Origin of the sequence: Acetitomaculum ruminis DSM 5522 (assembly GCF_900112085.1) — a bacterium.
GTDB lineage: Bacteria > Bacillota > Clostridia > Lachnospirales > Lachnospiraceae > Acetitomaculum > Acetitomaculum ruminis.
Genome location: NZ_FOJY01000009.1, coordinates 57,672 through 115,342, shown reverse-complemented (window position 1 = coordinate 115,342; position 57,671 = coordinate 57,672). Strand labels below are relative to the sequence as shown.

Here is a 57,671-nt window from a genome sequence, read left to right as displayed (position 1 = left end):
AATTTGTTTGTAGTGTCTGTGGTTATGTACATGAAGGAGATCAACCTCCTGAAAGATGTCCTCAATGTAATGCACCTGCCAGCAAATTTAAAGAGCAAAGCGGTGATATGACCTGGGCATCAGAACACGTTGTAGGAGTTGCACAGGGCTCAAGCGATGATATTATGGAGGATTTAAGATCTAATTTTAACGGAGAATGTTCTGAGGTTGGTATGTATTTAGCTATGGCCAGAGTTGCTTTTAGAGAGGGTTATCCTGAGGTAGGTCTTTATTATGAAAAAGCTGCCTATGAAGAAGCTGAACACGCTGCTAAATTTGCAGAGCTTCTTGGGGAAGTTATCACTGACAGCACAAAGAAGAATCTTGAACTTAGAATCGATGCTGAAAACGGTGCTACTACAGGAAAAACTGATCTTGCAACCAGAGCAAAGAAAGCCGGATTAGATGCTATACATGACTCTGTTCATGAAATGGCAAGAGATGAAGCCCGTCATGGCAAAGCCTTTAAAGGACTTTATGACAGATATTTTGGAAAATAATGTTGCTTTTCAAGGATATATATTCTATAAATATGTCCTTTGCAATAACAAAAATAGCAGGATGATACGCTCTACCCTTTGTATCTCCTGCTATTACTCTGTCAAAATTTAATTGTCTATGAAACCATAAGGCTTAATTTGAATTTCTGCATTTCTTTTTCTGAATTAACACATTCTATCAATGCACCTAAAGACTGAAGTTTCTTTTCAAAATCTTCATATCCTCTTTGTATATAAACAATATCATCTACTGTTGTAATCTCTTCTGCTGCCAGTCCGGCTATTACCAAAGCTGCACCTGCACGCAAATCCGGAGCACTTACACCGGCACCTGTATATTTGGAAACTCCGTTTATGATGGCGGTATTTCCTTCGACTTTTATGTCGGCTCCCATTCTAGTAAGCTCATCAACATATTTAAATCTGTTCTCAAATATGCTTTCGGTAACAATACTTGTTCCTTCTGCAAGTCCCAAAACGACTGCCACCTGTGGCTGCATATCTGTTGGGAATCCTGGATATGGAAGTGTTTTAACCTGTGTATGTTTAAGTTTTTTTGATGCTACAACTCTTACGCTGTCATCAAACTCTTCAACTTCGCAACCCATTTCCAAAAGTTTTGCGGTTGTGGCCTCTAAGTGCTTTGGAATTACATTTTTAACTGTAACATCACCCTTAGTAGCTGCTGCAGCAAACATAAAAGTTCCTGCTTCAATCTGGTCAGGAATTATTGAATAATCTGTTTTATGAAGTTTTGAAACTCCTTTGATTTTTATAACATCTGTTCCTGCACCTTTTATATTAGCTCCCATGCTGTTTAAGAAGTTTGCAGTGTCAACCACATGTGGCTCCTTTGCAGCATTTTCAATAACAGTATTTCCTTCTGCCATTGAGGCTGCCATCATAATATTTATGGTAGCACCAACTGAAACAACATCCATGTAGATATGACTTCCTACAAGTCTTTCAGAAGTAGCAACTATCATTCCATGCTCAATCTCAACATCTGCTCCCAAAGCCTTAAATCCCTTAATATGCTGATCTATAGGTCTGGTTCCAATATTACATCCACCAGGAAGAGGAACTCTTGCTTTTTTATATTTTCCAAGCATTGCTCCTATGATATAGTAGGATGCTCTGATTTTTTTGATGTAATCATAGTCTATACAGAAGTTTCCGATGCCGGCTCCTGTAATATTTACTTTATGTCTGTTTATTCTATCTACTTTTCCTCCAATGCCTTCTATGGCATTAAGAAGTACATTTATATCCCTTACATAAGGCAGATTATCGATAGTAACGGTTTCATCTGTCATGATACTGGCTGCAATAATTGCCAGAGCTGCATTTTTTGCTCCTCCGATTTCTACCTCACCCACTAAAGGGTTGCCACCTTTAATAATATATTGTTCCATATTACACCTCAAAATTTATTCTCACTAAACACAAAATCTTTTTTTGACACAACACAACGCCATTTGCAACCTCCACCTCATTACAAACAGCTTCTTTCATTCACATTTCTATCTTCCTCTTCCAAGGAACAATAAAACAAACCAAAGGTATTATAACACAATATTCTAAAATGTAAATCTCGAAAACACGATTTCCCTAAATTGTAGCTATTTTGTACAAGTTTTTATTTTAAAATGTCCAATGGATTGACCTGACTTCCATTTACAAGAATTTCAAAATGTAAATGTGGTCCGGTGCTGTCTCCTGTATTTCCACTTAGGGCAATTTTTTGTCCCTGGCTTACCATATCTCCGTAATTTACCAGCAGTTCGCTACAGTGGGCATATCTTGTCTGGTTTCCATCGGCATGGTTTATGTAGACAACATATCCATAACTGTTGGAATATTCTGCCCTTACAACCTGTCCGTCACAGGAGGCCATTACGGCATTTCCCTGACTGCAAGCATAGTCAATTCCCTTGTGCATCCTTCCCCATCTGGCTCCAAAGCCTGAGGATATATAGCCGGCATTTATAGGTCTTATGTAGGTAGGCGGCTCTATAGTGCCTTTTTCCACAACTCTAAGAGTTGAAGGATTTACAATGGTGCTTTTTAGGGGTATTCTTGATGTTTCCTCGCCATTGGTATAAATAACAGCTGCCAATACTTTCTTTTGACCTACACTTCCTTCCTCAAGGACTTCCTCTCTGGTAGTATACCAGGTATCATTATCTACATAGCTTATATCCTGATAATCTTCAAGATATTCCTCAGTACATTGCAATTGAACGGATACCTTTGGAACAATCACTGTAACATCCAGTAAATCTCCCGGTTTGATAAGGGTATTATCTCCTCCAAGGCCGTTTAGCTTCATAATATCCGCTACGCTAGTGCCTGTTTTATCGGAAATAATTGAAAGACAATCTCCTTCTACTACTGTGTATTTCACCTTTTCCACATCATTTCCCGACATTATTTCAAAGGCTTTTTCAGCAGAAATGATTTTACCTTTTTCTATTTTTGCTTCTTCAATATTTATATTTTCAAGAAACCACATTCCGGTATATACATTTCTTAGCTGGTCAAACTTTTCACCAAGGATGTTTTTATATTCCTCTTGTGCAATGATTTGCTTATTGGCATTTTCATCCTTTGTATTTATAAAAATAATCCGGTAATTTTCTTTGTTTTCAGCTTTAATATTTATATTGTATATTCCTTCTTTATCCCAACCGGCTTTAAGTAGGTTCAGGGAATTTTCAGCTTCAGAAATATCTTTTACATAAATTTCAAACTTATCTGAAAAAACTTTTATTGCGTTGGTTAATTCTTCGTTTTTATTAGTTTCAAGCTTTGCTGTAATTGTTTCATCAGGACTTATGTTCATGGCTTTAACTGTTGTATCTTCATTAATATTTTTTATCAATAAAAAAATTAATAAGCCAAATAATAATACTCCTGCTGCCTCCATACAGGCTCTGCTTTCTCTTTTTCCATAGTCTTTTAACAGTTTATATTTTTCCTTTATCCAGGTAATTAATTTATCTGAATTCAATTTCACTCTCCATCAGGTATTATTAAGTCCCAATACCTCTTCTATTTTTTTTATTGTTTCTTCAACATCCAAACCTTCTTCATCTACAATATAATGAGCATATTTTTCGTATAGTTTAGTTCTTTCCTCATATAAGTCCCTTAGAGTCTGCCCTTTTCTTAGAACAACTCCTCTTCCTTCTATATTGGAAAGTCTTGATTCTAAAGTTTCGTAGGAAAGCTTAAGATATACAATCTTACCGATTTTTCTAAGATGTTCCATAGCTTTTTCAACATAAACAACACTTCCTCCGGTGGAAATAATGCTATTATCTGTTTCAATGGCACTGTTTACTTCCCCCTCTATCCTTAAGAAGGCATCAATTCCATCATTGGCTATGATTTCTGAAAGGAGACGATGTTCTCTTTCCTGAATTAAAAGATCTGTATCTATGAAATTGTAACCGATTAGCTTTGCAAGTACGACACCTGCTGTACTTTTACCCACTCCGGGCATTCCTATAAGAACTATATTACTCATCTTTTTTTACCCTTTTTTCTAACTGAATATCCATATTTTCCAACTTTTGCACCCAGCTTGCAGTATTCTCCGTGAGAATATGCCACAAGTCCGGCTTTTGACAGGTTTAATCTGCCTTTGTTATCCAAAAGCTCCCCTTCTACAGTAACACCCTTTACTTCTGCCAAAAATAAAACATGGCTTCCCAGCTCTATTTCTTTAGTAACTTTACATTCAAGATTTACCGGGCTTTCTTTTATACCCGGTGCCGACACATGTAAAGACTCCATGGGAGTAAGGTGTGTCGCTTTGAATTTATCAATATCCCTTCCTGATTTTACGCCGCAATAGTCCATCGCCCTTGTAAGTTCGGCATTTACAAGGTTTATTACGAATTCCTTTGTTTCTTTTATAATATTGTAGGAATGTCTTTGGGGACGAACAGAAATAGAAACCATAGCCGGATTGGTGCAAACCACACCAATCCAGGCTATGGTGATAATATTAGGGCGTTCATTCTTTCTTTGACAGCTGACCATCACTGCCGGTAAGGGATATAACATATTTCCCGGTTTCCAGAACTGTTTTGCCATATATCATACCTCTATAATTAATCCAGTTTAATGTTCTTAAGTAAATCTCCAAGGTTTGTAGAAACGCTATCCTTGTCAGCGAATTTCTTGAAATCCGCAAATTCTTTTGTTTCTTCTTCTTGTTGTTCTTTCTCTTCTAATTCTTTCATGTTCAGACTGACTTTTCCGTCTTTAACGCCGGATACTTTTACCTTAACGGTATCTCCGACTTTTAAAACCTCTGCCGGGGTTTTTATTCTTTTGTGACAGATTGCAGAAACATGAACCAGACCTGAAATACCGTCACCTATATCAACAAATGCACCGTAAGGCTGGAGAGATTCAACCTTGCCTTCTATAACAGAGCCGATTTCGATATTTGCTATTTTTTGTGCTTTCTCCCGCGCTCTTTTTTCAAACAGTATTTCTTTTGCTGATAAAACCAGTTTTTTGTTTTCCGGGTCAACATCAATTACTCTTACATCAACTTCTTTGCTAAGCCACAGATTTAAATCATCCACATAGGAAAGAGAAAGTTTTGAAGCCGGAATAAAACCTCTAAGCCCCTCCACATGTGCAATTACACCTTTATTGATAATTCCGTCAACTGTTAAATGCAATACCTCCTGTGACTCCATATACTCAGTAACTTTTTTCCAGGCAGCTTCGTTTTGAATAGCTTCCTTTACAGTATCTACTTCTTCTTCTTTGATTTCTTCGCTCATTTGCCTCTCCTTTTTTTATCATATTTTTTATAATAAATCCCCGCTAAAATAACGTAGGTTTAAAAACTTCATATATTATAAAGCCGATTATGGCTGCAAATCCCAGAAAATTTATAACAGAGAAAACCAAATTGGCTGTTTGCATTCTCTTTACGGAGTACATTAGCTCTTCTAAGGTTTCTTCTTCCTCTTCTTTTTCCTCTCTTTGAGCCGTCTGGGATAAAGTGATTAAATCTTCTATGCTTCTATAGCCTTTGGCACTTTCAATGTGAACAGCCTCTTTTATCTCTTCTTGCAAATCATCAAGCTTTTTGCCAAAATCGTCTATGCTGGTTAACTGCTCATTTATCTCATTTAAGGGAATAAGCTTGCTGGCCTCTCTCATATCAAGAATTTCAGCTCTTAAGCTATCAATTTTTTCTACTATTTCATCTTTTTCTTTTTCGGATTTTGAATCACTCATGCTACTGATGGCAAGAAGCTTATTGGAAAATTCATCAAGTCTGGCATCTGTCTTTTCCAAAAGAGTAGTAAATTGTTCTTCATCACTTCTTTGTAAAATTCGAATATCTTCTCTTAATTCTGTGATGGCCTTCTTGGTTTCATCAAGAATTTCATCTACGGCTACTGTCGGACCTCCGTTTAGGTTTATCCCGCCAATGGAGCCGTTAACCTGGTCAAGCTTTCTTTCTAACGCCATATAATTATCATTATAGGATTTGATTTTTTGATCATAATTCACCATAACAAGACTAAGTTTTTCAATATAGTCACTTAATTCATTAAGAAGTTCTTCCATTCTTTTGTCTTTTGCATTAAGTTTTTCTGCAAAATCAGCCTGTTGTTTGTTTATCTCGGTGATTTTACCCCCTAAAACCTCTTTCATACGATTAAGTTTGGCTCTTTCATTGTTTTGAGCCACTGCTTCTACGCTTATTCCTGTTTTTTGTAATGCGTCTGATAATTTATCTTTAATCCCCGCCATCTATACTATGCTGCTAAAAATTAGCTTTTCCTTTCTTAAAAATTGTCTGAGAATATACTCCAATTCATCATACAACAAAACCCCCTGAAAAGTCAATTTTCAGAGGGTTTATTATTATTTATAATACCTTGTCTTTAGGAGTTTCTTCTTCTTTCTCATTGGAAAGCGAAAATTGTTGAATTGTTTCATTTAAGGATAGCATTTTAGCATCCAGTTTCGATACCATATTGGCACATTCCCTAAGCTCTCTGCTTATATAAGCCGGGGCATTTCCCTCAAACTTATAATATATTTTATGTTCAAGGCTGGCCCAAAAGTCCATGGCTATGGTTCGTATCTGTATCTCCACATTAGTATCTACCACGCTGTCTGACAGATAAATGGGAACTGAAATTATCATATGGTAACTTTTATAACCGCTTTCTTTTGGGTTTTTTATGTAGTCCTTTATGGAAAGCACCTCTAAATCCCCCTGACTTGCAATCATCTCGGCGATGCGGTAAATGTCCGAGGTGAAGGAACATATAACTCTTATTCCTGCAATATCCTTTACATAATTTACCATATTTTCAATATTAACTTCATAACCATATTTCTTTAATTTTTTGACTATACTTTCAGGAGATTTAATCCTAGATTTTATATGTTCAATCGGATTATATCTGTGAACATGCTGAAATTCGTCATTAAGTATCTCTAATTTGGTGTTCACTTCTTTCAAAGCAGAATTATAAAGAAATGAAACAGTTTTCCACGTATCTACATCATCATATAGTTTTATTGATATTCCCATTATATTTTCCCCTTCATTGTCTTTTCCGGGTATTCCCGTTTTTTCGTTAAATAAACATATACTTCGTCCAAAATCCAATCTTCTTGTATAATATTACCATATTTATTGTAAATAATCTCATATTTTTGTAAATATTTATATAAAATTAATATTGGCTAAATTTTATCCTTTAAACCTCTAGATTTTTAAAAATATCAATAATTTTCTTTCTGCCTGCTGCGTATATTTCCATATTGGATTTTTCTAAAGGCAAAGGAATTATTTCTTCTTCAACACTATTATAACCTACTTCAAAAAATATTGCGCATCCCAGTCCAAACCGTACGGAATTAAGCATAGTATTAAGGGAATCCACAAATTTAAAAGATTTTGGCATAAGTGAGTTTCTGGCGATTATGTCGTCTGCGAAAATGCAAAACATATCGTCATCCTTGTATTCCGGTATGAATAAGTCTTCCCCGGAAACAATTTCTTCTATACTTTTATTATCAACATCTTTATATCGGCTTATATAGATATTTGCTTTTGTATTTGAAAAAAGGTATTTTTCCATTTTTTCAAGTTTTGGGCTACCTACAAGATATTCCGGAATAAGTATCAGGTCAATTTCTTCTTTGTAAAGTAAATCCACTATTTCATTTGCAGTCCCTCTGACCACTTCTTTTATGTGCTCTCTGAATTTTTTCGTAATTCCAGGAATAATATCCACACTCCAACCCTGACATATGCCTACAGACAGTTTTTTTGCAGGCTCATTTTTATTTTTGCATTTGTATTGGGCTTCTTTCAGGGTTTTTGCCATACTTCTAAAGGCCTCATACATTATTTCCCCATCTCTTGTAAGGATGACTTTTCTGTTATTTCTATCAAAAAGCTTTAATTTTAATTCATCTTCTAAAAGTTTTATATGTTTGCTTAAAGTAGGCTGGCTTATTTCCATATTTTGTGCTGCAAGGGAAAAATTAAGGCAATCCGCCAGCATTAAAAAACATTTTATCTGCGTATTTGTCATAAATTCACTTTCCTAAAATCCCTGTCTGAACAGGTTTGTTATAAATTCCGCCAGTAATAGGTTTTTGTCCTTTTTCTTCCAGACTGCGGACATGGTCATCTGTCTCAAAGGAAAATCCTTTAGGGGAATCAGTTTGACTTTTTTATTCTTTTTAAAACGAATTAAAGGTGGAACTACTGCAAAGCCGATTCCCATTTCATTGCAGGCAATCATGGAATCCATGCTCCTTGCATATATAAAATTTTCATCTGTAATCTTAAATCTTTTCTTTACCGCATCTTTAAATTCACTGGTTAAAGCATTTTCTTTTCTTTTGTAAAGAACACATTTTTCTTTTGTAAAATCATATTTTCCAATATCTTCTTCTTTTTCTATGGCATGTTCCCGTGGAAGAAGAAGATAATAACCTTCTCTCCATAATTCTATACTTCTGTTGTCTTCTCCATATACCTCATTGTAGTCCGTAAAAATCAAGTCCAGTTTTTTATTTTCATAATTTTCATACAATTCATCTTCCGAATACGAACTAACCGTTATATCCGCATCAGGGTATTTTTCCTTTATTCTAATAAAGTCCTTGTTTAATTCGGGAATACTTTCAAACTCCCCTAAAATTCCCACTCTAAGCTGCATTGTCTTATCTGAGCTTTTACGCACACTTATAATGGACTGATTTAAAATTTTATTTATTCTTTTAAAGGCATCAATCATTACCTGCCCCTCTTTGGTAAGCTTTACTTCGGCAGTTCCTCTTACAAAAAGCTGTATACCTACCTCAGATTCTAATTTTGCAATCTGTCGGCTTAGGGCGGACTGGGCAACATAGACGCTTTTTGCGGCTTTTGTAAAACTTTTGTTATCCGCTAAGGCAATGGCAAATTCTATTTGTTTGATGTTCAATTATTTCACCTCTTATATGGAAATATTTTTAGATATTCTTTAAAACACTCTCTAGTACAATATCTGAAAATATCCTGTCTTCTTTGGCATAAATATAACCTTTTTCGTTTTTTTCTTCAAAGTATTCCTTTAGTTGTGGAGGAATTATGGATATATCCCCATTTAAAAGCATGGGAACATCAAAAAGGCTGTCTCCGGCAGTGATTATTTTTTCTATCTCAAATCGTTTTCTAAACCTTTTTACAGCCAGCCCCTTATCCAATTCCTTGGGGAATACATATACTTTTACTCCATTATTAAATATATTGACTTTTGTATTATCCAAAGCTTCATGGAGTGTTTTTTTAGTCTTTTCTTCATCATCACTTTTGGTAAAGGCAAAGAATCCGTCAACTAGTCTTACCTCCATGCTCCTGTTTTTGTCTTTTTCTAAAATTTCTCTGGCTTTGTCTATTTCTTTTTCGGCTTTTTTAAAGTATGTCATTGACTCCTTATGCCACTTTTCATCTATTTTACCATTAATTAAGAGGTTTCCGCCATTATCTGTAAGGGCATATTTCACTTCTTCCCCTCCAAAGAAGATTCTTTCATATTGGCTGATACTTCTGGTAGTTACCGGCACAAATTCTATTTCTTTTCTTATTTTTGTAAGCAAAGAATGGGAATACCCTGTCATAAAGGATATCCCCATTCCGTTATAGTTTTCTACCAGGCATTTATCAGCACCAATATCATGTTTGTATGAATATATTAATGTATTATCCAAATCTGATAAAAATGCTTTCATATTTTTACTTTCCTGTAGCTATTTTTGTAATAATTTTTCTGATAACATCTACTGGGTACATGGAAAGGGCAAATACGATAACAAGTATCCATCCGTTTAATCCAAAGCGTTCACAGTGGAACACTTCTCCTATTACACCACCTATGCAGGCAAGTAACACCTGTACCAGTATAATTATTCCCCATACTCTTGAAAATGTTGGGTTTTCTCTAAGATGTTCAAATACATTTAATCCGTCACTTCTTACATTAAAGGCATTTACCATAAATGCAAATACGAACATTGTAAAGAAGGCACTGTAAAACTGCTTATCATCGCCACTTCCAAAGAAGGTTCTAACAGCAGGCAGCTTAAACCAAAGTAAACTGATTGCTGTAAGATAAAGACTCATTACAAGTATCTGAACCGCCATAGGTTTTGAAATAATGTTTTCATCACGCCTTCTAGGCTTGTCATTCATATATTTTTCAAGAGCCGGTTCACCTGCAAACATTATTGAAGCCAATGAGTCCATACACAAGTTTATCCACAAAAGATGGGTTACTTTAAGGGGTTCATCAATTCCCAAAAACGGGCTGATGGCTGATACAAGTACAGCTCCCACATTGATAACCAGCTGCATTTTACAAAACTTCAAAATATTTATATAAAGTGTTCTACCGTACCAAATGGCATTTTTTATGGAGTTGAAGTTGTCATCTAATATAACAAGTTTTCCTGCTTCTTTTGCAACTTCTGTACCACTACCCATGGCAAATCCCACATCTGCTCTCTTAAGGGCAGGTGAGTCATTTACACCGTCACCGGTCATACCTACAACAAGATTCATTTCCTGACAAAGTTTTACCATACGGCTCTTGTCAGTAGGAAGTGCTCTTGAAATAACTCTGATGTCTTTAATAATGGCTTTTACTTCTTCGTCACTCATTTCATTAAGCTCTGCTGAGGTAACAGCCAGGTCACTGCCGCCCTTAAATAATCCAGCTTCTTTTGCTATTGCAATAGCAGTTTCTTTTCTGTCTCCGGTAATCATAACTACCTGAATTCCGGCTTTTTGAACTTCTTTAATAGCTTCGATGGCTTCAGGACGAACATCATCTCTGATACCTACAAGCCCCACTAATACCGCATCATCATTGATTTCATTTTTAACCATTTTTGACGGGCTGTAGGCAAATGCAAGAATTCTCATTGCCCTGTTACTTAAATCATTGATTTTTTCATCTAAAAGTGCCTGATTTATCGGTTTAATTTCTCCGTTGGCATCTATATAATTTTTAGTTTTAACAAGTATTTTTTCAGGAGCACCTTTATAGTAGGTATTTCCCTTAAAGTCAATATATGACTGGCTGAATTTGTTGGCACTGTTAAATTCCTGGCTGGCTGTTACTTCAAGGCCTGTATCTTTAACAAGGGCATTAAATTTATCTTCTCCAAGGAATTTAAGAAGAGCCTTGTCAGTCATATTTCCACCTACAACTTCATGTTTGTTATCAAACATAGCACCTGTATTTTTTCCAATACAAAGATTTAAATTTTCTGAAATGTTTCCAGGTAATTTTTCTGCGTCAATAGTTTCTCCGTTTCCTGTGAAAAACTCAACAACTTCCAATTCGCCTTTTGTAATGGTACCTGTTTTATCTGAAAAGAGAATATTTAATGAACCGGCTGTTTCTATACCGATGGATTTTCTAACAAGTACATTTACCTTATAAAGCTTTCCTGTATTTTGCATAAGCACCAGGGCGATAACTAAAGGAAGTCCTTCCGGTACTGCACAGACTATGATAGTTATGGCAACTGATACTGCTGACATAAGTCCTGAAAGAACCGGTCCCCAGCCTTGCGCGAAATATTCTGAAATTCCTCCGGCTAATACAACATAGTGGATAAAATAAGCCACGGAAATAATTATTCCTCCTGCATAACCAAATGCAGAAATCTGGTTTGCAAGTTTTCCAAGCTTAACCTTAAGTGGTGAATCTGGCTCTTTATCTTCCATGTCTTTTGCCATCTGTCCCATCATGGTTGCTTCACCGACACGACAGACTACCATATAACCCTGTCCATCAAGAACTGTAGCACCTCTGAAAAGACTATGTTTATCAACAAAAGTATCACCGGTAATGTTTTCCGGCATTTTAAAATCATCAGGAGCAGCTTTTTTATTACATTCTTCTGCTTCTCCATTTAACACGCTGTTATCAACATCGATTTCTCCGTCAGCTAATATACCGTCAGCTAACACCTTGTCACCGGCTTGTAAAACGATAACATCACCTACAACGATATCATCCACTTCAACAACTGCAATCTTACCGTTTCTGATAACTTTTGCAGTATCCTTTTTCTGGGATGCCTTTAATTTTCTAAAAGCATCATCATTTGAAACTCCTGTAGAAGCGGAAACAATATTTACGATAAGAATAGCTGCTATTGTTCCAACCGGATCATACCATTCGCTTTGTCCTAATAAGAACATTGCTATCATAATTACTGCAATTACACAAAGAATTCGAATCATAGGGTCTTCAAATCCTTCTTTAAATAATTGCCAGAATGTAACCGGTTCGGCTTCTTTTATGGCATTAGAGCCATATTTTTTTCTACTTTCCTCAACCTGGGCATCATTTAATCCCTCAAATTTTTTTTGCACTTAAATCCTCCTGTCTATCTGTAGCGTCTTGTTAATTCATCTAAGCTACCGTCTTGGGTTCCTTCGCCAATGGCATTAAAGTGCCACTCATTTCCGGTTTTTTCGAGCTCTCCCACAATCATTGCAGTACAGTCATCATAATTTCCGGAAATGTCATAACGGCAGATTTCCTGATTGTTTCTTTGGTCAATCAAATGTATAAAACAGTTTTTGACATTGCCAAAGGACTGTTTTCTCTGATAAGCCTTATAAATATTAACTACAAATATTACTTTATTGTATTCATTTGGCAGCTTTTGTAATTCAACAACTAACTGTTCGTCATCTCCTTCGCCAGCTCCCGTCAGGTTATCTCCCATGTGAGAAACCGCACCTGAAAAATGTTTAAGATTTCCAAAATAAACCACATCATCTGTGCCTTTTAATTGGTTATTTTTTAATAAAAATGCAGATGCATCACAATCAATATCTGCCTGTTTTCTGAATAAGCTGAATTTCTTTTCAACTTCATCCCAACCTAAACCAACTAATACCTGGTCAAGTCCCGCTGCTTCTTTTGAAAGTGATATTTTTTGTCCCTTTTGTAAACTAATTGCCATACATACATTAACTGCCTGAATAAAAACTAGGCAGCTCTCCTTTCTGATTGATTACCTTAACATGTTTCAATTCCGTAATTTGCACAAAGTGCAGCAAGTCCACCCTGGAATCCGCTTCCAATGGCGTTAAATTTCCACTCTCCATTATGTTTGTAGATTTCTCCTACAACCACTGCTGTTTCAATGGAAAAGTCCTCACCTAAATCATAACGGATAAGTTCTGTATCAGTAGTTTCATCAACTATTCTGATATAAGCATTGTTTACCTGTCCGAAATTTTGTTTTCTTTTATCTGCATCATAAATAGTAACTGTAAAAGCTACTTTTTCAATGTTTGAAGGAATCAAAGAAAGGTCTACTTTAATCTGCTCATCATCTCCCTCGCCTTCACCGGTAAGGTTATCTCCCATATGCTCTACGGCACCGCTTGTATGCTTTAAGTTGCTGTAGAAAATAAAATCCTGTGGCTGAGCTTTTCCATCTGCACCTACTAAAAACGCACTTGCATCCAGGTCAAAGTCAAATCCACCATCATATTGATTTACATCCCAGCCAAGTCCTACTAAAATCTTGGAAAGGCTTGGATTTCCTTTAGTTAAATCTACTTTTTGTCCTTTTTGTAAACTGATTGGCATAGTTATTTCTCCCTTCTTACTTAACAATATCTTAAGTAATAAATTTATACATATATAAAAACAATTTTTTAATTTGTAAGTCCGATTTTACTGCACTTTTCTGCCCTGCGCCATCTGGTTAAACTCTTCTTTAATTCGGTTAAGTTTTGCCTGATCTTCTATACGCTGGCGTTTTGCATTTTCTTGAATCTGCTGTGTTTCATTAATACCTGAAACAATGGTTTGCCAGGTCTTTTCAAGTGTGTCAGCCTTTATTGAGCTTCCTGATGCAAGCTGTGTGGTCATTTTTGACATGGCAACTGTATTTTGAGCATTTTTAAGAAGCATTTCATTTGTTCTTTCATCCAGTGCTGACATAGCCTCTGCCTGAACTTTCTGTCTTTTAAGCAAAATAGCCTGGGAAAGAGCCTGTTTAAATACAGGAAGGGTTATGATAAATGCTGAATTTATCTTTCTAACCAGATTCATATTGCTAAACTGCATGGTTTTAAGCATTGGAATAGACTGCATAGCCACATTTTCAGCAATTCTAAGGTCTTGAACTCTTTGCTCTAATAAAAGCTGTGCCTGCTCTAAGCCTGAAAGCTCCATCTGGATTGTGGCATCACCTGTAGCTTCAAATTCTGCTCTTCTTTGAGCTATATAAGCTTCAATCTCTTTTACTCCCTGCTCACCTGCAAGAATATATTTTTCCAGGGAATGATAATATTCAAGGTTTGTTTCAAACATACTGTCCAGTTTTTTGTTGGAATCTTTAATTTCAGATTCATATTGTTTTAACTGTACATAGATTTTGTCAACCTCATCACCCATTGTACGGTACTTATCAAGAATTTTTTCAATCTGCTTTTTAGCATTTCCAAAAATTTTGCTTAACAAGCCCTTGTCTTCTTTAATTTCATTAATATCAAATTTATCCATGATTTTTCCAAGAGTTTTTAACATCTCGGAGGTATCATCGATTTTGCTCATGCTCATACTGTTTAAAACTGCATCTGAGCATCTTCCGATATTTTCTGCCACATCTGCTCCAAATGAAACGATACTGTCAAGGTCATTTACTGAAACCTGACTGATGAGGGCATCAACTTCCGGTGACCCTTCATATTTCGACACCAGCTCTTTTTTATCCTCCTGAATACTAAAAGGCATTACCTCGTATTCATCTTTTTCCAGAACATGTGGTGTGTTCTGGGTAGTTTGTGTTGTTTCTTCTGGTTTTTCAAAATTTAATCCCATTTCTTACCGTCCTCTCTTAAATATTTTATCTATAAAACTTCCTCTATGCTGCTTTGAATTTGGCCTGAAATCCGGTGCTACAAGGTCGTAAACATATTCTCCTGTTTGATGCTCCATAAATAATGGCTTATTGAAAAACTTTCCAATGACCTGATAACCGGTAGGCACAAAAATTACTATATCAAATCCAAGATAATGCGCCAATGCAAGTATAATACTGTCTTCTAAAGTACAAACCTGCTCACTTGTACAAAGAGCGACTATCTTAGGGGATTTCTTTGTAAAATCAAAATTTTGTAACATTCGCATCAATTCTTTATCCAGGGATAATCCCAAAGATATTATGGTATATTCGGTTCCATTTTGAAATGTACCTGCAATCAGCTGTGAATCAATGAGCTGCTCAATTTTATCAAGGATAAAATCCTGAGTTTCCTCCCTAAAAATACCATATTGATATGAATTGTGTGCTTTTAAAGCTCTTCTGTCTATTTTTTTGTTTATATAAAACTTTGTAACTTCGCTGGCAGTCATTTTTTTATTTTGTACTGCATTTTGATAGGCATTGTTTAAAGGACCTTTTGAAAAAAGTGGTACTTTGTTTAAAAAATATGTATCCTCCGTTACAAGTTTTGAAATTCCACTCCAGTATTCACTGACATTTCCATCCTTTACACCATAAACCAAAGCCGCGATAGTTGGCATTATTACATTGTCATTTACCACTTCAAAGTTTGGCCTGAAGGTAAGCTCCTCCTCCCAAAGAATATTGATTTCCTCTAAAATCGTCTCTAAGGTAATGGCGGTAGCGGATTTATACTGCCTGTTTCTATACAGGCCTGAATCTGAAGTATAAAGGGTTTCATTTAGCTCTCTTTCAGCATGAAAGGCTGCCGTACCATATTTTATATCATTTGCTTTAACCGGGAATTTTGTAAGCTCAAGGGAATATTCGTATTTCTTTTCAAATAATCGTTCATCACTAAGCTCATCTTTTAAGGATAAATCCGGAAGCAATATCACAACATCTACATAAATTCTTGATAAGAACTTCAAAAACAGCTCTTCAAAATGATTATGACATATTCCCAAGTATATAAAAACAGACATATCTCCCGGCTTATAATTTGAAAATAATGAATTATAATATCTCTTGTACCAGCTGATAATATATATGGCTTTATTTTTAAGCCTGTTTAAATTCTCCCCTTCTTTTTTGGATTCCTCTGTCAATACATCAGAAAATGCCTTTTTTACCTGATTTTCAAGGCCTTTGTCTGCCGGCGCTTTTATCTGGGTTAAAAGGTCTGCAATCATCAGAGCAACAGAAGAGTAATCCTTTCTTGGAATGGCATTTATCTCTGTCTGATTTGGAATGGGTATGGTGTTTTCCAGGATTAAAATCTGGCGTCCCCTGTTTTTTAAATCGCTTTTCCATTTAAACAAATCGCTTGCATAGGATGCCTTGTCGTTAACACCATAAACCCTGATAAAGAGATTATAAAAGGCATCCTCCCTATCTCCTCGTTTGTCAGGAGCAATAAGACTATCCTTTATAAATTCTCCGCTTATCCAGGTATTTGTAGCCGGAATTTTTACAAGACTTTCATCGTAAGCAAAAGAAACCGCCTTTTTTTCGGCAAGGGCTTTTGAAAGAGTTTTTACGGAAAAATCCCCGTCAAAGGCCTTTGGATTATCCACATTAATATTTTGGGCAATATTTCCCGTAGAATCCGCTTTTTTGTAGGATACTCCTCCGTCTTTTAAAACCATGGCTATATCACATCCGGCATCTGCCATGATTTCAAGCATTTTAAGCTCGTAATTGGAAGCTGTACCAATATATAAAAGCTTTGGAAGGTCTTCATTTCCCAGGTCTTTTACTATTCTTTCCAGCTTATAATAAAGCCAGCACATAAATTTTATGTAGGCATTTTTTAAAATATTTTCATTTTTACCTGACTTTTGCATATTGGACAGGGTATTATACATGGACTTTGCCACAATATTCCTGGAAGCCGGAGTCAAACGCGGCAACCATTTCTTTAGGGAATTATCAAGGAATATAGGATTCATTTCAAAATCCCCACCCATTATCTCATTATAATAAGATAACTGGTTATTATCCGGGTTTGGAAGTCCTGGCTCTAATACCACTCCGCATTTTGCAGCCTTATCCAGATATTTCCCTAAAAATTCCAGAATTTTGTCATTTGTATTTTCAATTCTTATAAAAAATATTCCCTTCCCGACCCTTTGGCCAAGAGGTAAAAATATATCATCTAAATTATTTAAAAGTGTTCTCTTATACATATCTTCCTCAAAATCTAATTCATCTTTTTATTAAATAAGAATCCAAATCCTCCTCCAATCAAACCTCCCACAATATGGGTAAGATTGGATATATTATCCTGTATAAAAATACCGTCATAAACCTGGGCACCGATATATATTACAAATACAAGTATAAAGGTAAGAGGTATCCTGTCTTTTTCACCGGTAAAGGATGACAATACTATTAATGCATAAACTATGCCACTGGCTCCAATTAATGCAACATTTGGAAATATCAAAATGTTAATAATACCCGTTAATAAAGCTGTTAAAATCATTACCAAAACCAGATTTAAAGCCCCATATTTTTCCTCTAAAAGAGGCCCGATTAAAAGAATCAAAGTGATGTTTCCGGAAAAATGATCCCAACCGGAATGACCAATGACATGCAAAAATATTCTGATGTATGCAAGCGGATCTGTTAAAGACGACCTGTAAACAGAAAAAAGAAACTGATTTGCCATGCCCCTTGACAACTGATCAATTATCATTGCCAGAAAGCATAAAAAAGTAAACCCCAATATAACTGGGGAATTAATAGATATTTTTCCAATAGAAATTTTTTCTCTTTCCATCCACTCACCTTACCTTTTACTCTTTCGATTATATATCGCAAAAAAAATTTTGTAAATTTAAGATTTCATTAATAAAGCTTTGAATATTCTAAATATCCGACAGCTGTCTGATTAATCCACATGCAATATAATGTCTGAGAGGATATGATATTACCTCAACATCCTTTTCTTTTGCAAGTTTTAGAAGATGTGCAATTTTATCATCTTTTTCACTGCCTTCTTTAACAAGCACCTTCCAGGGAACTCTTCTTAAAAGCACTCTTGTAGCCTCGCCTATTCCCGGTTTTACAAGATTAATATCTGAGATTTCAAAATGGGCTGCTATCTCAGCCACCTCATCTTTTCCGGTGTCATTAAAAGCAAATTCCTCTTCTTTTAATACAACATTAAAATCAAAATGGGACTCTATTGCATTTATAAAGTCATAGGAAAGGTCTTTTTCCTTTAACTCTCCATAAAAAACCGCTCCATGATAATCATCTTTTTTTATAATATCATCTCTTAAAAATGTACGGCTTATAAGGCCTGAAACCGTAGAATTAAGGCAGGAACTTGGTATAAGTAAATCTTCGTAGGTACCACACATTTTCGTTATACCTGCCGGGTCTGCAAGAACGGCAAGTTCTCCTGAAAGTCCCTTAAAATCAGCTACTGCCTTTTTAAGTTCCGTAAGTATGGCTCCCTTTCCTGTCCATCCATCTACAAATAAGAGGTCTTTTACATCATGATTTTTTAAAATGTAATTTATGGCATTTTTGTCAATGCCTCTGCCTCTAATTATGGAAATTCCGTAATGGGGTACATCTACGCCATATTTTTTTTGGATATAATGTTTTAAAAGTATCCCTGCCGGAATTCCTGCTCTGGCAAGAGATACTAATACCACTTTTTTTCCTTTATTTTCAATTATCTTTTTTGATAAAACCCCTGTGGCATCTGCCACGCTTTTCCCGTATTTTAAAAGGGCTTCCCGGTAGGCTTCCATGTATTCGGCAGTAGGAACATACTCTATGGGAAGCATTTCGCAATAGTGTCTTCCAGACTGTATAAACTGTTCTCTGGAAGCTGTATCCAGGGGTTTAACCTTTCCTGTAACATCCTTAAGTAAAAGGGTTACATCCTCTTTTTTATATGTACTTTTTATTAACTCTTTCTCTTCCATTTAATCACCAAAATATCATCATTTCCGGCAGACTCTAAAGCTCCCAGTAATGATTCCAGACCTTTGTTTAACTTTAATCCAGACTCTGTGAAAACGATGCACTGGTCATATTTTTCAAGATTATAAACAAAGTTCTTTCGTCTGGCCTCCTTTAAACTAACAAGTTCATATCTCTTTTTTAAAGGATAATCTTCTTCATTTCCGGGGCAGATAGGGCTTCTCGTGGTGGCATGAAATTTCACATCTAAGGATACATTAACATATTCCTGACATTTTTCTATGGCATAGGCCGTATAAAGTGCCGGATACATGAATTCCTCAGTTCCTAAAACCAGGATTCTTTGACCATCTTCAAGATGTATATAATTCATAACCTCATTTGCAAGATTTACGCAGCCTTCTTTATATTCTGCTATATCCACCAGTCTTCTGGTGCTTAAATATCCATCTACTCTCTCGTATCTGGCTTCGCCGGTAAATTCTTTTTTCTCTATGTATTCGCCCTCTCCTTTATAAGAAGCCACCAGTTTTTCATAATCATTTTCCTTATTTATTATACTTACAACCGGTATATTCATTTCCTTAAAGGAAGCTGCATTTTCCGGGCTCATGCCGTTTATAAGGCTTGCAACTATGAATTTTCTGTCATCAAGACTGTAATTTTCTTTCAAAATACCAATCAGGTTTTTCATTGTATTTCCGGTGGAAATCTCATCATCTATCAAAATAATATGTGATACCAGTTTTAAAGCATCTTCAAAACCGTTTACCACAAGTTTTTGTCTGATGGCATGACTATGATCTTCTGTAAAGAAAAGGTAATTTGCATCCTTTACAGTTTCCCTTGTAGAATGTATATAATAAACCGTATGCAGGCCAAAATCCTCATTCATATTAAGCAGTTTTTCAATGCATCCGGACACCTCTACGCCTATGGCTGTAGCAGTTTCCGCAAAGCCTATAACTAAAACATTTTTAACCTCCTCGCCCTTTAATACCTCTTTAAAAATATACTGTCCAAGGGCGTCAAAGGCCTCCATTGCTTTCTTTGGTCTCACAGGCAAATGCTTTCCCTGTAAAGGATTTAAAATCAGAAAACTTCTTTTATTGTTATTCTCTCTTTTGGCAATTCTAATGAAATCCTCTTCACTATATTTTCTACTCATATTCCACCCTCTAAATACATTTAGAAATGCATGTTAAAATGCATATTCTAAATCCCCTTTCTTCATACATTACCTTATAAATTCACAACAACTTCATCTTTAACTATAAAGCAATTTAATATTTTTTTCCATAAATTTTTGAAATTATTAGACATTTCAACGCCCAATTGTAATGTGTCTTATATTCATCCATTCTGACTCTGTTAAGACTCCTTCCTACTCCTCCTCCTTTTTCCAGGGCAATCTCAAGGATATTTAAGGCATCCAGATAATCTTCCCGGCTTATTTTCAGGGTATCTGTAACAACCTCTATCTGGTTTGGATGTATTACGGTTTTCCCTATAAAGCCGTTTAAAATATCAAGCTCCACCTCTTTTTTCATGGCTTCTTTATAGCCTTCTCCCCCAAAATATTCCCAGACCGGGCCGGAAACCACATAATCAGGAGTGAATTGTGTAACAATATCTCCAAGAATATTGCTGACACATCTTATATCGTAAATGGTGTTTTTTAAGGTTCTTCTTATGCCAAAATAGTTGCAAAGATCATTACCTCCCACCCTTACATTTAAGATATATTCTTTTACGGAATCAAGTTGGTTTTTTATGCCGTTTAGTCTTTCTCCCCTTTGGGAAATATCTAACAGGTCTTTGCTTTCTAGTATAGGCATACCATAAATTTTTTCGTCAGAGTCTTTATTTATCTCCATAAGAGCCTGAAGAAAATCCCCGGCTGTTTCCAGAGAAAATTTGGGAAATATGTATCCTGTCAAAAGTCGATTTGTAGTAATGGAAAACTTTCCCTCTTCATAATCCTGTAATGATTTTTTTCTGTTTCTTTCAATGTAACCGCTTTTCTTAAATTCTGTTTCTGCTTCTTTTAATCTTTCATGTATTCTTTTCATGCTTTTGCCATCTCTGACCCTGGCAAAAATTTTAGGATAATAAGCATAACTTTCTTTGGCTTTTCTTGCCAGTTCTTTAATGGTATTTACTAAAATATCCTCTGCTTTTTCCAGTTCTTTGTCCGGTATGGTATCCTCTAAACACAAAGCCTGGGTATAGTTTTTTCCAAATCTTTCTTCTAAAATATAATTTGATAATTTTTCATTATCTGCCGGTGTATATAGCAATGCACCTATACTGTAGGGCAGTAAATTCTCATCTTTATCAAAAAATTCTTTCAGGTTATCCAACATTTCTTTCTCCCATCGTTTTTCATACTTTCAATTTCTCTGCATTATATTCTGTCATAATTAATTTTTATAAAATATATTTTTCTTATTTTTCAGGTTTTTTATTGAATTTTGCAATTTTTCATTTTTGCTTGTTGCTATATTATAATGAAAAAGTCTATTTTTGTCGATATAAATATCGAGAGGTGTCATTATATCATTAGGACAAATAGGAATTAGAAAACGAAAAAAATTAATATAGTACAAGGAGGTATAGTATGAGCATTATTAATGGAATGGAATCAGTAAACCAGACAAGAAACAACTATAATTCAACCATAAACAAAACAAATACCGAATCTGCTTCTAAAACTTCTGATAAGGTTTCAGACAAGACTTCGTCAGAAGAAACCAGTGTAGTTTACGAAAAGAGTTCTTCAAACCTTCAGGCTAACGGCTCTGTCTATAACTCAAGAGCAGAAATGATAAACATGTTAAAATCCGATTTAGAGGCTCATGTTCAATCCCTTAAGGATATGGCATTGGATTTGATGTCAAAGCAAAGTAATGCTTTTAGCATCGCCAACAATAAGGATGACAAGTTATCATTTTTCGGAAAAGACAATTTTAATTTAGGAAAGGTAAATGATGATGACATCTGGGCTTTTTTAGCAAGTGGAGATTACACTATTGATGAAGCTGCAAGAAAAAAAGCCGAAGAAGCCATTTCTGAAGACGGTTACTGGGGCGTAAAGCAAACCAGCGAAAGAATTATTAATTTTGCAAAGGCTTTGGCAGGAGATGATTCTTCAAAGGCAGATATGCTATTTAAGGCTTTCCAAAAGGGATTTAATCAGGCTACCTCCATATGGGGTAAAGACCTTCCTGACATTTCTAAAAAAACTTATGAAGCTGTTGAAAAAGGCTTTGATGACTGGAAAAATGGAAATAAAGATGATGTTTCCAAAGAAAGTGAAAAGACCGCTTCCGTTGATGCCGGACTTGAAACAACAACCTAGTAAACTGACTAATATGATAATAAATGCAGGTATCCAAAGGGTATCTGCATTTTTTTGCCATAAAAATACCCCTTCGGATTTACGAAGGGGAAAATTTCTCTTTTTTCAAATATTTAATATATACTCTCCAAAATTAGCAAAGCATCATTCGAACATCTCTTGTAATGACGTCCTTGTAACTAAATGACAAGACCCTAGGAGCTTCGTTATCTGGTCCTGATTCAACCTCAATGGTGAATATATTAGGATATGCAGCTTTTATCACTCCCGTTTGTACATCTACGCGATGCCTGCCTTTATCTAGTTTTATCATTACCTTTGAACCCAACTGCTGTCCAACTGAATTTCTGACCTTTGCAATGTCTTCCTGTTTCATGACCATTTAGTTTCACCTCTTTCAATGTGCTACCTCTAGTGTATCAAAATAATTGTTATTTGTCAATTTTTCATAAACAAATACTAAAAATTCCATAAATCACTTTATGTATTCATACACATCCATAAATTTTGCGTCAATTCCTTAAACTTAATCTAAAGAAAGAAGCGTATATGGTTGCACATTTTTCAAGGATTATTACCAAAAACAGCTAATTTATTGTAATATATCCTGTAAAATGTTATCATATTTTGATGTTTATCAAATATTAAAAAGGAGGACGGTTTTACCGGTTGTTATATGATTAGATTAATTCTGGTGGTAATTAGTTTTTCATTATTTTTTATATTATCTATCCCCATTTATCTTATTGAATGGATAATAGGTAAGTTCAATCCCTACGCCAAAGACATAAGTTGTTTAAAAATAGTTCAGGCTGAGCTTAATATAATTTTATTCTTATCCGGCGTAAAATTAGAGGTCATTGGAAAGGAAAATATTCCAAAAGATACCCCTGTTTTGTATGTAGGAAATCACAGAGGTTTTTACGATGTAATAGCAAGTTATCCTCAATGTAAAAATGTAACCGGATATATTTCCAAAAAGGAATTTGAAAAATTCCCGTTTTTAAGCTGGTGGATGAAACTGCTACATTGCAAATTCATGGACAGAGATGATATAAGACAGTCTTTAAATGTTATATTAGACGCTATAAAGGAAATTAAAGCTGGAAATTCCATTTTCATTTATCCGGAAGGCACCAGAAATAAAACCCATGATAAGCTTTTGCCTTTTAAAGAAGGAAGTATGAAGATTGCAACCAAAGGAGGATGCCCTATTATCCCGGTAGCCTGTACCGGAACTCCTGCCATATTTGAGGATCATATTCCTTTTATTAAAGGTGGAAAAATAACCATAGAATATGGAAAAGCAATTTATCCAAAAGAACTTAATAAAGATGAACAGAAATTTTTAGGAGCCTATGTTCAGCAAAAAGTTGCAGATATGCTTCCTGATAATATGTAAAAAAAGTACGAAGGATTAATTCTTTCGTACTTTTTCTTATATTAAACCCTGTTTTATTTTTCTTCGATGAATTTAACTATGCTTTCAAATTCCATGGAATGTGATGCCTTTATAAGGATGGTATCCCCTTCTTCTAACATTCGGTTAAGCATTTCTTCTATGCCTGATTTATCAGGTCTTGAAACAATATGAATCTTTCCATTTGAAGCATCCATGGCTCCCTTTTGAATATACTGGGCTCTTTTTCCTATGCAGATAAGATAATCAATTTCCTTTTCTACTGCATATTTTCCCACTTCATAGTGAAGTTCTGCCTCGTCAGTTCCAAGCTCCATCATATCTCCCAATATAGCAATTTTACGACCTTTTGCCAGGGCTAAAAGGTCTATGGCCTTATGCATGGAAACAGGATTTGCATTATAGCAATCATCTATTATGGTGTATTTTTCTTTTTGTATAACATTACTTCTGCCGCTTATTGTACGGGATTTCATGATTCCCTGGGCAATAAGCTCATTGGAAAGTCCAAAGCATTTTCCAACACAGGTAGCCGCAAGAGCATTGTTTACCATATGCTCACCCGGAATAGGAATAATCACCGGAAATCTTGTGCCGTTTACATGGATAACGCACTGCATTCCCTCTAAACCTTTGCTTTCAACATTGCTGGCATAAACATTATTATTTTCCCCTCTTCCAAAGAAAATCGGCTTAATATCCTTTATCTTTTCAATGGTTGAAAGTTTGTCATCATCACCGTTTAGAATAATTCTGCCATTATGATTTATGAAATCAAATATTTCGGATTTGGCCTTTAAAATCCCATCTCTTGATTTAAGAGTTTCCAAATGAGCCTGTCCTATATTTGTAATAACGCAAATATCAGGTCTTGCTATTTCCGCAAGAACATGCATTTCTCCAAATTCACTAATGCCCATTTCCAAAACAGCTATTTGATGCTCCTGTCTCAAGTTGAAAATGGTAAGAGGAAGACCGATTCCATTATTGTAATTTCCCTCAGTTTTTAACACCTTGTATTTTGTGGATAATACTGCTGCAATCATTTCTTTGGTACTGGTTTTTCCAACGCTTCCGGTAATGCCAACTACTCTGATTCCAAGTATTCTTCTGTAATATGCTGCTAAAATCTGGATAGCAACAAGAGTTGATTTTACAAGTATGTATGGTTTTCCGTCATTGTCAATCTCTTTTTCCACCAAAACACAGGCAGCTCCTTTTTCATAAACAGCCTTTGCAAAGTCATGCCCATCAACTCTGGCTCCCTTTACCGCAATAAACAAAAAGTCTTTTTCAACTTTTCGACTGTCAATAACTATGCCCTCAACTTCTTTGTTTTTAAGCTCAGGATCTCCTATATACTCTCCCTTGCAGGCAAGAGCTATATTTTCTAGAGTCATTCCTTTCATTTTTTATTTCCTCGTTTTCTACTGCTAATACCTTTATTTAAGGCTTCATATATATTATCAGGCATTTAAAGATATATCTATAAGCATCTGACATAAATCGTCAAAAGATATTCCTACGGCTTGTGCCTCCTGTGGAAGTAAACTTGTAGGTGTCATTCCCGGGAGTGTATTTGCCTCTAAACAATACATATTATTATTTGCATCCATCAAAAAGTCCATTCTTGCATAAGCCGTAAGCCCTAAAGCATCAAAAGCCTTAAGTGTATAATCCTGCATCTGTTTTGTAATCTCATCACTTAAATTAGCAGGGCAGGTTTCAATGGTACTTCCTGCTTTATATTTATTTTTATAATCATAAAAACCTTCTATTGGTGCCATTTCTATAACAGGAAGAACTCTTCTTCCTATAACACCAACGGAAAATTCTCTTCCCTTGACATATTCTTCCACAATGGCAACATCATCATATTTAAAAGAAGCTTCAAGACCTTCTTTTAATTCTTTTTCATTATTTATAATATAAACACCGATGCTGGAACCTCCGCTGCAAGGCTTAACAACACATGGGAAGCCTATTTTAAGAGCATTTTCATAAGCATCTTCATTTTTATATACTGTAGTTCCCTTTGGTGTAGGAACATTATTCATTTCAAAGAATTTTTTTGCCATGGATTTATTCATGGCGATTGCACTGCTTAAATAATCTGTACCGGTATATTTTATGCCAAACAAATCAAGGGCAGCCTGAACTTTTCCATTTTCTCCGTTTTCTCCGTGAAGTGCAAGAAATACTACATCTGCCATTTTACAAAGCATTATTACCCCAGGCCCGAAAAAATCTTTTGAATCTCCCTTTCTTAAGGCCTTAATGGCTTCGATGTCCGGAGCTTTATCTGTTATTTCTTTTACATTTACACTAAGACTTTCACATCTTTCAAATGCATCCTCAAGATTTTCATTACCGTTTTTCAATCCTAAAAAAACATCTATCATTATTACATTATGTCCCTTATTTCTAAGAGCTTTTGTAACCATTTTTCCTGAACTGAAAGAAACATCTCTTTCTGTACTGATTCCGCCTGCTAAAACAACAATATTCATTTTTTTCTCCTTATGTAAATACACTTTTTAGCCTTATTCTCTTTACCTTTTCTGTTTTTACCGTAAAAATCATTATATAACCTTTTACATAAATTGTAAAACATCATTATCACAGGCATTGTAAAAATTTTTAATTAATCTTTTTTTGCTTCTTAGAAGCTTTCTTATTGTGTTTTACAGTTACCAAAACTTCCTCATTTTTCCGTTTTCTTTTATATATCTTAAAAGACTGCATTAAATAAAGCCTTGTATCTGCATCTTCAAGAGATGCCCCTGTAATTTCCTTTATTCTGTCAAGGCGGTAAAACAATGTGCTTCTATGAATAAAAAGTGCCTTGGCAGTGTGAACTGCATTTCTTTCATTTTCAAGATATGTTTCAAGGGTCTTGAATAATTCCGTTTCATTATCTTTGTCATATCTTTCCAGTTTTTCCAGTGCCGGAGAACAAACAACATAATATGGAATATCTTCAACCATTTTATCAAGAATATAATCCAAAGCGTATTCTCTATATTTAAAGCACCACTCCATGCTGTTGGAGGAAACCCCGTATTCATAGGCAATGCAGGCCTGTTTATAATAATATCCGGTTTTATCAAAACCACGAAAAGTTTCACTTACTCCTGCTTTAAAAAGCCCTTCCCTGATAATCAGGGCAAATTCCTGCTGAAAATCATATACTGATTTTCCAAACATCGTAAGATCGACTACAACAACCATACTGTCTTTTAAAGTAAAAGCATGGGAGCCTTTTATCCCTGCCTCAATGCTGGAGCAGGTACTTACAATTCCTATCTGGTCATCCTGCTCTTTTTGGGATCTTATTCCTATTTTTATGCAAAGATATTCATCCTCTAATTTCCAGCCGTTAAATCTCATAATGTCATTGAGTACATTTCTGGCGTCTTCTTTTCCTTCCACAACTGCACACATTAATTTATCAAATGGTCTCATATAGGTTCCGGCCTTTATATTTCTTCTTTCAAAGGCCACCTTTATCATATTGGTAAGATATTCAGCTGCCAGATACTGTCCCGGTTTTATGGAGGTAATCAGTTCATCTATACATAATCTTCCCAGCCATTTACCGTTATCAGCCCATATATTTACATATAAAATCCTGTAACCTCTTATATGTTCAGAAAAAATATGCGCACCTCTTGTTTCCAGGGTATTGAGATATTCAGGGTCTATTTTAAATTCGTTTACCGTTGAAATCGGTATCATTTCCTGACCGGTTTGATCATCTTTCACCCAGGTAAGCATAGCCGGGTGATAAATAGGGCAAGATAGCTTAAAAAACTGGGCATCATGAACAAAAAGGGGATTATTTCCAAAATATTCCATACTTAATTTACAAAGGGAATCCACTCCTTCAAAATTTCCAAGAGCAGATTGCAATGACCGATCCCAAGTAAAGCCCTTATCCAGTGTCTCTGCCGCTATATTAAACACATCAAAGAGGTCATGTTCTTCGCTCATTATAATGCATCTGGCATTGCTGTAATAAACCGTATCATCCTCAGGCTCTCCTATAATAATAAAAGACCCCTTGGAAAATGTTTCATAGCAGCTTAAATCCTTGTTTCTGGCAATATAAACCACTGAGTCCAAAAAAGAAGTGTTATCCGGCTTATAAAGTCTTGCTCCTACGATATTTCCGGGGTCTTTTCCCTTATTGATAAATTTAAAATTATATTTTCTTTCATTAAATTCATCAACAAATATCTGCATATTAAGTTTAAATCCGATTTTTTTATCTGTTGGCATAATATTTCCCCCTGTCTCAAAAATCTCTTCGTAAAGCGGACATTCGGAATCCGCTTCGCTACTTCCTCATGAACGCAGTGGCACTTTGTGCCACCTGTCAGAAGGGGCTTTAACCCCTTCTGACACTAGTAAGCTTATACCCCCGCTTAAAGCTTACGCTTTTGAAGCGGGGGATTGCTTACACTGCGTTCAAAAAATACTTGCTTAAAATTTAAAATGAACCCTTACGGGTCATAATTCCCCAATTCTTATTTTAACAACCCTTTTATAATTTTTTAATACAACACTAGGTTTAGTTTCTTTGGGTATCTATACTACATATTGTAGGAGTAAAACAGTTGTGGATTAATTACACATTCTATCATCTTTTTTATATTTATGTAAGAATATTCTTCAAAAAATCCTCAATAATTTATGTATGGCGTAAAATCAGCTTTTATTAAATAGAATTCCCTATATTCTTTCCCAAATAACTAAGTCAAATTGTAGAAGGAAATTTTTTGTTGTTTTTTAGGAATTAATGGAAAAATTGAAAATAAAAAGGAAAAACCGCAGCAACACGAACGTGCTACCTGCGGTGTGAGAATAGAGAATTAAAGCAAAGTCTGTATATGCTTCAAACTGTGCTATTATACTATCATTTTTATTTATTTTCTTGATGATTTTTGATTTTTTTGACATTTAGATTGTCTGTTTTGTATTTGAAAGAGCCAAAAATCATTCCATATCATAAAAATTGACGAAATATTCTCCTTTTTTCCCTTACATTTTTATGTATTTTACAATTTTCTTTTTTAAACATCTATGATATTATTTCCGTTGTGGTTCTTCCACATGTCTTAAAGATTCTTAAAGAGTTTGCCCTTCTAAATCACATTTTGGAGGTCAAATGAAGAAAAAATCTATTAATAAATTCCTGATTATTGTAACAGCGTTGATATTGTGTTTAACACCTACCATTAATACTTTTGCAGATAGCTCTCAAACAGCTTCTTATGTTATTTTAAACTGCTATAAAAAGGTTTTAAACATAAAAGATGAGTACACACTTATTACTTTTACTTCAAACGGCAAAATGCCAACTTTTAAAAGTTCAGACTCATCTGTAGCCAGCGTAAATACCTACGGCACCATTACAGCTAAAAAAGCGGGAAAATGTAAAATTACCGCTAAAATTAAAAATGCCGAAGCATCCTGTTACATTCAGGTTGTTAAAACAAAAATCTATCTGGATTCAAAAAAAGTTTCTATGGAAAACGGTTCTGTTTATTATTTAAACGGCAGAACCTCCAATGGCTCTGCAATTACCTACTCCAGTAGCAAAAAAAGTATCGCAACCGTCAGTGATATGGGAGTCATTGAGGCACATAAACCGGGGAATGCCGTTATTTACGCAAAAGCCGACAAGACCACGGTTATGTGTAAAGTCACGGTAAAAAAGCCTAAGATTAATCTTACTTATAAGAACATTGAAATCTACAGAAATCAGGAATTCACCCTTCCTTTTACCACTTCCTCAAATCTTACCCCTGAATTTAAAAGCAACAAAACCAGCATTGCCATTGTTAATGAAAGTGGAAGTGTATTTGGCATCAAGCATGGGGAGGCTGATATTATCGTTTCTTTAGACGGTGTAACAAGACTTTGCCATGTAAAGGTTAAAAGTCCCGAGATTACAATGAACCGTTCTTGTCTTACTCTTAAAGCCGGTAAAAGGGCAATTCTTTCTGCTACAGTCAGTTCCGGCAACGAACCCCTATGGAAATCCAGTAACCCGTCAGTTTGTATTGTAAATCAAAAAGGACAGCTGACTGCCATCAAGAAAGGTAAAGCAACTATTACCGTTTCAGAAGATGGCAGCAAATGCAGCTGTCAGGTTATTGTAAAATAATTATTTTAAACTGTTAAATTAAAGGGCAGACCTTTAAGAATCTTTTTATTCTTTATATGAATTAATTTTTACTGCGCATACCTTGTATTCCGGTATTTTTGCATATTCATCCAGTGCCGCATTTGTAAGCCAGTTGGCATTTCCATCAGGGAAGTGGAAAGGCATCCAGCTTTCACCTTTTGATACTTTCTCGCTTACTCTTGCAGTGGTAATAATTTCTCCCCTTCTTGAGGATACTTTTACTTTATCACCATCTTTTACTCCTAATTCTGCGGCATCTTGCGTATTCATTTCAATAAAGGAAGAACCGCTAATTTCCATAAGTCCCGGAGTTTTTCCTGTCATCGCTCTTGTATTGTAGTGATATAACACCCTTCCTGTCATCATTAAAATCGGATAATCTTCATCAGGAAGTTCTGAGGACTCAACATATTTTGCAGGATAAAACCATCCAAGTCCCCTGGTGAATTTGCCCACATGCATAATAGGTGTTCCCGGATGTTCTTTTGAAGTACATGGCCATTGAATGCCCTCTGTCTTATCCAGTCTTTCATGACTGATTCCCGCAAAGCTCGGGGTGAGAGAAGCTATTTCATCCATAATTTCAGCCGAAGTCAAATATGGCTGTTCATAGCCCATTCTATTCATAAGATCTATAAATATATCCGTATCAAGGCGCATCTCTCCTTCTAAGGTAACGGCTTTTCTAACTCTTTGAACCCTACGCTCGGTATTTGAAAAAGTACCTTCTTTTTCTGCATAGCTGACTCCCGGAAGTATAACATCTGCGTATTTTGCAGTTTCTGTCATAAATAAATCATCCACAACTAAAAATTCAAGACTTTCCAGGGCTTTTATAACATGATTTGTATCAGGATCAGTAACTACCGGATCTTCTCCAAATATGAAAAGTCCCTTTATCTTCCCTTCTATGGAAGCCGGAAATACTTCTGTTGCATGGAGTCCCTCATTTGGATTTAATTTTTTATTCCAAGCTTTTTCAAATTTTTCAAGTACTTCCTTGTTTTTAAGCTTCTGATAACCCGGAAAATCACCAGGAAGCGCCCCCATATCACAGGCTCCCTGTACATTGTTTTGTCCTCTTAAAGGATTTACACCGCAGCCTTCTTTACCAAGTTTACCCACCATCATTGCCATATTTGACATGGACATTACGCCTTCTGTTCCAGTGGAATGTTCAGTTACTCCAAGGCAGTAAATGATAGGTGCTTTTTTTGCTTTTGCATACATTTTAGCCGCTTCAATAAGCATATCTTCTTTAATATGACATATTTGCGACACCTTTTGTGGTGTATATTCTTCGACAATTTCCCTAAGTTTTTCAAAGCCTTCGGTCCTTGTTTTTATAAATTCTTCATCAGCCAGGCCTTCTTTTATAATTACATGCATCATACCATTGGCAAAAGCCACATTGGTTCCCGGCTTTATTTTAAGATGAATATCCGCTTTTTTACTAAGCCCTATATCTCTCGGGTCAACTACTATAAGCCTTGTTCCCCTGTCAACAGCCTTCCTGATTTGCATACCAACTACCGGATGAGCTTCCTCAGGATTAGATCCCACCAGCATAATACAATCCACATCATTTGTAATATCATAAATCGGATTGGTCATTGCCCCTGATCCCAAAGTCATGGCCAGACCTGCAACAGAGGCAGAATGACAAACACGGGCACAGTTGTCCACATTATTGGTCTCAAAACAGGTTCTTACCATCTTTTGAAGCATATAAATATCTTCATTTGGTGAACGGGAGCAGGCAAAACCAGCCAAAGACTCCGAGCCGTATTTTTTCTTTAATTCCATGAATTTTGAAGCCACAAGATCCAATGCTTCATCCCAGCTTGCTCTTTCAAATTCACCTGTTTCCTTGTTTTTTATAAGAGGATATTTTAATCTTTCCGAAGAATGAACAAAATCAAAACTTCCAAATCTTCCTTTAACACATAATCTGTTATGATTTGATGGGCCATCAAAAGGCTCAACATCAACAATTTCATTATCTTTTACAATAAGATAATATTGACATCCCGTAGCACAGTGCGGACAGGTGGTAAGGACTTTTTTCGTCTGCCATATTCTGTATTTACTGCGGTTTTTAGAAATAAGAGCCCCTGTAGGACAAGCATTTGCACAATTTCCGCAGGATTCACAAAGGCTTTCCTTCCAGTCTTTTCCAAAAGGTGCTGCTATGGCATTTTCCCTTCCGTTTCTAACCGTAACTATGGCATATCTTCCGGCACGGTTGGCACAGGCTCCCACGCATCTTTGACAATGAATACATAATGTTTCATCATATTGTAAAAACGGATTGGAATCTATTATTACCCCTTCCTTGCCCTTGTTTTCTTCTTCAAAAGGTGTGGTATCCACTCCATAGTCTCTGCAAAGGTTTATCAATTCACAGGAACCGTTTTTCTCACAGGAAAAGCAATGAATACGGTGTTTTGCCAGAATGAGTTTTAACATCATCTGTCTTGATTTTGAAATTTCATCACTTTCAGTGAAAATAACCATTCCTTCTCTTACTTTTGTATTACAGGCAGCCACCAAAGAAGGATAACCCTCTACTTCCACCATACACATCCTACAAGAGCCAATATCATTTACCCCCTCTAAATAGCAAAGAGTAGGTATTTTTATTTTTAATGCTTTTGCTGCATTTAAAATAGTTGTATTTTCTTCAACCTGAATACTTTTTCCATTTATAACTAGATTTACCATATTAAACACAGCCCCCTTCCATATTTCCGCATCCAAAATGATCACATCTTAAGCATCTTCCTGCTTCCTGCATAGCCTCTTCATAGGAAAGCCCGTATTCATCATGCTCAAAATCATGTTTTCTCTGGCTTGCCGGTCTAAGAATAGGCACTGCTCTTCCAGTCTGGGTTTTATTATTAAAAGTAGCCTGTGGAATGTCTATGTGAGCATCTATTTTATGATGATATCCCAGAAATTCATCTATATTTGTAGCGGCATTTTTTCCTGCTGCGATTGCTTTTATTACTGTCGCAGGGCCTGTCACGCAATCTCCTCCTGCAAAGAATTTTTCTTTGTCCAAGCATGCTCCGTAAGGGTTTGTCACAAAGCAGTTTCTTTTTGTTTCAAATCCCGCATCCTCAAAAGGTTTTATAACAATATCCTGTCCCACGGCAATGAGCACGATATCTGTCTCATGGGTAATTGGTGGTTTATTGGCATCTACAGGACTTGGCCTTCCCCTGTCATAGCTTCCTGACATCTGGGGTCTTGTTACCAAAGCCTTGCATTTGCCTGCTTCATCCAAAACTATATGGTCTGGTGCTTCCAGGGTAAAAAGTTCTATGCCTTCAGCAACGGCAGACTCTATCTCCTCCATAAGCGCTGTCATGTCTTCTTTTCTTCTTCTGTATACAATATTTACATTTTCTGCTCCCAATCTTAAAGCAGTTCTTGAAGCGTCCATGGCTACATTTCCTCCGCCGATTACACAGACGGTTTTTCCTTTAAAATCACGATATTTACCATGTCCTACTTCATCTAATAATTCCACGGCAGAAAGAACATTTTCTCCATCTGCCCCATCCATTTTAAGCTTCTTTCCGGTTTGAGCACCTATGGCAAAATATACTGCATCATAATTTTTATCAAGCTCTTCTATGGTAATGTCTTTTCCAATGGTTACATTATATTTAATCTCGATATTTCCCACAGATAATATGGCTCTTATATCTTCATCAAGTCTTTCCTTTGGAAATCTATAGTTTGGAATACCGTAACGAAGCATTCCTCCGGCTTTTTCCTTTTCCTCATATACAACAATCTCATGTCCCATAAGGGCCAGAAAATAAGCAGCGGAAAGTCCTGAAGGTCCTGCTCCCACAATAGCCACTTTTTTCCCGGTATCAACATTTTTTTCAAATACCTTAACTGTATCTGCTGCGGCATTATCCACAGCAAATCTTTTTAAAGCTCTGATATTAAGGGATGCATCAAATAACTGCCTGCGGCATCTTAACTCGCAAGGGTGCTCACAAACCATGGCACATGCTGTTGGAAAAGGATTATCCATCCTTATTACATTAACAGCATCTGCGTATTTTTCTTCTCCAATAAGGGAAATATAAGCAGGAACATTGACATTTGCAGGACAAAAGGCTATACATGGAACTTTTTGTCTGTTGTCATCTTTACAATGATTTAAAGTAATATGGCTTTCATATTCATCTTTAAAAGAATCAAGCCCCTGTAAAACATCAGCCGCAGCCTCATAACCAATGGCGCAATCTGCAGTATCTTTTATAATCGTTGCCAGGGCTTTCATTTCATCTAAAACTTCTTTTTTTGCTACACCGTCAAGTATTGATTTTAGCATCTTTTCAAGCTGTAACAGTCCGTCTCTGCAAGGAACACATTTACCACATGTAGAACAGGCCGAAAGATGAAGTAATGACAATTGAGTTTCTAATGGACATTGACCGACAGGATAGGCATTTATCCGGTTTTTAAATTTTGAAAGCATCCAGCCTGCCTTGTCTTTGCTATAGTCTTTTAATCGCTGTGCCATAAAATATTTCCTCCTCCTAAGTAAATACCGTTGAAATATTTAAGTTCATTTTTTGCTTTTGTACATTTAGCATATATTCCAAAATATGCTATTTTCTAAAATCCCCTTTGTGTAATTGTCTTAGGACAAAAGTCATATAGTGATTATTTTTCTCATTTTGTGACTTTCGCACTATTAAATATATAGACTTCTCATCTTATCATCTGTATATTTACAATTTTTCTAACGTTTTTTCACTTTTTCATTTCACTTTATCACATTAAAACTTCTCTACGATAAAGTAGTATTACCCTCTATTATGAATTATATTTCAAAAAAAATCAACTAAAATGTAAAAAAAGTGCATATTCACTCTAAATATGCACTCCTTTTCCTCTGTTAAAAGTATCTAATTGTTTAATCGCTTTTATTTTCGTTTATTGTGCTATTAGCACAATCGCCATTCTTATCTATTGCTTTCTGGCAATTCTGTAATCATCATTATTTCTATAATAGGAACAGTTAGAATTAGTTCCTGATAAAAACCTGTACATTTCATCTTCATCCAGATTTATCTCACAGGAATAGCTTTCATATTCCTCATCATAGACATAGTAAATACAGCTTTCACAATTACTTGTTTTTTTCATTTTCATCTCCAAAATATTAATTTCAAAGCCAGTAAATCTGCTTATAAATCAATAGAGCGTTCAAATTCCTCATAGTAAACATGCTTTGTATTTGCATTTTTTTCTCTTACATCAATTCCTTCAATCCCCTGTAAAAGCTTAAGGAATGTAGAATATCCATAGTCCTTAACATTAAAGTCTTCAAATTTGTGGTGAATTTTATTTCCAAGATCCGCTAATTCAAAGCCTCTTAAGCCGCTTCTTTTAACAAGACTGATTATATAATTATCAATTTCTTCTTTATCAGTTTTTTTCTTAAGTCTGATGTAAACCAGATTGTTTTCCTTAACCATTTCAAAAACATGCATTTCTTCCAAAAATTTTGAAAGGCTGGAATATCCGTAATTTCTCACATCAAAATCCGAATATTTTTTAAGAAGTCGACTACCAATTTCTCCTAAGCCCGTAGCTTTGTCTTTATCATCATTTTCCGAAATAATACCTGCTATATCGCTCTCTATGACTTTTTTACTTATAAGACCTGTGTTTTTATCACCATTTGTCTGGCTTTCTCCGTTTTTACCTCTTCTAAAGGAATCTCCAATATTTTTAATGATATTTCCACCGTTATCAGCTGTTTCCATACCCAAATCCTGATCTAAAAGAATTTCAAGATTTGTAAATACGGTACAGGCAGCCCTAAAGGCCCTTGGTGTCTTTTCTTCGCCCATTCCTATGACTATTTTTCCGGATTCTCTAAGCCTTCCGGCCAGCCTTGTAAAATCGCTGTCGCTGGAAACGATACAAAATCCGTCAACATTATCTGTATAAAGAATATCCATGGCATCTATGATAAGTGCCGAATCAGTGGAATTTTTACCTGCGGTATTGGAAAACTGCTGTATAGGTTGAATGGAATTTTCCAGAATCTGTTTTTTCCACTTGGTCATCTGGCTGCTTGTCCAGTCCCCGTATATTCTCTTGTAAGTAACATCTCCATATTTCGTCATTTCAGCCAATATATAAGAAATATATTTTGCTGAAATATTATCGGAGTCAATAAGTACTGCAAAGGTATTATCTTTTTCTTTAGTTTCTCCCATAATTCTTGCGTTGCCAATATTTAAAAATTATATTGTAAAGCAAATATCTTAATGCAACTTCCCTTCCTTTCTGTAAATATGTTTTATATTCCTCTTTGCCTGTCACTCTACTACTGCCTTTAACCATGTTATCCCTAAAGCACTGTCATAAAAAAGCAACTTCACCTTATCTCCCGTTTTCAGTTTTTTGTACTGGCTTCCAGTAAGTCTTACCTTTTCAATAAGATAAGGAATGCTCTCATCCTTAATATAAATATTATATTCTGTAAAAATGAGATTCTGTTCCTTTTCTAAGTCATTAACTTTCACTTCATAGCGGGAAGGGGATGAAAAATCATAAATAACCCCGGCTTCCATAACGCAAATATAAATTACAAAAGCCACCGCTATGCCAAAGAGAGCATTTTTAAAAATGAACTTCATTTCATTATCAGTAGCAGGGAAAATATTTTTTCCAAAAATCACCGCTGCTGCTATTCCCATTAATATTGCAATCCCCACCTGCAATAATTTAAAGGAATCTGTAGTAAATAAAATGTTGTAAGACCTTGCTGATATAGTCGTCATCATCGCAAAGGAAAAAACAATCCCTATAGTTGTAAAATCAATAAGGATTTTTTTGATACCGTATAAACATCTTGGGCTTATAAAATGAAGCAGTATAGACCACAAAACCCCTAAAATGCCTAAAGTAAAAAATATTATCGGGCTGGTGAAGCAATATGCCAATGCTATTAAAAGAACCCCCATCCCAAATGCCAAAAGGGCTAATATTATATTCTTCTTTGGTACTTTATCGTTTTTAGTATGCATTTTTTCCTTCCTTTAACACACATGAAATACTTTTATGAAACTATTGTTTATTGATAACACAAATAATAGTACAGTCACATTAACTATTTTACCACGAAAGGAATTGTCTGTCATTTTAAGATTTAAGCTTAAAACTGCATGATTTTTTGTGCAACATTTATGACAAAAATTTCTAATTTTTACTTTTTAGAATGGGAACGCAACGAAACAGGAATCAAGTCAATTTTTGATTTTAAGAAACAAAATAGCGGAACCGCTGTATTCAGACGTCCCCGCTACTTTATAAGGAAGAGCGCGAGACGGGGATCGAACCCGCGACCCCCTCCTTGGCAAGGAGGTGCTCCACCGCTGAGCCACTCGCGCTAATTTATATTACAAAGAGATTTCTTAGAAAGCGGGTGATGGGAATCGAACCCACGTATCTAGCTTGGAAGGCTAGTGTTCTACCATTGAACTACACCCGCGCGACCTTCGCTTCTCTTTGCGACTGCTAGAACATAATAGCATGGATTTTTTATAAAGTCAACATTATTTTTTAATTTTTTCTTAATCTTTTTAATCTAATGTTATTTTCTCCTTTTTACGCCACTTTCCATAAAAAGAAAAACCGCCTCGCGCTACATCTCAAAGCCCTTGAGATGGTCGTGAAGCAGTTTTTCCTCCAGTTTGGTAACTTCTTTTATTTACGCAAGGTTGATAAACCCAAAATTTCGACGCAGCATGGTTTAATTATTCTCCAAATATTGTCAGTTCTAACTCATCGATGAGACTATTAGCAACATTTTCTTCTAATGTGCCAAGTAAAAGCTGATCAACATGGATTTCTCCAACGATTTTTCCGCCTTTTTCTTTCATCTCAACAGTTATATTTGCCTGACCATTGTAGACTCCTTGCTCTTTCATCATATGTACCTCCTGAATAATGATAGTAATTAATAATTAGCTTTCCTATTGCTATACCGTTATTATATCATAATTATTAGATTTTTACACTATATTAAAGAAAATTATCCTTGTATTATTTCACAAAATTTGTCAGTAATTCGCAAATATTATCTTGCATTTTTCACTAAAAATTTACAATTTTCTATGTAATTTTTTGTAAATATCTCTATTTTTAAATAAAAAAACGCCTCAAATAACCTTTAGAAGCGTTTTTATAACGGAATATATTGATGAAAATACCCTATTTACCCCTTATTTGTTTAATATTACTGTGAAGAAGATTTCACCATTCTTCCAATTTATCTTAAATTTTCCTCTATTACTTTCCACTAATTCCTTTGCCATTGAAAGTCCGATTCCATAGCCGCCCTTTTCTATATTGTGAGAACTGTCCTCTCTGTAAAATCTGTCCGTAAAGCGTTGATAATCCACATTTGCACCCTGGGCATAGGTGTTTGACACAGTCATTTTTACACTTCTGGTTTTCTCCTTTAATGCCACTTTTATAGTACCTTTTTCATCTGTATATTTTATTGCATTGTCCAAAAAAATAGTTAAAAGCTGTTTAATTAATTCAGAATCGGATTTTATCACTACATTTTGCGCAATATCCTTTTCTATCTTATATTCTTTTTGCACAATAAGATGCTCATAGGAATCTACTATTTCTTCCACTAGACAAGTTGCATTTACTTCTTCAATTTTAAACTGCTCTTTTCTTTCCTCCATCCTTGACATTGCCACAAGATTTTTTATAAGCTCGTCAAGGCGCTTTACCTGGTTTAGGGTGCTGTCAGTCCATTCGTTGGCACCGTTTAACATAACCATTAATTCTGTGTTTGCTGAAATTACAGCCAAGGGGGTTTTTAATTCATGACTTGCATTTGTAATAAATTCTTTTTGTTTTTCTATACTTTGAATTGTGGTTTTTAAAGCCCTTTTTGAAAGTGCCGACACCAGCATAAAAAACAAAATAAAGCAAGCTAAGGTTATCCATAAAGAAGTGTACATAAGCCTTTCTAAATTTTCTAATCTTAAGGTGGAATCTACAAAGACCACCATATAATTACCATTATCCAGTCTCTTTTTTAAGTAATAATATTTATCTATCCTTTTAAAGTCTGTATCACTCTTAAAGGCTTTTCTTGCATATTCTTCACAGGTACTGTCTTTTATCGCGGCAATATTGTTATAATTTGCGGATAAAATGTTTTCGTTTTCGTCAAATATCACAGAAAAGTACCTTACTTCATACATGGACTCTTCTGTTATGACAAATTCAAAAGTTTTAGAAGAAATTTCATTGTTATTATCTTTTTGACCATACTTTGGCATTGCACCGTCATTTTCCGCAATTATATCCAAAAGAGAATGAATTTCCTCGTTCATGGCATATAAGCTTAAAAAATATATCATCCCAACTACCACCAGCATAACAATAAGTATGCTGGCTGATGCAACGCATATAAACTGTTTTTGTAATCTTTTTACCATTTTCTCATTCCTTAAAGACTAAATAGGAGTTTTTTACTGACATATAAGACGGTATGGGCCGCCTTTTTCCCCTTCTATTTTTACATTTGCAGCAATGGATTCCAGTTTCTTTTTCAGGTAGGAAATATACATCCACAAAAGTTCTCCTTCTGCCCTTTCATCCTCGCTCCATACCCTGTTTAACAGGAAATTTTCTTCAAGTTGTTCATTTGCTGATACTAAAAATACATATATAAGTTCAAATTCCTTGTTGCTTAACCTTACGGAATTTTCCGCTGACAGTTCAAAATTTTCTGCGTCAAGGCTTAAATTTCCAAGCTTTAACACCTTTTGACTATAGACATTTTTTCTTCTGGTCATGGAACGAATCCTTGCCATAAGTTCTTCCATGGAGAAGGGTTTTGTAAGATAATCATCCCCTCCGGCATCAAGTCCAACGACTTTATCGTTAGTTTCTGCCTTTGCGGTTAAAAACAAAACAGGGGTCATAACGCCTAGTTTTCTACATTCTTTAACAACTTCAATACCATTCTTTTTTGGCATCATTATATCTAAAATTATGGCATCATAATTACTTTTTTTAATGTATTCAATTGCTTCTTCCCCATCATATGCAGCATCTACTTCATATTCCTGGTGTTCTAATACTGTTACAATTACTTTTGACAAATCTCTGGTATCTTCTGCCAACAAAATCCTCATTTTTCATTATCTCCTGTTATCATATCCCGGATTGTCTGAAGAGACACATCTGTAGAAGCAAGTTCATCAGCACAGCGTTTTAATTCCACTTCTATAAGTTGTTGATTTTTTATATTTCTCTTATAACGCATCTGATGTTCAAGGCTTGCCCATGTGTCCATGGATATGGTTCTAATTTGTATTTCAGCATAAAAGCTGTCAATATCCCCGCCTCCGTATTTATTTGGAACTTTTAAAATAATATGATAGCTTCTATAGCCGTTTGCCTTGGCATGTCTTATATAATCTTTCTCAACGTCCACTTTCCATCCGGGTGTCTTTTTTATTTCATCTACTACTTTGTAAACATCATCTATGAAACTGCAGACAACTCTGATTCCAATGGCATCTTTAACACGGGTAATGGCGGATTCCGTGGATACGGGATAATCTTTACGGAAACATTTTTCTCGCATACTTTCTTCGCCTTTAAGCCTTGATAATATATGATCCACCGGTTTTTCGCCTTTGGTATCTCTTATCTTATCCCTTATTTCATTAAATTTTGCCTTCATGTCCTCCATGGTAGCCCTAAGAGCATTTTCATAGCTTCCATATATGCTTTCTGTTAATGTTTCCATATTTATTCCCCCTCTGCTTTATCCTGTAAAATTTGCAAAAGAACTGTCAAATCAATATTTTTCTTTATTAATCCACAAAGATTTTTTCGGCAGAATTAAGTGCCGGCTAAAGACATAAACAGGCTCTTTAGCATCAGGATTTTCTTGTTAAGTAAATATAATATTTCACATTAAACTGTCTTAAGGTTACAGCAAAAATATTGTCATACCATGTTTATTTTATGTTTTTATTGTGTACAAAAAATCAGCCCAAACAGTTTTGGCAGGGTTGGTACCCTTCTTTTTCCAGTTCATCTTTTGTTTTATTAGTTTCTTTTTTATTTTTTTCTTTCATTTTTGAAACCGAAGGACAATCTGATAAGTGAAATTTCTTTGTATTTTCATTTATGATATATGTGGTATTCTCTGAAGTTAAAGCAACATCATCATTTTCTTTTATCTGCTTTTCGTCGTCCTTCTCATTTAGTTCTTTTTCAGTTTGAGAAATTTCATTTCCACAGCGATAATCTGTTGTGGCTTGTGTATTAAAAGTGATATTTTCACCGTCACTTTTAGCTATAATGCTTCCTTGAAGGTCTGTTCTAAACAAGGAAATACCCCGGTTTTTTAGTGCATTTACCACTTCTTTGTGGGGATGTCCGTAGGAATTGTTAAATCCACAGCTTATTATTGCATATTTCGGATTAACTGCTGTCAAAAAGGAATCACAAGTACTCCCAGAGCTGCCATGATGTCCCAGTTTTAAAACATCCGCCTGTAAGTCAATATTATTTGCCAGCATCTCTTTTTCCGACTCTATGGTTTCATCGCCACACATTACAAAGCTTGTGTTTTTACAAACCAGTTTTATACCTATGGAATAGCTGTTTTTGTCCTCATATCCTCCTTTTACCGGGGAAATTATGGTAAAAGTGACATCTCCTAAGGAAAAGCTTTCTCCTAATTTAGGATTTTCTATCTTTTTTCCCTGCCTTTTACATTCATCTACCACATCTCTATAGGTTGCGGTATCATTGGTCACATCAGGCATAAATACCCTCTTACTGCCTGTTTTATAAAGAATTACATCCATTCCTCCTATGTGATCCGCATCAGGATGGGTACCGATTGCATATTCCAACTCATCTATTCCCTCTTTTTTCAGATATGCATATAGGGCACTACCCTTATCATTATTTCCAAAATCCACCATCATTGCCTTATCATTGCTTTCAATTAAAATGGCATCTCCCTGACCTACATCAATAAAATGCACCTCTAAATCAAGATTTCCTATTTTTTCATTTTCACTATAATCATAAGAAGATACTACTTCTTTTTCATTTTCACTGTAATCATAGGTGGATACTATTTCTTTTTCGCCATAAGAATTACCGGATGTATTTTCACACCCGGTAATTAAAATTGTTAATATTAATAATAAACTGATTAAAGGTCTCTTTTTCATATCTTTTACCCCTGTAATCCTCTGCTTTGTCTGTCCATGTCCTCTACAACAATATCATAGATTTCTCCCAATCCTGCACAGTATTCCAATATTCTCCAGGGTTCATTTGTGTGGAAATGAATTTTTATAAACTCTTCATCTCCCACTGCCAGCAGACAGTCACCTTTGAAATTATTTAAAATATAATCATATATCCTGTCCTCGTCTAAATCTTTCCCCTCAATTAAAAGTTGAGTATCGTACTTAAATTCTAACATAATACATCTCTTACCTACAAATAGTATTTTTATTCCCTTTCAATATATATTTTGGTATTTTTTCATCATATATTTCATTTTTATCTGTATGGTTTATTGTCTAAGCATTACATATTCTCTGCCTATAACTATACACCTTGAAAGCAAACCGTGCCCCACCTGGTCGGTTTTTGCAACGGGAATCTTTTTATTGTCCATAACTTGAAGAAGCAATCTTCCAATATTTTTATTATTATCTTCCATCTCCGTAAAATTTCCCAGCAAAACCCCTTTAATTTTCTCAAATACACCCAATTGTTTTAACTGGTTCAAATACGAAAAAATCCTTGCTTCATCACCGCTGTTGGCCTCTAGAAATAATATTTTTCTGTTAAAATCCGGCATATATTCTGTTCCCGCAAGTTTTAAAAAACAGCGTATATTTCCCCCGATAACTTCGCCGTTCATAGATGTCCCCTGCAAGTATCGACAATCATTTAAATCAAATAATGAATTGTCTCTTCCAAGAATACTCTCCTTAAATCTTATCTTTTGTACACCACTTCCATCTCTAACAATATTTGCCACCTGATAAAGAAATGCCGCATTTCCAGTTTTAGCATATATACCGTTTATCAGGGTGGTAAGATCACTATATCCGAAAAAAGGAGTTTTTCTTTTTTTGATAATACGATAATCCAGATAAGGTAACAGGGAGTTAGACAAGTCTCCTCCCGAAATGTCAAAAATCGCCTTAATAGAGGAATCCCTATAGAAATCATTTAAGACATCCGCCTTATCCTCAGGGCTTCCGCTAAAAATATCCCCATAAACAAAGTCTCCTAAAACCGGATTTAATCCCATATCTGTAAGTGCCTCAAAAAGGGCATCTGTTTCAGTTTTCCTCTCAGGTAAAACAGCATTTGAAGCAGCCAGTACTCCAACTCTGTCTCCTTGCATAAGTATTCCCATATTCTCCCTTTCTAATCCCTTATAACAGGAATAAACCATCTATAAACTATTATAAAATAAACTTAAAATTTTTTGTATATTATTTCTTAAAATGCAAATTATAATTCCAATCATGCAAAAATAAGAACAGCATTAGAAAAAAATACTGTTCCTCATTATAATTTATATTTATTAAATTTAGATAGAATTTTGATATTTTACCTTCAGAACCCGTTTTACTGATTCATTTATTCTGTCTTCATCCAAATCTTTGCTCCATACAGCCTGAACAATTGCCTCATAAGCTTCTCTAAAGTCCAATGAACAATATATCATATCGCAACCGGCACTTATAGCTGTTACGGCAGCTTCCTTGGAATCCATAACGGTAGTTATTCTTTCATCACTAAGGTCTCCGCTTACAATTATTCCGTTAAATCCAAGTTTTTTCCTTAAAATTTCTGTGACAGCCTTATTGGAAAGAGTAGCAGGCATTCCCTTTGATAAGAGATTGAGTCTGGTATCAGACATTTGCACCAACTCTATGCCGGAGTCAATAAGACTTTTAAAGACTACGGCATTTCCAAGAAGGGTTGCTTCATCCATATCACAAAAATCTCCGGAAACCGGAAAATATTTTACTGAAGTTATTACATTTTGACTCTTCAAGCCTTCAAAGTAAGTTTTTGTAAGGTCTGTTATCTGGTTTAAATCTCCCGCAAAGCCCTCTGTCATCTCTTGGCTTTCTTCATTGGCAACTAAGGAAGTATTTAAGTTAATGCCAAATTCCTTAAGGCGTCCACCTAAAGCCATAGCCTGATTTTGTGAAGTAGGCATGTCATGGATATTGTCAAGGGTAAGTGTATCTGCTGCCAAAACCTTTATATCATCCATGTTTGAAAGAGCCATAAAGGGTGCTACTCCGGAAATTGTGCTTGAATATTCATACATACTTGAAAAGAACTGTTTTGTGGTCTCTTCATCAGGAATATTTTCCTTTGTGAAAACAAAGCCTCCTACAGGATATTGTCTTAAAGCCAGCTCCACAGTATTGTCAGCAGTTACAAGATTAGCATTTCCCGTAAGTGCTGCCGGAGTAACTAGCAATAGCTGGGCAACCTTGTCTTCTATTGAATGACCTTTTATCCAGGAATCTATTTTTTCTTCATTGATAATTTCATCTGTTTTTACAGTTTCTCCTTCTTCTTTGGCCTGAATCTCCCCTATGAAAGAAAACTGCGATAAAAAATTATCCCTGATTTTATCAACGCTGTCACCTTTTGTCACAAGACAAAATGCCATAGCACCTATCAACAAGACCATTATTATACCTGCTATAGCGGTAAAAAAATATAAAATTCTGCCCTTTGTTTTCATTGTTTTCCTCTCACAAATGCTTATAAAGCTGTATTTTTTATTTCACCATCAAAATTCTACAGGTTCATAATCCTGTAAATCCGCAAGAAAATTTCTTTTTCCAAGAGCCTGAAAAATATGTTCAAGTATTCCTTCATTTTCAGCGCTTACCGTATGATAGTGATAACCATCTGTTACATTCATAAGTAAAGAAGACCTTCCTGATTTCATGGTTTCTATATATGCCTGTACATCTGCTCTTGACTTTATATTTAATTCACCACGAATAACCCCATATGCCTTGTGATATACAAAAACATCTTTTACTATACCACCATAATCCACTATGAGATTAAGCTCTTCTTCTGTTTCTTCTTCTGTATGATGGACCTTAAATACTCTTTGTGTACCTGTGAAAGCATTTAATACATATCCTAAATTTGTGGAAAAGATTTCGCATCCATTTGCCCGCAAAAGTGCAATATCCTGCACAATAACCTGTCTGCTTACGCCAAACTCCCTGGCTAACTCAGTACCTGAAACCGGTTTTGACGAATCTGATAACTTTTTTAATATCTGATTTCTTCTTTCTTTTCCCTTCATCTTCAATATTACTCCCTAAATCTGGTGAAGATTTTTTAATGATATATCCAGTATAGGTGCCGAATGTGTCAAGGCTCCGCTGGAAACATAGTCAACTCCCAGATCTATTAGTTTTTTAATATTTTCTCTTGTTACATTACCTGAAACTTCTATCTCGGCCTTTTTATCGATAATATTTATAGCCTCTTTCATTTGTTCATGAGACATATTATCCAGCATTATAATGTCAGCCCCTGCCAAAACCGCCTCTTTTACCATGTCAAGGTTTTCAACTTCCACCTCGATTTTTCTGACAAAAGGAGCATATTCCCTTGCCATTTCTATGGCTTTTTTTACTCCGCCTGCTGCCGCGATGTGATTGTCTTTTAACATAACTCCATCCGAAAGGTTGTAACGGTGATTATTTCCTCCTCCGATTCTAACGGCATATTTTTCAAACAGCCTGTTGTTAGGAGTGGTTTTTCTCGTATCTAAAAGCTTTAATTTACTGTCTTTAAGTATAGATGCCGTTTCATTGGTATATGTAGCGATACCGCTCATTCTTTGAAGATAATTAAGCGCTGTTCTTTCACCACTTAATAAAACCTTTATGTCTCCCCTTATCTTAGCCATAAGCTGGCCTTTTTTAACCTTATCGCCATCATTTACATAAAATTCAAATTCCGTATTTTCATCTAAAAGTTCAAAAACTCTTTTAAAAACACCAAGACCGCAAATGATTCCATCTTCTTTGCAGATAAGCTCCACTTCACCCTGTTTTTTTTGAGGCATAACACAGTTTGTAGATACATCCTCACTACTGATATCCTCTCTTAAAGCACTTAAAATCAATGGATCTGCATTAAGTTTTAAGGTTACTTCATCATACATAATTTTCTCTCCCGTCTATTATAATTGTTATGTAATAATTAGTAAAGACATGTGTTTTTAAGCCGTTGTTTTATGCTTCATTCTCACAATTTCTGCTTTTATGTCTTCTTTTCTGATTTCTTCCAGTACAAGTCTGGCATTTTTCTTTGAAATGCTGTCATAGTCTTCATACATTGAAAGATTAATATTTTTAATAAAATTCTCTTCAGCCTTTTCATTTTCGTAAAAAAGACTTATTTCAGCTGCTGCTCTTGCCGCAAAAACAAGGCTTTCAAGAAGAGAATTACTGGCAAGACGGTTTTTGCCATGTACACCATTACAGGCAGTTTCCCCTATGGCATAAAGTTTTTCCATGGAGGTCTTACTTTGGTGGTCTACCTTTATTCCTCCCATAAAATAATGCTGTGCCGGAACCACCGGAATACATTCATTAAATACGTCATAACCCATTTCCTGACATTTTGCTACTATATTAGGAAAATGATTTATAAGTTCTTCCCTTGGAATTGTCCTTAAATCTTCCCATACAAATTCTGTGCCGTCTTTTTTCATCTGCTCATAAATGGCCTTTGTCAGCAAGTCTCTTGGCAACAGTTCATCTACAAATCTGTTCATATTTTTATCGTAAAGTTTTGCCCCCTCACCCCTTACAGATTCAGAAATAAGAAAACTTCTGTCCTTATTATCCTTTGTATAAAGGGTAGTTGGATGAATTTGAATATAATTAACATCTTTTAATTCTATGCCGTGTTCAATGGCTGCTGCAAGCCCGTCTCCCGTAAGATGTCTGTAATTGGTGGAGTGATCAAAAAGTCCCCCTATTCCTCCACAGGCAAGTACACTACATCCTGCCAGAATTTCCTCTGTATGGCCATCAGCTTTTTTTACTATTGCACCGAAACATTCATTATTTTTTGAAATAAGATCCACCATAGTTGTATGGGTAAGAATTTCTATATTTCCCCTTTTTTTTGCTTCTTCATAAAGCCTGCCGGTAATTTCCTTTCCGGTAATGTCTTTGTGATATAAAATTCTTTTTTCTCTATGGGCTCCTTCTTTTGTAAAGGCTAGTTTTCCTGATTTATCTTTATTGAAATCAACCCCAAATTCCAATAAATCCCTTACTATGGACTGGGATGAACGAATCATTATTTTTACAGATTCCTCATCATTTTCGTAGTGTCCGGCTCTCATGGTATCTTCAAAGTAACTTTCAAAATCATATTCTCCTCTTAACATGCACATACCCCCCTGTGCAAGAAAAGAATCGCTTTCTTCAACATCTGATTTTGTGATAACCGTTATGTGTTTGTCTTTTGAAATTTTTAAGGCACAATACAATCCTGCACAGCCTGCTCCCACAATTAATACATCTGTTTTCACAATATCCCTTCTTTCCCGCTAAATTATTCGGTTTTTTATTTGTGCTAACTATAACATAATAAATTGCACCTGACAAGACACCTGTAAACATTATTGTCTTGACATGTAAAGTTTCTTAAGCTATAATTGTGCTCAACAGTTGGAAATAAGCTGTTTTCCAACATTTTTTACGAGAAAGGATTTTGTATTTTATGATGACCATAGGGGAAATGCAGAAGGAAATTCTGCGATTAAAAAAAGAAAATGACTTCTGTATTCTGGCACATGCCTATCAGAGTCAGGATATACTTGAAGTAGCTGATTACACCGGTGATTCCTACGGATTAAGTTTACAAGCTGCCAAAGCTCCTCAAAAAAATGTTCTTATGTGCGGAGTGCGTTTTATGGCAGAAACCGTTAAGATGCTATCTCCTGAAAAAAGGGTGTTTTTATCCCATCCTCAGGCCGGTTGTCCTATGGCGGAACAGTTGGATACAGAATTACTTGAATCTTTACAGGCCAATAATCCTGATTTTACTACAGTCTGTTATATAAATACCACAGCAGCCTTAAAGACCTTATGTGATGTTTGTGTAACTTCATCTTCTGCAGTTAAAATCATTAAAAATATAGATAATGACAAAATTTTATTTGTCCCTGATTGTAATCTGGGCGCCTGGGTAGCGAAAGAAGTTCCTGAAAAAGATTTTAAATTTGTTCATGGCGGATGTCCTACTCACCTTAGAATGTCTCTTAAAAATGTTAAAAAGGCAAGAAATCTTCATCCAGATGCCTTGCTTTTAGTGCATCCCGAGTGTCTCCCTGAAGTTTCAAATGAAGCTGACTATGTTGGAAGTACTACCGGCATAATGTCTTATGCTATCAATTCTGATGCTAAAGAGTTTATCATTGGTACGGAAAACAGTATAATACAACATCTTCAGTTTCAATGTCCGGACAAAATGTTTTATCCTCTTTCCAAAGACTGCGTCTGTCACAATATGAAACTTACAACTTTAGCCGATGTCTATAACTGCGTAAAAAGAAACAGCGGTGAAGAAATAGATATTTCAGAGGATGTTCGTGTTAAAGCCTTGGGATGCATAAATAAAATGCTGGAATTAGGTGAATAATATATTCATTTAAAATATTAATATTGCACCTTTTTGAACAATTAACTTTTTTATCCAATACCTCCAAGAGTACTGTCACTCCATTTTTCGTTGTACTTTTGGAGGTATTTCCCTGCAAATATACTTTTAGGTCAAAATAGGAAATAAGTTTCATTTTTTATCAAAAATAATTTTTTTCTAAATTTATTAAGTTGCTTCTTAATAATATCTTTACACAATTATCAATTTAAAATTATATAAATTTAATATTAAAGCCACAAAAAAAAAGGCTTAAATATCAGCCTTTATCATATTTCTCTCACATTTATGTATGACAATATACTTAGGTTCTAGGAAGATGGTACCACAGTATTGTGACCTTCTTCTGACGCTTTGAATTTGCTAAACTTTTTTACTTTTACTTATTATATTAGAAAACCCCCGGTCCTCCTATAACCGGGGGCTTTTCATTTTATGCCCACAATAATTTATAATCTTCTTTTGAAAATCTGTGATATATGCTGTGTCCCATCTCTGATTTAATGCAATAATAATACTCATCTATTGATGGGTCATCAAAATACAGTACATAATCAAAATCCTCACCAGTCATCTTTTTACAGGTAAAATTCTTACTGTATCTTTTAAAAATTTCTTTTACATCCTCTATTGTACAGGCATGTTTAGTGGAAAAAAGTTTTATCATGTCAGCTAAAAAGGCAGGCTCTCCCACTTCTTCGTGTACATATTCCACGCCTTCCGGAGAAACACTTATCTCTATTCTGTCTTCATGTTGTGAAAAGCCTAATTTTCCCACTTCCACATATCCTACATTAATTTCTTTTAAGGCATCCAAAGCCTGGGATATATCTTTAAAATCTGTGCCAAGAATGGCATTTAGAGAACTTAAAGGGTAATATAGTCTTACCGTTTCTCTTGCATATCCCAGTTTTAACTGGCCTTCTTTAATCTGATCAATTACATTTTGTATAAGTCTATCTTTGTTCATACTTCATTCCTCCAAACAGACTTTTTATCAATAAATGAAATCTTCATATCCTCCGTACATGTATTCACTTAAGAAATCGCTTAATATATTATAAATATCATTAAAGTCTACCGGACTGTAGGCACTTATCAGGGATATTGAGATAACAGATGTAATGATGGAATATAATATAAAGGCTATAGTGAGTACAAGGGGTAAAAAGTTGGATGATTTACTGTCTTTAACCGGCATCAGCATTGCTATTAACATAATAGTCAGTAAATTTCCCACATAAAATAATCCCATTCCAAAGTTAATGTTAAATATTGCTACCAGGGTTGCAAATAATATAAGAGGTGTAACCACTATACTTTTTGTAGCCAGAATACAAAGCATCATCCTGTAATTTCCATTGTTCCCCGTAAGAAGAGATGCTATTAATATCAATCCTGCCAGTAAAAGTGTAAATAACACTGACATTAAGACAGTAATAAAAAATACCCTGACAAATGGAATATTTATATTGGTATAGTTTAAATAGCTACCAAAAAAGCTTTTTAACACTGTTCCAACCTTGTATTCCACAACTACAGCAAATATTCCAGTTAAAATCGCCTGAAAGAGAATAAATCCCAAAGCCTGTAAATTTCCACCAAAAGCAGTGAAGGTTTTTCCTTCGGAAACAGGCGCCTTTAAAACTTCTATAAATATTTTAAGCATTCTGGTAAAGGCATTGTCCTGACGAACATTTTGTGCATTTACTTCATTATTATTGATAAAAAAGTTTTCCTGGTTTACCGCATTTGAATCCGGCATCACATTTGATGCATTTTCATAGCCGGTAGTGCTTTTTTCAAGATTTACTAAATTATCATATCCTGTCAGTTTTTCCGGTTCTGAATTAACAGTTTCCTGAGTATTTTCCACAAAAACACCGGAGTTCACATTCGTGTTTATATTATCGACATAAGTATTAACATTATTTTCAACATTACTGTTATTTGTTAATGTTTCATTATCCGGTGTGCTTTCATTTTCAGAGTAATTTGGCAATGTGCAAACACACGGCTCTCCTGCTATAATTTTTCTTCCACAATTTGGACAATAGTTATACATATTCTTTTCCTCTTTTGATATATTTTTCTTCTACCTACTATAATAGTTTTCTTTTATCTCTTTGTAAAGCGACTTTAACCAGGGCTTTTTTATCGATAAAAATACCCCAAAAACCCGCTATTGGGCTATGGGGTATTGCATTAACTGTTATTAATAATTATTTATCTGCAGTATATGGAAGAACTGCTCCGTCATAATTTTTTTCAATCCATGACTGAATTTCTTCTGATTTTAAAACATCTACAAGAGCTTTTACTCCTTCGTTGTCTTCGTTACCTTTTTTTACGGTAATGATATTTGCATAGGTTTCAGCTGCATCTGACTCTGCTGATTCATAAGCCAGTGCATCTTTAGCCACTGAAAGTCCTGCTTCAAGAGCATAGTTTCCATTTAATACCACATAAGCGGTTTCATCAATAACCTTAGGTACCTGCGCTGCCTCTAATTCTACAATTTCAACATCATAATTGTACTTTGTGATATCACTTTTTGTAGCATTTAATCCTGCATCTTCTGCCAATTCAATGATTCCGTTATCCTGTAACAAAAGAAGTGCTCTTGCTTCATTTGTGGTATCGTTTGGAACTGCGATGCTGTCTCCGTCAGCTATTTCATCAAGGCTTTTCTTGGTTCCGCCATAGATACCAAAAGGCTCATAGTGTATCTTTCCTACACTAACAAGTTTTGTATTCTTTTCTTCATTAAATGAATCAAGATATGGCTGGTGCTGGAAATAATTTGCATCAAATTCTCCACTGTCAACTACCATGTTTGGCTGAACATAATCAGAAAATACGGTTACCTGAAGATCCCAGCCATCCTTTGCTAAAATTTCTTTAGCCTGTTCAAGAATTTCTGCATGTGGTGTTTCGGAAGCTGCCACAGTTATAGCTTTCTTTTCATCCGATTCACTTTTTTCATTTGTGGATGTCTGATTTTTAGCATCATTTCCTGCTCCACAAGCAGTGGTTACTCCTATTGCCATTGCAGCTATTGCAATTAAGGCAAAAAATCTTTTTTTCATAATAAAGTCTCCTTCCTTTTTTATAAATACACTTTTCCGGTGTAATTTTCTAATTAATTAACCTTTTATCAATAACCTTAGATAATTTCATTCCCAAATTCTGCATAACCATTACAAGAATTACCAAAAGGAAAGTGGTCACTACCATAATATCCGCTTCATATCTGTAATAGCCGTATCTTATGGCAATATCTCCAAGTCCACCACCTCCAAGGGTTCCTGCCATGGCTGAATAACCAAGAATGGTTCCAAAAGCAATGGTCATTCCTATTAAAAGAGAAGTTCTTGCTTCTACCAAAAGCACTCTTCTTATAATGGTAACCGTAGAAGCCCCCATGCTTTTTGCAGCTTCTATTACTCCATTATCTACTTCCTTAAGAGAAGATTCCACCATTCTTCCTATAAAAGGTGCTGCTGAAATCACCAGGGGAACTATAGTTGCTGAAGAACCATAACTTTTTCCCACAATAAGTTTTGTAAGAGGTGATACCAGCACCAATAAAATCAGAAACGGCACACTTCTTAATATATTTGTTATAAGATCTAAAATTTTATATATTACCGAATTAGGCCTTAAACCTGTAGAATCTGTAACTGTCAGGGCAATTCCTAAGGGAATTCCCAAAACATAACCCATCACGGTAGATACAATTGTCATATATAAGGTATCTAAAGTACCCTGTCCTATCATAGATATAGTTGTACTATCAAACATAATCTTTTACCTCCTCCACAGCAAGCTTTCTGGATTTTAGATATTCAATCATTTTATTGGCAGTTTCCTCATCCTGAGGCAATTGAAGAATCATTTCTCCTGCTGCCCTTCCACCTATATCTCTTGTATCTGCAAGAAGGATATTTACCGGAGCCTTACATTCTAAAATCATATTGGCTATAACCGGCTCAAATGAAGAATTTTCAGAAAAGACGATTCTTATACATCTCTTTCCCTTCATTTCCTCGACTCTGGTATCCCCGTTATAAATAAGTCTTTTCGCCTCTTTAGTCTTTGGAGATGTGAATATTTCAGTGACACTTCCTGTCTCCACCAGATTACCATGATCTAATATTGCAACATGAGAACAAATCTGCTGAATAACATCCATCTCATGGGTTATAATTACAATAGTAATACCATATTCCTTGTTTATCTGCTTAAGTAAAGCCAAAATAGACTGGGTTGTCTGAGGATCTAAAGCACTGGTAGCTTCATCGCAAAGAAGAATCTTTGGATTTGAAGCCAGAGCCCTTGCTATTGCCACCCTTTGTTTTTGTCCACCGGATAATTGTGCCGGATAGGAAGTGGCTTTTTCGTCTAAATCTACAATTTTTAATAGCTCGTAAGCTCTTTTTTTCGCATCTTTTTTACTGTAACCGGAAATTAAAAGTGGAAAACAAATATTATCTACAACATTTTTCTGCATTAAAAGATTAAAATGCTGGAATATCATAGATACCCCTTTTCTCATTTCCAGTAATTCTTTTTCTTTCATGCTTCGAAGATCTTTATCCTGGATATAAACAGTACCTTGTGTAGGTACTTCAAGAAAATTAAGACATCTTACAAGAGTACTTTTTCCGGCACCACTCATTCCAATGATACCGTAAATGTCCCCTTCCCCTATCTCTAGATTAATATTATTAAGAGCAATAAATTCCCCTTCTTTGCCCTTAAACTTTTTTGAAACATTTACAACACGGATAATTTTATTCATATAACTTTCCTCTTCTTTTAGGCTTAAATAAACCTTTTATTGTTTAACATAACTTTACACAGATTTTTTGTAAAATCATTCCGAGAACTCTATAATACCATAATTATATATATTAATGTAAACTTATCTTAAACAATCATTAAATATATCTCCCATCCGGGTCTGACCTTAGATGGGAGATATGGTAAAGCGGACATTCGCAATCCGCTTCGCTACTTCCTCATGAACGCAGTGGCACTTTGTGCCTCCTGTCAGAAGGGGCTTTAACCCCTTCTAACACTAGTAAGCTTATACCCCCGCTTAAAGCTTACGCTTTTGAAGCGGGGGATTGCTTACACTGGTAAAGCGGACATTCGGAATCCGCTTCGCTACTTCCTCATGAACGCAGTGGCACTTTGTGCCACCTGTCAGAAGGGGCTTTAACCCCTTCTGACACTAGTAAGCTTATACCCCCGCTTAAAGCTTACGCTTTTGAAGCGGGGGATTGCTTACACTGCGTTCAAATCATTTTTAGTAGAAAGTTAATACTACAATCAAATTATTTCTCTACTTCTCCGCCTTCTACTACAATCTCGTCTGCGCTTGCAGCGTCACCGTAAACAGGAGCAAGAGTTTCTTCATAATCTGCATGGAAAAATTCTTCCTTGCCAAGAGTTTTTATTTCATCATTTAACCAGTTAAGTAAAGTATCATTTCCCTTTTGTACTGCCGGTGCAATAGTATCAATGCTACCTAATGAGGTAATTCCAACTTTGAATCCCTTATTTGACATAGCCCATGCCAAAACTTCTGTATTATCTGTAGAAAAGGCATCTCCTCTACCATCTAATAAAGCATTGTAAGCATCTGCATAAGCATCATATTTTTGTAATTCTACATCAGGATAATTAGCTTCAAAATAAGTCTCGGCAGTTGTTCCTTTTGCAACGATTAAAGTTTTATCCTTTAATTCATCAACATCTTTAATAAGAGCGTTTTCAGGTGAAACAACCCCAAGAGCAACCTTCATATAAGGAAGGGCGAAGTCTACCTGCTCAGCTCTTTCATCTGTTACTGTAAAGTTTGCCAGTACAATATCTACTTTTCCTGTCTGAGCATATTCAACACGGCTTGCAGGATCTAATGATGTATATTCAACTTTTACACCTAAATCTTTTGCAATTCTTTCTGCAAAGTATACATCATATCCCTGGTAATCACCTTTTTCATCCACATAACCAAACGGGGCTTTGTCTGAAAATACACCGATTTTTACCACTCCACTGTCTTTAATTTCGTCTAAAGTACGGGCATTAGCACCATTTGAATCTTTCGTTTCATTTGTTTCTTCTTTGGTTGATTTTGCTGCATTATCTCCAGATGTATTTGAGCATGCTGCCAGACCAAATACACATGTAATTGCTGTTAATAATGCCAAAATTCTTCTTTTCATTTTAATTCCTCCTATTTTGTTCAATCAAATTAACGATTGATTATTTATTTAAAATCTTCCGATTTTTTATACTGCTTCCCTACTCATTTCTTTTTTTTTAGCATCAAACTCAAAGGTCTTTAAAAATGCCTTTGCTCTTGCTGTTTTAGGTGCTGTGAAAAATTCATCAGGTCTTGCTTCTTCTACGATTTTTCCACCATCCAAAAAGATTATTCTGTCTGCCACGGCTCTTGCAAACTGCATTTCATGGGTAACAATAATCATGGTCATTCCCTGATTTGCCAATTCTAAAATAACATCCAAAACTTCTCTTACCATTTCCGGGTCCAGGGCTGCAGTAACTTCATCAAAAAGCATTATTTCCGGATGCATGCAAAGTGCCCTTACTATGGCAACCCTTTGTTTTTGTCCGCCGGAAAGCTGACGCGGATAAGCTTTTGCCTTATCTAAAAGATTAACCCTTTCAAGTAACTGCTCTGCTTCTTCTGTCACTTCGGCCTTGTTTCTGTGCTGAACCTTTATTGGTGCTAAAGTTATATTATCTATTATGGTTTTGTGAGGAAACAAATCATAACTTTGAAATACCATGCCGATTTTCTGACGAATCTTTGGCAAATCCTTGCTGTTATGAACCACTTCATCCTCATCTATAAATACATGTCCACCGTTTATGGCTTCCAGTCCGTTTATACATCTAAGCAGGGTGGATTTTCCACATCCTGAAGGTCCTAAAACCACCACAACTTCACCTTTTTTTATATCTGTAGATATTCCATTTAAGATTCTGTTGTCATCAAAGCTTTTAACCAAATCTTTTATACTTAACTGAATATTTTTATTCATATCTTTTCCTCTCATATTCATTAGCCTTTAAAAAACCAATATTATTTGTCACTCCAACGCTTTTCAAGCCATTTTGCAAAACATGAAATAGGCCAGCAGCTAAAGAAGTACATGAAAAATACCACTCCATATATCCACAGGGCTCCTGAAGGATAATCAAATCTGTTGGCATCTATTATCTGCTGTCCTACCTTTAGCATCTCTACTATACCGATAAGCACCACCAAAGATGTGGTTTTAATCATACGGGTAACGAGATTTATGGTTAAAGGTATAAGCCTTCTTAAGGTCTGGGGTATTATGATATACCAATAGGTCTGCAGTTTTGTAAGTGCCAAAGCCTCCGAGCTTTCGTATTGATGCTTTGGTATGCTGATTAAGGCACCTCTTACCAGGTCACCCATCTCAGAAGTTCCCCATAATACAAAAACTATTATGGCACTTAATTCTGCTGAAAGGTCTAAACCTGTAGCCCTTGTAATGCCAAAAAAAACAATGAATAATAATACAAGCTGTGGCATTATTCTGATAAAATCCAGGTACAACCTGCCAATAAACTTACTTATAGGATTTTTAAGGGTCAGAAACATTCCAAATAATATTCCAAGAGGAATAGATAATGCTGCTGACAAAAGACTGATTCTTAAGGTAATCCAAAGCCCATCAAGCAGTCTTAAAAGGTTATTTCCTTTAAAAATTATACTAATTGCCAAATCCTGCATATCTTAACCTCCTCTCTAAATAAACCGCCAATAATGATATTGGTAGCAATATGATAAGATAAGCAAGAACCAGCATAAACAATGATTCTGTTGTCATATAATAAAGTCCTATCAAATCCTTTGCCACATACATTAAGTCTGCAAGGGCAATGGCAGAAAAAACTGATGTTTCCTTTAATAAAAATATTACATTAGCCACCAAAGCCGGAACCGATACTGCTAAAGCCTGTGGTATTACGACATAACGCATTACCTGTAACTGATTCATTCCAAGGCTTTCAGCCGATTCAAACTGTATGGTTTCAACGGATTCCAATCCGCTTCTAAAACCTTCAGCCATGTAACTTCCGCCTAAAAAGGCCAATCCCACAACTCCGCATACTTCTGCACTTAATACTATTCCTATCTTGGGAAAACCAAAATAAAGAAAAAACAGTTGAACTAAAAGAGGGGTATTTCTGCTAAGCTCTATATATACCGACACAATCTGAGATAAAATAGGTATTTTATAGTATTGAACTATACTACATAAAAGTCCGATTACAATCGCAGACAATATACCCAGAACTCCTATCCACAAGGTCAGCTTAGCCGCCTCAATATACATTGGTGTATATTGAGAGATAAAATTCCAATCCAATGTAAATCATCCCTTCATTTTTCTTTTTCCTAGTAAATCGATATGAATAATTAATAATAGTAAATCATAAAAATTATCAATTGTCAACAACTTACAGCAACACTTTACTACACCAAATTATTTTATCATTAATGGGTATGTATAACAATGAAAATATTATATTTTAGACTAGTCTCTTGGGTCACAATAGAAATGACCGATTACTTCCTCCGTACGGATTACATTTATGAATGCCTTATTGTCCACTTTCTTTATAGCATTAATGGTCTTTTGCTTTTTATCTTTGGAGATTACTGAATAAACTACCAGTTTTTTACACTTTTCATAGCCGCCTTCACCATCTAACAAAGTTGCTCCATGATGACAGATGTTATAGATTGTATCTATAACCTCCTGAGGCCTGTTAGTAACCACCAATAGGGTT

General features: G+C 35.4%; 54 protein-coding genes and 2 tRNA genes (2 of these 56 cut by a window edge). 5 read left to right on the top strand and 51 right to left on the bottom strand.

The features are described from left to right. Positions 1-539: the 3' portion of an NADH peroxidase gene (locus BM153_RS07545; RefSeq protein ID WP_092872337.1), read on the top strand. 7 nt of this gene lie to the left of the window's left edge; 539 of the gene's 546 nt are visible here — the last part of the coding sequence; its start codon lies off the left edge, out of view; its stop codon occupies positions 537-539. 116 nt (positions 540-655) lie between these two features. On the opposite strand, the gene BM153_RS07540 is transcribed toward BM153_RS07545, so the two are convergent. The 19 genes from BM153_RS07540 to BM153_RS07450 all read right to left on the bottom strand — a co-directional run bounded on the left by BM153_RS07540 (position 656) and on the right by BM153_RS07450 (position 21,388). Beyond that, complete coding sequence (locus BM153_RS07540; RefSeq protein ID WP_092872335.1) at positions 656-1,954, bottom strand: UDP-N-acetylglucosamine 1-carboxyvinyltransferase; 1,299 nt, start codon at positions 1,952-1,954, stop codon at positions 656-658. A 224-nt stretch (positions 1,955-2,178) separates the two neighbouring features. Then, positions 2,179-3,552 carry a peptidoglycan DD-metalloendopeptidase family protein gene (locus BM153_RS07535; protein ID WP_092872333.1) on the bottom strand — a complete coding sequence of 458 codons (1,374 nt, stop codon included), beginning with the start codon at positions 3,550-3,552 and terminating at the stop codon, positions 2,179-2,181. 12 nt (positions 3,553-3,564) lie between these two features. Continuing rightward, positions 3,565-4,071, bottom strand: coding sequence for a shikimate kinase (locus BM153_RS07530; protein WP_092872331.1), 507 nt, complete (start codon positions 4,069-4,071; stop codon positions 3,565-3,567). Beyond that, positions 4,068-4,643, bottom strand: a complete 576-nt coding sequence (locus tag BM153_RS07525; protein ID WP_092872329.1) for a flavin reductase family protein — start codon at positions 4,641-4,643, stop codon at positions 4,068-4,070. The genes BM153_RS07530 and BM153_RS07525 overlap by 4 nt, the downstream gene beginning before the upstream one ends. 17 nt (positions 4,644-4,660) lie before the next feature. Next, the gene (locus tag BM153_RS07520) at positions 4,661-5,347 is read right to left on the bottom strand and encodes a S1 RNA-binding domain-containing protein (protein ID WP_092872327.1); all 687 of its coding nucleotides are present in this window, start codon (positions 5,345-5,347) and stop codon (positions 4,661-4,663) included. Positions 5,348-5,390: 43 nt separating this feature from the next. After that, complete coding sequence (locus BM153_RS07515) at positions 5,391-6,332, bottom strand: hypothetical protein (RefSeq protein WP_092872325.1); 942 nt, start codon at positions 6,330-6,332, stop codon at positions 5,391-5,393. Between the two features lie 118 nt (positions 6,333-6,450). Then, complete coding sequence (locus BM153_RS07510; RefSeq protein WP_092872323.1) at positions 6,451-7,125, bottom strand: GTP pyrophosphokinase; 675 nt, start codon at positions 7,123-7,125, stop codon at positions 6,451-6,453. Positions 7,126-7,294: 169 nt separating this feature from the next. Then, positions 7,295-8,137 carry a LysR family transcriptional regulator gene (locus tag BM153_RS07505; RefSeq protein WP_092872321.1) on the bottom strand — a complete coding sequence of 281 codons (843 nt, stop codon included), beginning with the start codon at positions 8,135-8,137 and terminating at the stop codon, positions 7,295-7,297. Between the two features lie 12 nt (positions 8,138-8,149). Beyond that, the gene (locus BM153_RS07500; protein WP_092872319.1) at positions 8,150-9,037 is read right to left on the bottom strand and encodes a LysR family transcriptional regulator; all 888 of its coding nucleotides are present in this window, start codon (positions 9,035-9,037) and stop codon (positions 8,150-8,152) included. A 28-nt stretch (positions 9,038-9,065) separates the two neighbouring features. Further along, positions 9,066-9,824, bottom strand: coding sequence for an HAD family hydrolase (locus tag BM153_RS07495; RefSeq protein WP_092872317.1), 759 nt, complete (start codon positions 9,822-9,824; stop codon positions 9,066-9,068). 4 nt (positions 9,825-9,828) lie between these two features. Continuing rightward, positions 9,829-12,480, bottom strand: coding sequence for a calcium-translocating P-type ATPase, PMCA-type (locus BM153_RS07490; protein ID WP_092872315.1), 2,652 nt, complete (start codon positions 12,478-12,480; stop codon positions 9,829-9,831). Positions 12,481-12,494: 14 nt separating this feature from the next. Continuing rightward, positions 12,495-13,079: a TerD family protein gene (locus BM153_RS07485; RefSeq protein ID WP_092872313.1), complete on the bottom strand. Its 585-nt coding sequence runs from the start codon at positions 13,077-13,079 to the stop codon at positions 12,495-12,497. A gap of 56 nt (positions 13,080-13,135) precedes the next feature. Further along, entirely contained in the window at positions 13,136-13,714 is a 579-nt protein-coding gene (locus tag BM153_RS07480; protein WP_092872311.1) for a TerD family protein, read from the bottom strand. 87 nt (positions 13,715-13,801) lie between these two features. Continuing rightward, entirely contained in the window at positions 13,802-14,953 is a 1,152-nt protein-coding gene (locus tag BM153_RS07475; RefSeq protein ID WP_092872309.1) for a toxic anion resistance protein, read from the bottom strand. Positions 14,954-14,956: 3 nt separating this feature from the next. Further along, complete coding sequence (locus tag BM153_RS07470; protein WP_092872307.1) at positions 14,957-17,266, bottom strand: YceG family protein; 2,310 nt, start codon at positions 17,264-17,266, stop codon at positions 14,957-14,959. Between the two features lie 14 nt (positions 17,267-17,280). Continuing rightward, entirely contained in the window at positions 17,281-17,862 is a 582-nt protein-coding gene (locus BM153_RS07465) for a rhomboid family intramembrane serine protease (RefSeq protein ID WP_092872305.1), read from the bottom strand. 88 nt (positions 17,863-17,950) lie between these two features. Continuing rightward, positions 17,951-19,006, bottom strand: a complete 1,056-nt coding sequence (locus BM153_RS07460; protein ID WP_092872386.1) for a cysteine protease StiP family protein — start codon at positions 19,004-19,006, stop codon at positions 17,951-17,953. After that, the gene (locus BM153_RS07455) at positions 19,006-20,190 is read right to left on the bottom strand and encodes a phosphoribosyltransferase domain-containing protein (protein WP_092872303.1); all 1,185 of its coding nucleotides are present in this window, start codon (positions 20,188-20,190) and stop codon (positions 19,006-19,008) included. The genes BM153_RS07460 and BM153_RS07455 overlap by 1 nt, the downstream gene beginning before the upstream one ends. Before the next feature lie 115 nt (positions 20,191-20,305). Then, positions 20,306-21,388, bottom strand: a complete 1,083-nt coding sequence (locus BM153_RS07450) for an HpcH/HpaI aldolase/citrate lyase family protein (protein ID WP_092872301.1) — start codon at positions 21,386-21,388, stop codon at positions 20,306-20,308. Between the two features lie 254 nt (positions 21,389-21,642). Between BM153_RS07450 and BM153_RS07445 the strand changes: the two genes are divergently transcribed. Next, the gene (locus tag BM153_RS07445; protein ID WP_092872299.1) at positions 21,643-22,383 is read left to right on the top strand and encodes a hypothetical protein; all 741 of its coding nucleotides are present in this window, start codon (positions 21,643-21,645) and stop codon (positions 22,381-22,383) included. A gap of 133 nt (positions 22,384-22,516) precedes the next feature. Here BM153_RS07445 and BM153_RS07440 read toward each other — a convergent pair whose 3' ends face one another. Beyond that, the gene (locus BM153_RS07440) at positions 22,517-22,765 is read right to left on the bottom strand and encodes a Veg family protein (RefSeq protein WP_330392041.1); all 249 of its coding nucleotides are present in this window, start codon (positions 22,763-22,765) and stop codon (positions 22,517-22,519) included. Positions 22,766-23,059: 294 nt separating this feature from the next. Here BM153_RS07440 and BM153_RS07435 point away from each other — a divergent pair, with 294 nt between their 5' ends. Further along, entirely contained in the window at positions 23,060-23,785 is a 726-nt protein-coding gene (locus BM153_RS07435) for a lysophospholipid acyltransferase family protein (protein WP_092872297.1), read from the top strand. Between the two features lie 53 nt (positions 23,786-23,838). Here BM153_RS07435 and BM153_RS07430 read toward each other — a convergent pair whose 3' ends face one another. The 3 genes from BM153_RS07430 to BM153_RS07420 form a co-directional block, all read right to left on the bottom strand. Then, entirely contained in the window at positions 23,839-25,212 is a 1,374-nt protein-coding gene (locus tag BM153_RS07430; protein WP_092872295.1) for a UDP-N-acetylmuramoyl-tripeptide--D-alanyl-D-alanine ligase, read from the bottom strand. Between the two features lie 57 nt (positions 25,213-25,269). Next, positions 25,270-26,313 (bottom strand): D-alanine--D-alanine ligase family protein, encoded by a 1,044-nt coding sequence (locus BM153_RS07425; protein WP_092872293.1) that lies wholly within the window; start codon positions 26,311-26,313, stop codon positions 25,270-25,272. A gap of 130 nt (positions 26,314-26,443) precedes the next feature. Then, positions 26,444-28,084 (bottom strand): PucR family transcriptional regulator, encoded by a 1,641-nt coding sequence (locus BM153_RS07420; RefSeq protein ID WP_092872291.1) that lies wholly within the window; start codon positions 28,082-28,084, stop codon positions 26,444-26,446. Between the two features lie 889 nt (positions 28,085-28,973). On the opposite strand from BM153_RS07420, the gene BM153_RS07415 reads away from it, so the two are divergent. Then, complete coding sequence (locus BM153_RS07415; RefSeq protein ID WP_092872288.1) at positions 28,974-29,975, top strand: Ig-like domain-containing protein; 1,002 nt, start codon at positions 28,974-28,976, stop codon at positions 29,973-29,975. A 45-nt stretch (positions 29,976-30,020) separates the two neighbouring features. On the opposite strand, the gene fdhF is transcribed toward BM153_RS07415, so the two are convergent. The 18 genes from fdhF to BM153_RS07330 form a co-directional block, all read right to left on the bottom strand. Continuing rightward, positions 30,021-32,720: a formate dehydrogenase subunit alpha gene (gene fdhF, locus BM153_RS07410; RefSeq protein ID WP_092872286.1), complete on the bottom strand. Its 2,700-nt coding sequence runs from the start codon at positions 32,718-32,720 to the stop codon at positions 30,021-30,023. 1 nt (position 32,721) lies between these two features. Further along, positions 32,722-34,545: an NAD(P)-binding protein gene (locus BM153_RS07405; protein ID WP_092872284.1), complete on the bottom strand. Its 1,824-nt coding sequence runs from the start codon at positions 34,543-34,545 to the stop codon at positions 32,722-32,724. A 449-nt stretch (positions 34,546-34,994) separates the two neighbouring features. After that, entirely contained in the window at positions 34,995-35,174 is a 180-nt protein-coding gene (locus BM153_RS07400) for a DUF6472 family protein (protein WP_242949093.1), read from the bottom strand. 41 nt (positions 35,175-35,215) lie between these two features. Further along, a complete protein-coding gene (locus tag BM153_RS07395) occupies positions 35,216-36,256 on the bottom strand; it encodes an NYN domain-containing protein (protein WP_092872280.1) in 1,041 nt (346 codons plus the stop codon). A 102-nt stretch (positions 36,257-36,358) separates the two neighbouring features. Then, positions 36,359-37,069, bottom strand: coding sequence for a hypothetical protein (locus BM153_RS07390; protein WP_092872278.1), 711 nt, complete (start codon positions 37,067-37,069; stop codon positions 36,359-36,361). Between the two features lie 291 nt (positions 37,070-37,360). Further along, positions 37,361-37,432, bottom strand: a tRNA-Gly gene (locus BM153_RS07385). Positions 37,433-37,462: 30 nt separating this feature from the next. Then, positions 37,463-37,533, bottom strand: a tRNA-Gly gene (locus BM153_RS07380). A gap of 265 nt (positions 37,534-37,798) precedes the next feature. Beyond that, on the bottom strand, positions 37,799-37,975 hold the full coding sequence (locus BM153_RS13700) for a hypothetical protein (RefSeq protein WP_177205611.1): 177 nt from the start codon (positions 37,973-37,975) through the stop codon (positions 37,799-37,801). Positions 37,976-38,266: 291 nt separating this feature from the next. Then, the gene (locus tag BM153_RS07375) at positions 38,267-39,508 is read right to left on the bottom strand and encodes a sensor histidine kinase (protein WP_092872276.1); all 1,242 of its coding nucleotides are present in this window, start codon (positions 39,506-39,508) and stop codon (positions 38,267-38,269) included. 33 nt (positions 39,509-39,541) lie between these two features. Then, the gene (locus BM153_RS07370) at positions 39,542-40,210 is read right to left on the bottom strand and encodes a response regulator transcription factor (protein WP_092872274.1); all 669 of its coding nucleotides are present in this window, start codon (positions 40,208-40,210) and stop codon (positions 39,542-39,544) included. After that, positions 40,207-40,830, bottom strand: coding sequence for a GTP pyrophosphokinase (locus BM153_RS07365; protein WP_092872272.1), 624 nt, complete (start codon positions 40,828-40,830; stop codon positions 40,207-40,209). The genes BM153_RS07370 and BM153_RS07365 overlap by 4 nt, the downstream gene beginning before the upstream one ends. A gap of 244 nt (positions 40,831-41,074) precedes the next feature. Further along, complete coding sequence (locus tag BM153_RS07360) at positions 41,075-42,277, bottom strand: ComEC/Rec2 family competence protein (protein ID WP_092872270.1); 1,203 nt, start codon at positions 42,275-42,277, stop codon at positions 41,075-41,077. A 5-nt stretch (positions 42,278-42,282) separates the two neighbouring features. Then, complete coding sequence (locus BM153_RS07355) at positions 42,283-42,534, bottom strand: kinase to dihydroxyacetone kinase (protein ID WP_092872268.1); 252 nt, start codon at positions 42,532-42,534, stop codon at positions 42,283-42,285. Between the two features lie 93 nt (positions 42,535-42,627). Beyond that, on the bottom strand, positions 42,628-43,473 hold the full coding sequence (locus BM153_RS07350) for a S66 family peptidase (protein ID WP_177205610.1): 846 nt from the start codon (positions 43,471-43,473) through the stop codon (positions 42,628-42,630). 189 nt (positions 43,474-43,662) lie between these two features. Next, positions 43,663-44,841 carry a glycoside hydrolase family 3 N-terminal domain-containing protein gene (locus BM153_RS07345; RefSeq protein ID WP_092872264.1) on the bottom strand — a complete coding sequence of 393 codons (1,179 nt, stop codon included), beginning with the start codon at positions 44,839-44,841 and terminating at the stop codon, positions 43,663-43,665. 48 nt (positions 44,842-44,889) lie between these two features. After that, positions 44,890-45,423, bottom strand: a complete 534-nt coding sequence (locus BM153_RS07340) for a transcription repressor NadR (protein ID WP_092872262.1) — start codon at positions 45,421-45,423, stop codon at positions 44,890-44,892. 15 nt (positions 45,424-45,438) lie between these two features. Then, positions 45,439-46,293 (bottom strand): carboxylating nicotinate-nucleotide diphosphorylase, encoded by an 855-nt coding sequence (gene nadC, locus BM153_RS07335; RefSeq protein WP_092872260.1) that lies wholly within the window; start codon positions 46,291-46,293, stop codon positions 45,439-45,441. Between the two features lie 57 nt (positions 46,294-46,350). After that, the gene (locus BM153_RS07330; protein WP_092872258.1) at positions 46,351-47,676 is read right to left on the bottom strand and encodes an L-aspartate oxidase; all 1,326 of its coding nucleotides are present in this window, start codon (positions 47,674-47,676) and stop codon (positions 46,351-46,353) included. 191 nt (positions 47,677-47,867) lie between these two features. Here BM153_RS07330 and nadA point away from each other — a divergent pair, with 191 nt between their 5' ends. After that, on the top strand, positions 47,868-48,788 hold the full coding sequence (gene nadA / locus BM153_RS07325; protein ID WP_092872256.1) for a quinolinate synthase NadA: 921 nt from the start codon (positions 47,868-47,870) through the stop codon (positions 48,786-48,788). A gap of 451 nt (positions 48,789-49,239) precedes the next feature. Here the strand turns inward: nadA and BM153_RS07320 are convergent, their stop codons facing one another. The 10 genes from BM153_RS07320 to BM153_RS07275 all read right to left on the bottom strand — a co-directional run. Beyond that, a complete protein-coding gene (locus tag BM153_RS07320) occupies positions 49,240-49,776 on the bottom strand; it encodes a DUF3877 family protein (protein WP_092872254.1) in 537 nt (178 codons plus the stop codon). A gap of 27 nt (positions 49,777-49,803) precedes the next feature. Continuing rightward, complete coding sequence (locus BM153_RS07315) at positions 49,804-50,871, bottom strand: hypothetical protein (RefSeq protein WP_092872252.1); 1,068 nt, start codon at positions 50,869-50,871, stop codon at positions 49,804-49,806. A 157-nt stretch (positions 50,872-51,028) separates the two neighbouring features. Next, the gene (locus tag BM153_RS07310; RefSeq protein ID WP_092872250.1) at positions 51,029-51,895 is read right to left on the bottom strand and encodes a MetQ/NlpA family ABC transporter substrate-binding protein; all 867 of its coding nucleotides are present in this window, start codon (positions 51,893-51,895) and stop codon (positions 51,029-51,031) included. Positions 51,896-51,944: 49 nt separating this feature from the next. Beyond that, positions 51,945-52,610, bottom strand: a complete 666-nt coding sequence (locus tag BM153_RS07305; RefSeq protein ID WP_092872248.1) for a methionine ABC transporter permease — start codon at positions 52,608-52,610, stop codon at positions 51,945-51,947. Beyond that, a complete protein-coding gene (locus tag BM153_RS07300) occupies positions 52,603-53,610 on the bottom strand; it encodes a methionine ABC transporter ATP-binding protein (RefSeq protein ID WP_092872245.1) in 1,008 nt (335 codons plus the stop codon). The genes BM153_RS07305 and BM153_RS07300 overlap by 8 nt, the downstream gene beginning before the upstream one ends. A 538-nt stretch (positions 53,611-54,148) precedes the next feature. Continuing rightward, complete coding sequence (locus tag BM153_RS07295; RefSeq protein WP_092872243.1) at positions 54,149-55,042, bottom strand: cysteine ABC transporter substrate-binding protein; 894 nt, start codon at positions 55,040-55,042, stop codon at positions 54,149-54,151. A gap of 66 nt (positions 55,043-55,108) precedes the next feature. Next, positions 55,109-55,885 carry an amino acid ABC transporter ATP-binding protein gene (locus BM153_RS07290; protein WP_092872382.1) on the bottom strand — a complete coding sequence of 259 codons (777 nt, stop codon included), beginning with the start codon at positions 55,883-55,885 and terminating at the stop codon, positions 55,109-55,111. 41 nt (positions 55,886-55,926) lie between these two features. After that, on the bottom strand, positions 55,927-56,607 hold the full coding sequence (locus BM153_RS07285; RefSeq protein ID WP_092872241.1) for an amino acid ABC transporter permease: 681 nt from the start codon (positions 56,605-56,607) through the stop codon (positions 55,927-55,929). Further along, positions 56,588-57,247, bottom strand: coding sequence for an amino acid ABC transporter permease (locus tag BM153_RS07280; RefSeq protein ID WP_092872239.1), 660 nt, complete (start codon positions 57,245-57,247; stop codon positions 56,588-56,590). The genes BM153_RS07285 and BM153_RS07280 overlap by 20 nt, the downstream gene beginning before the upstream one ends. A 168-nt stretch (positions 57,248-57,415) precedes the next feature. After that, a protein-coding gene (locus BM153_RS07275) for a YitT family protein (protein WP_092872237.1) crosses the window boundary here: on the bottom strand, positions 57,416-57,671 show its 3' end. The gene runs 590 nt beyond the window's last position; the window shows 256 of its 846 coding nt (coding positions 591-846); its start codon lies off the right edge, out of view; it ends in the stop codon at positions 57,416-57,418.

Bases quoted from the DNA above. Each gene is read 5' to 3' on its own strand.
- BM153_RS07540 (WP_092872335.1), bottom strand. From the start codon at position 1,954: ATGGAACAATATATTATTAAAGGTGGCAACCCTTTAGTGGGTGAGGTA.
- BM153_RS07530 (WP_092872331.1), bottom strand. From the start codon at position 4,071: ATGAGTAATATAGTTCTTATAGGAATGCCCGGAGTGGGTAAAAGTACA.
- BM153_RS07525 (WP_092872329.1), bottom strand. From the start codon at position 4,643: ATGGCAAAACAGTTCTGGAAACCGGGAAATATGTTATATCCCTTACCG.
- BM153_RS07520 (WP_092872327.1), bottom strand. From the start codon at position 5,347: ATGAGCGAAGAAATCAAAGAAGAAGAAGTAGATACTGTAAAGGAAGCT.
- BM153_RS07515 (WP_092872325.1), bottom strand. From the start codon at position 6,332: ATGGCGGGGATTAAAGATAAATTATCAGACGCATTACAAAAAACAGGA.
- BM153_RS07510 (WP_092872323.1), bottom strand. From the start codon at position 7,125: ATGGGAATATCAATAAAACTATATGATGATGTAGATACGTGGAAAACT.
- BM153_RS07505 (WP_092872321.1), bottom strand. From the start codon at position 8,137: ATGACAAATACGCAGATAAAATGTTTTTTAATGCTGGCGGATTGCCTT.
- BM153_RS07495 (WP_092872317.1), bottom strand. From the start codon at position 9,824: ATGAAAGCATTTTTATCAGATTTGGATAATACATTAATATATTCATAC.
- BM153_RS07485 (WP_092872313.1), bottom strand. From the start codon at position 13,079: ATGGCAATTAGTTTACAAAAGGGACAAAAAATATCACTTTCAAAAGAA.
- BM153_RS07480 (WP_092872311.1), bottom strand. From the start codon at position 13,714: ATGCCAATCAGTTTACAAAAAGGACAAAAAGTAGATTTAACTAAAGGA.
- BM153_RS07475 (WP_092872309.1), bottom strand. From the start codon at position 14,953: ATGGGATTAAATTTTGAAAAACCAGAAGAAACAACACAAACTACCCAG.
- BM153_RS07470 (WP_092872307.1), bottom strand. From the start codon at position 17,266: ATGTATAAGAGAACACTTTTAAATAATTTAGATGATATATTTTTACCT.
- BM153_RS07465 (WP_092872305.1), bottom strand. From the start codon at position 17,862: ATGGAAAGAGAAAAAATTTCTATTGGAAAAATATCTATTAATTCCCCA.
- BM153_RS07455 (WP_092872303.1), bottom strand. From the start codon at position 20,190: ATGAGTAGAAAATATAGTGAAGAGGATTTCATTAGAATTGCCAAAAGA.
- BM153_RS07450 (WP_092872301.1), bottom strand. From the start codon at position 21,388: ATGTTGGATAACCTGAAAGAATTTTTTGATAAAGATGAGAATTTACTG.
- BM153_RS07445 (WP_092872299.1), top strand. From the start codon at position 21,643: ATGAGCATTATTAATGGAATGGAATCAGTAAACCAGACAAGAAACAAC.
- BM153_RS07440 (WP_330392041.1), bottom strand. From the start codon at position 22,765: ATGGTCATGAAACAGGAAGACATTGCAAAGGTCAGAAATTCAGTTGGA.
- BM153_RS07435 (WP_092872297.1), top strand. From the start codon at position 23,060: ATGATTAGATTAATTCTGGTGGTAATTAGTTTTTCATTATTTTTTATA.
- BM153_RS07430 (WP_092872295.1), bottom strand. From the start codon at position 25,212: ATGAAAGGAATGACTCTAGAAAATATAGCTCTTGCCTGCAAGGGAGAG.
- BM153_RS07425 (WP_092872293.1), bottom strand. From the start codon at position 26,313: ATGAATATTGTTGTTTTAGCAGGCGGAATCAGTACAGAAAGAGATGTT.
- BM153_RS07420 (WP_092872291.1), bottom strand. From the start codon at position 28,084: ATGCCAACAGATAAAAAAATCGGATTTAAACTTAATATGCAGATATTT.
- BM153_RS07415 (WP_092872288.1), top strand. From the start codon at position 28,974: ATGAAGAAAAAATCTATTAATAAATTCCTGATTATTGTAACAGCGTTG.
- fdhF (WP_092872286.1), bottom strand. From the start codon at position 32,720: ATGGTAAATCTAGTTATAAATGGAAAAAGTATTCAGGTTGAAGAAAAT.
- BM153_RS07405 (WP_092872284.1), bottom strand. From the start codon at position 34,545: ATGGCACAGCGATTAAAAGACTATAGCAAAGACAAGGCAGGCTGGATG.
- BM153_RS07400 (WP_242949093.1), bottom strand. From the start codon at position 35,174: ATGAAAAAAACAAGTAATTGTGAAAGCTGTATTTACTATGTCTATGAT.
- BM153_RS07395 (WP_092872280.1), bottom strand. From the start codon at position 36,256: ATGGGAGAAACTAAAGAAAAAGATAATACCTTTGCAGTACTTATTGAC.
- BM153_RS07390 (WP_092872278.1), bottom strand. From the start codon at position 37,069: ATGCATACTAAAAACGATAAAGTACCAAAGAAGAATATAATATTAGCC.
- BM153_RS13700 (WP_177205611.1), bottom strand. From the start codon at position 37,975: ATGATGAAAGAGCAAGGAGTCTACAATGGTCAGGCAAATATAACTGTT.
- BM153_RS07375 (WP_092872276.1), bottom strand. From the start codon at position 39,508: ATGGTAAAAAGATTACAAAAACAGTTTATATGCGTTGCATCAGCCAGC.
- BM153_RS07370 (WP_092872274.1), bottom strand. From the start codon at position 40,210: ATGAGGATTTTGTTGGCAGAAGATACCAGAGATTTGTCAAAAGTAATT.
- BM153_RS07365 (WP_092872272.1), bottom strand. From the start codon at position 40,830: ATGGAAACATTAACAGAAAGCATATATGGAAGCTATGAAAATGCTCTT.
- BM153_RS07360 (WP_092872270.1), bottom strand. From the start codon at position 42,277: ATGAAAAAGAGACCTTTAATCAGTTTATTATTAATATTAACAATTTTA.
- BM153_RS07355 (WP_092872268.1), bottom strand. From the start codon at position 42,534: ATGTTAGAATTTAAGTACGATACTCAACTTTTAATTGAGGGGAAAGAT.
- BM153_RS07350 (WP_177205610.1), bottom strand. From the start codon at position 43,473: ATGCAAGGAGACAGAGTTGGAGTACTGGCTGCTTCAAATGCTGTTTTA.
- BM153_RS07345 (WP_092872264.1), bottom strand. From the start codon at position 44,841: ATGAAAACAAAGGGCAGAATTTTATATTTTTTTACCGCTATAGCAGGT.
- BM153_RS07340 (WP_092872262.1), bottom strand. From the start codon at position 45,423: ATGAAGGGAAAAGAAAGAAGAAATCAGATATTAAAAAAGTTATCAGAT.
- nadC (WP_092872260.1), bottom strand. From the start codon at position 46,293: ATGTATGATGAAGTAACCTTAAAACTTAATGCAGATCCATTGATTTTA.
- nadA (WP_092872256.1), top strand. From the start codon at position 47,868: ATGATGACCATAGGGGAAATGCAGAAGGAAATTCTGCGATTAAAAAAA.
- BM153_RS07320 (WP_092872254.1), bottom strand. From the start codon at position 49,776: ATGAACAAAGATAGACTTATACAAAATGTAATTGATCAGATTAAAGAA.
- BM153_RS07315 (WP_092872252.1), bottom strand. From the start codon at position 50,871: ATGTATAACTATTGTCCAAATTGTGGAAGAAAAATTATAGCAGGAGAG.
- BM153_RS07310 (WP_092872250.1), bottom strand. From the start codon at position 51,895: ATGAAAAAAAGATTTTTTGCCTTAATTGCAATAGCTGCAATGGCAATA.
- BM153_RS07305 (WP_092872248.1), bottom strand. From the start codon at position 52,610: ATGTTTGATAGTACAACTATATCTATGATAGGACAGGGTACTTTAGAT.
- BM153_RS07300 (WP_092872245.1), bottom strand. From the start codon at position 53,610: ATGAATAAAATTATCCGTGTTGTAAATGTTTCAAAAAAGTTTAAGGGC.
- BM153_RS07295 (WP_092872243.1), bottom strand. From the start codon at position 55,042: ATGAAAAGAAGAATTTTGGCATTATTAACAGCAATTACATGTGTATTT.
- BM153_RS07290 (WP_092872382.1), bottom strand. From the start codon at position 55,885: ATGAATAAAAATATTCAGTTAAGTATAAAAGATTTGGTTAAAAGCTTT.
- BM153_RS07285 (WP_092872241.1), bottom strand. From the start codon at position 56,607: ATGCAGGATTTGGCAATTAGTATAATTTTTAAAGGAAATAACCTTTTA.